Origin of the sequence: Sporosarcina sp. FSL K6-5500 (assembly GCF_038005665.1) — a bacterium.
Lineage (GTDB): Bacteria > Bacillota > Bacilli > Bacillales_A > Planococcaceae > Sporosarcina > Sporosarcina psychrophila.
The window spans coordinates 57672-115342 of record NZ_JBBOTP010000001.1 but is presented as its reverse complement, the minus strand read 5'-3'; the positions used below and the strand labels follow the sequence as shown (position 1 = coordinate 115342).

Below are 57671 nucleotides of genomic sequence, written 5' to 3'. Positions count from 1 at the left end.
CGTCTTTAATGCAGATGAGACGCTTAAGTCGATTGGAGGAGGGCCTCTTCAGGAGAGATTGAAAGTGGGACTTGAGTCGACGGGCTATAAATTGTCAGGGGTATTTTTTAAGAATTTTATCGAGGAAGAAAAAAACACGCAGAAACAGAAGAAAACAATGAAAATTGATGGGCAAGGAGTTGACTTCCGCATATGACAGAAGAACGTCATACTCGAAAAGAGGCGGTCGCCCTTTCGTATGAACCGTTTTCGGCAGGTGCTCCAAAAGTAGTCGCGAAAGGGAAAGGGAAAATCGCCGAAAATATATTGGAAAAAGCAAAGGCGAATAATATTCCCATTCAGGAAGATCCAAGCCTCGTTGAAATTTTAGGGCAACTAAACGTTAACGAATCAATTCCAGAAGAATTGTACAAAGCGGTATCCGAAGTATTTGCCTACATTTATCAGATTGACCGCGAACATGGAGCAAAACGAAAAATGAAAGTTTGAAATAGATTCGACAAATTTCTACATTTGGAATTCAATTGTGGACATTGTTTGACATGTTTACTACAATGGATAAGGCAGTAAATTAAATAGCTTAGAAGTACGAATGGAGGATGTAAGATGAATATCCATGAATATCAAGGCAAACAGCTACTAAGAGAATATGGTGTAGCAGTTTCTAACGGTCTTGTTGCTTTCTCTCCTGAGGAAGCAGTAAAAGCTGCAAAGGAACTAGGTACAGACATTATCGTAGTTAAAGCACAAATCCACGCGGGTGGACGTGGGAAAGCGGGCGGCGTTAAGATTGCGAAAAATCTTGATGAAGTTCGTGCTTATGCTAAAGAATTGATTGGTAAGACACTTGTGACTCACCAAACAGGCCCAGAAGGTAAAGAGATCAAACGTCTTCTTATCGAAGAAGGTTCTGATATCAAAAAAGAATACTATCTTGGACTTGTCCTTGACAGTGCAACAGACCGTGTAACACTTATGGGTTCTGAAGAAGGCGGAATGGACATCGAGGAAGTTGCGGAAGCAACACCTGAAAAGATTTTCAAAGAAGTCATCGACCCAGTTGTTGGTTTGACTGGATTCCAAGCACGCCGCATGGCATATAACATGAACATCCCTACGCACCTTGTAAACAAAGCAGCGAAATTCATGCTTGGACTTTACCAAGTGTTCGTAGAAAAAGACGCATCTATTGTTGAAATTAACCCACTAGTTGTAACAGCTGGTGACGATGTACTTGCTCTTGATGCGAAATTCAACTTTGACGACAGTGCACTATACCGTCATAAAGATATCCAAGCACTTCGCGACTATGATGAAGAAGATCCAAAAGAAATCGAAGCTTCAAAATTTGACCTAAGCTATATTTCTCTTGACGGAAACGTTGGTTGTATGGTTAACGGTGCAGGTCTTGCAATGGCTACAATGGATACGATTAACTACTTCGGTGGTTCACCTGCTAACTTCCTTGACGTTGGTGGTAGTGCAACGGCTGAAAAAGTTACAGAAGCGTTCAAAATCATCCTTTCTGACTCAAATGTCAAAGGGATTTTCGTCAACATTTTCGGTGGTATTATGAAGTGTGACGTTATTGCTGAAGGTGTTATTGCTGCATCTAAAGAAGTAGGTCTACAAGTACCACTTGTTGTTCGTTTGGAAGGTACAAACGTCGACTTAGGTAAAGCACTTTTGAATGAATCAGGTTTGAACATCATCGCTGCTGATACAATGGCAGACGGTGCTAAAAAGATTGTAGAACTAGTAGGTTAAGAAAGGCAGGGACAAACGATGAGTATTTTTATTAACAAAGATACAAAAGTTATCGTACAAGGAATAACGGGTGCTACAGCACTTTTCCATACAGAACAAATGCTAGAGTACGGAACGAAAATTGTTGGCGGAGTTACACCTGGTAAAGGTGGAACTGAAGCGGCGGGTGTTCCTGTTTTCAACACAGTTGAAGAAGCTGTAAAAGCAACAGGCGCAAACGTATCAGTTATTTATGTTCCAGCTCCATTTGCTGCAGATGCAATCCTTGAAGCAGTAGAAGCAGAACTTGACATGACAATCTGTATTACAGAACATATCCCAGTACTTGATATGGTCAAAGTTAAGCGTTACATGGAAGGCAAGAAAACACGTCTTGTCGGTCCAAACTGTCCGGGTGTTATCACGGCAGACGAATGTAAAATCGGCATCATGCCTGGCTACATTAATACAAAAGGCCATGTAGGCGTTGTTTCACGTTCAGGTACACTGACGTATGAAGCAGTTCTTCAATTGACGAACGCTGGAATCGGACAGTCAACTTCTGTTGGTATCGGCGGAGACCCAGTTAATGGAACAAACTTCATCGATGTACTAAAAGAATTCAACGAAGATCCTGAGACATATGCAGTAGTTATGATCGGTGAAATCGGTGGAACTGGTGAAGAAGAAGCAGCTGCGTGGATTCAAGCGAACATGACGAAACCTGTTGTTGGCTTTATCGGTGGTCAAACAGCTCCTGAAGGAAAACGTATGGGCCATGCTGGTGCCATCATTTCCGGCGGTAAAGGAACAGCTGCTGAGAAAATCAAAGCACTTAACGCTGCAGGCGTTGAAGTTGCGGACACGCCATCTGTTATCGGCGAAACATTAATTAAAGTAATTAAAGAAAAAGGTCTATACGAAAAGTGTAAAACACATTAATATGAAAGATGCAGCGTGCTAGTTTATGCGCTGCATCTTTTTTTTACTTTAAGAGGAGGGATTCGATGGTACTGACAGATGCCGAAAGGCGATTACTAGCGCTCCACTATGTATTTCCAGTGCCTTTGAACAGATTAAACAGACTTTACGAGATAGACCCCAATCTCGAAAAGTTATATGTTTACAAGGCGGTTGAACTTGCTCATATCCTAAACATCTCTGTGTCAAAAGCGAGTCAATTGAAAGACAGTCTAGACCGTAACGCAGACACCCCCTACGAAGCGTTATATGAGCGGAATGCAATCACCCCAATCCCGTTCACCAATCCCTTATATCCTGACCAGTTACACGTACTTATTGATCCTCCGGCAGTTCTCTATGCAAAAGGGGACCACACATTACTCGAGAAACAATTTAAAGTGGCTATTATTGGAGCCCGGAAAGCAACTGTTTATTCACAAGAAGTGATGTCGCTTATTGTACCTCCACTTGTAGAAAATGGAGCTATTATCGTATCGGGATTAGCAACGGGAGCCGACACGATGGCGCATATAGCGGCACTTAAATACGGTGGTAAAACAATTGCAGTACTTGGGCATGGATTTTTCCATCTTTACCCGAAAGAGAATCGTGCACTCGCCGAAAGAATAGCACTAAATCATCTTCTAATTACAGAATACCCACCATATGTAAACCCGGAACGTTGGACTTTTCCGATGCGCAATCGTATCATAAGCGGGTTGTCGGATGCGGTCGTTGTCACCGAATCGGCAGATAAAAGTGGAACGATGAGTACGGTCGAACATGCACTTGATCACGGGAAAGAAATCTATGCAGTTCCCGGGCCAGTCACATCATTGTTATCAGCTGGTCCAAATAGGTTGATAGATGAAGGTGCAAGACCGGTATGGAACGGGTTCCAAATCGTCGAATCACTCGTTTTCAATGGTTGAATAAAACTCTTTTTCATTGAAAAGGTTGCTTTAATCTTAAAACTGGTATACATTTTGCAACAGATATTCTTTTGGGTTAAAGTTCAAAAGGAAGGACAAAAAAAGCCGAGGAGTAATAAGAAGCGTAGCCTTCGAGCACCGCAGCGTATGTTGTTTATATGTGAGGAGCGGAAGAGCAAGCTGACAAGAACGCAGCCTAAGATCGCCACGTCCTGTGGCAACAGCCGCGTGACCCGCTTCGAGCGGCCCTTCGACAGCTATTAATGAACTTCTGTTAAAGACTCCGCGTCCTGCGGCAACACAGAAGTCAGCATGTCCTGTGCAAGTCCGGACTTTTTGAACTACCTCTTTTGATGAATAAATACAAAACCTCTTTAAGGAGGCATACACTTAATGGCAGACTACCTAGTAATTGTGGAATCGCCCGCAAAGGCAAAAACGATTGAACGCTATCTCGGAAAAAAATATAAAGTGCGTGCATCACTCGGGCATTTACGTGATCTTCCACGAAGTCAGATGGGCGTAGATACCGAAAATGATTTCGAACCGAAATACATTACGATTCGCGGCAAAGGCCCGATTCTTCAAGACTTGAAAAAAGAAGCTAAAAAAGCTAAAAAAATCTTTCTCGCAGCTGACCCCGACAGAGAAGGGGAAGCGATTGCATGGCATTTGGCAAACCAGCTTGGCGTAGATATCGAATCAGATTGTCGAGTTGTTTTCAATGAAATAACAAAAGAAGCAATTAAAGAATCATTTAAGAATCCACGTCCAATCGATATGGATCGTGTCGATGCTCAACAAGCTCGCCGCATTTTAGATCGACTTGTAGGCTACAACATCAGCCCTATACTTTGGAAAAAAGTGAAAAAAGGGTTATCCGCTGGCCGGGTTCAATCCGTCGCACTTCGCATGATTATCGACAGAGAAAATGAAATCAATGCATTCGTTCCTGAAGAATACTGGAGCATCTCTGGTCAATTCGAAAAAGACGATACAACATTCGAAGCGGATTTCTTCGGCGATTCGAAGAAAAAAGTAAAACTTACAGACAAACAACAGGTCGATGAAATCTTAAGCCGGTTAAGCGGAGATACATTCGATATTGCGAATGTGGTTAAAAAAGAGCGCAAACGAAATCCAGCATTGCCGTTCACGACTTCATCTTTGCAACAGGAAGCGGCACGAAAGCTAAACTTCCGAGCGAAAAAAACAATGATGCTTGCCCAACAGCTTTATGAAGGGATCAACCTTGGTAAAGAAGGTCAAGTTGGTCTAATTACGTACATGAGAACTGATTCGACTCGAATTGCCGATAGCGCAAAAGAGGAAGCAAGATCATTCATCGAAACAATGTATGGGCAAGAATTTGTAGCGACATCAAAGCCAGCAGCTAAAAGCAGTACCGCAAAAACGCAGGACGCACACGAGGCAGTACGCCCGACATCTGTTATGCGACCACCTGCAGCTATGAAAACAGTATTGTCACGGGATCAACTACGGCTTTATAAACTCATATGGGAACGACTCGTCGCCAGTCAAATGGCGCCAGCGGTACTCGATACGGTTGCGGTCGATCTTGTGAATGGTGATGTTCGCTTCAGGGCGAATGGTTCGCAAGTTAAATTCCAAGGGTTCATGAAAGTGTATGTTGAAGGTGATGATGATAAAGAAGAGGAGAAAGACCGTATCCTCCCGCCGCTTGAAGAAGGCGAACAAGTGAAGTTTAGTGAAATCGATCCCAAACAGCACTTTACCCAGCCACCACCGAGGTTTTCGGAAGCGAGATTGGTCAAGACGCTTGAGGAGCAGGGAATAGGTCGTCCATCAACATACGCACCGACGCTCGACACAATCCAAAAACGAGGCTATGTCGTCCTCGATGCGAAAAGATTCCTTCCGACAGAACTTGGCGGTATTGTTCACCAGGCCGTAGATCAATACTTCCCTAATATTATCGACCTTGAGTTTACAGCTCAAATGGAAAAAGAACTTGATAATGTGGAGCATGGTCTGATTAAATGGAAGAAGGTTATTGATAACTTCTATGGCGATTTTGAGAAGCATGTGCAAATCGCAGATGCAGAGATGGAAAAAATAGAAATCAAAGATGAACCAGCTGGCGAAGACTGTGAGAAATGCGGTTCTCCTATGGTCTATAAATTGGGTCGATACGGCAAGTTTATGGCTTGTTCCGATTTTCCGGATTGCCGCAATACGAAAGCTATTATCAAACCAATCGGTGTGACTTGTCCAACATGTAAAGAAGGACAAGTCGTCGAACGGAAAAGTAAGACAAAACGTATATTTTATGGCTGTGACAGATATCCGGAATGTGAATACGTTTCATGGGATAAGCCGATTACAAGACCATGTCCGAAATGCGAAAGCACGCTAGTTGAAAAGAAACTGAAAAAAGGTGTACAGATTCAATGTACAGAATGTGATTATAAAGAAGATACGCAGTAAAAAAGAAAAGCGGAGGGCGCCGCCTAGATGCGGCAGGCATAAGGCGGTTTGGCGAAGTGGCGTACTTTGCCGCGCAGCCGAAACGACTTATGACCCGAGCATCTGGCGCCCGGAGTCTGGACAACAGAGAAAAGCGGAAGCGCCTGGTCAGGGGCGACAGGCATAAGACGGACCGGCGACGCGGCGTACTTTGCCGCATAGCTGGGCTGGCTTATGACCCTAGCCCCTAGGCGCTGGAGTCTGGACAATGAGAAAAGCGGAAGCGCCTGTTTAGCCCCGAAAAGCGCTGGAAGGCTTGTGATAAAGGCGTACTTTGCCTTTATCAGCAAGACTGAAGCGACTCGAGGGGCTAGGCGCTGAAGCCTAGACAACAAGAACATTAGAGAGAAGGTGACGGGATGACACCCATCGTAAATGTGATAGGTGCAGGCCTCGCTGGGAGTGAGGCTGCATGGCAAATTGCTAGCCGTGGAGTGAACGTACGTTTATATGAAATGCGACCGGTAAAACAGACGCCTGCGCACCATACAGACAAATTTGCTGAGCTCGTGTGCAGTAACTCGTTGCGCGCGAACAATTTGACGAATGCAGTTGGAATTATCAAAGAAGAAATGAGGATGCTCGACTCTCTCATTATTCGAGCAGCTGACGCTTGTGCGGTTCCTGCTGGAGGGGCATTGGCAGTCGACCGCCACGAGTTCGCTGGCCATGTTACCGACACGATTCGAAACCATCCGCTTATCGAAATTATAAATGAAGAAGTGACGGAACTACCGGAAGGCATTACGATTATTGCGACGGGTCCGCTGACATCACCGGCACTTGCTGAACAAATTCGTAAACTGACAGGCGAGGAATATTTATATTTCTATGATGCTGCAGCACCAATTATAGAAAAAGACTCCATCGATATGGACAAAGTCTATTTAAAATCTCGTTATGATAAAGGCGAAGCAGCCTATTTAAACTGCCCAATGAATGAGGAAGAATTTGAACGATTCTATAATGCGCTTGTGGCGGCAGAAATTGTACCCCTTAAAGAGTTCGAAAAAGAAATCTACTTCGAAGGATGTATGCCGGTGGAAGTGGTTGCCCAGCGCGGAGCACAGACTTTGTTATTCGGCGCACTTAAACCAGTTGGACTCGAACATCCGGTAACAGGAAAACTTGCAAAAGCAGTCATTCAGCTTCGTCAAGATGATGCTGCTGGTACTCTATTCAACATCGTAGGGTTTCAAACGCATATGAAATGGGGCGCGCAAAAGGAAGTAATCAGGCTTATCCCGGGTCTTGAAAACGTTGAAATCGTCCGCTATGGTGTCATGCATCGTAACACATTTATTAACTCACCACGTGTGCTTGATGCGACTTATCAGTTAAAGGCAAACTCCAATGTATTTTTCGCAGGACAGATGACTGGTGTAGAAGGGTATGTTGAATCGGCAGGTTCGGGCTTAATAGCCGGCATTAACGCCGCCAATCTGGCACTTGGTAAAGAATTAATCCTTTTCCCGCACGAAACAGCACTCGGGAGCATGGCGCGATATGTCACTGAAGCCAATCCGCAGAACTTCCAGCCCATGAATATCAATTTTGGTCTTTTCCCGGAACTTGGTAAACGCGTTAGGACCAAATTGGAACGTGCTGAGAAGCATGCAGAACGTGCACTTAAAGCGATTAGTGAGTTTCAGTTAGTATCACTATCTTGAATAATTTGATATTAAAAGGAGAAGGCTAGGGATGTATTCCAAGCCTTCTCCTTTTAATTGTCTAAATTACGTTGGCCATGAATACCTATATAAACTAAGCGAAGGTGCCTTACAAGGAATTATTCATTTCAATTTATATTGGAAATTATAAAATCTAGTACGATGGATAAGTTGCGAATAAGAGAATTGACGTCTAGATTACAGTGCTTTTGCTCTGTATATGAACAAATTGTGTCAGGAACATGAACAAATTGAAAGAGGTCAGACTTCTTGGCTATTGATAGTTGCCGTAGGATCAACATGTATTGTATAGTGAATCGTGGATGACTTTTGAATTTCTGGATTAGTCGCTTTCTTTCGGCTATTAGTCAACTCGCTTTACTATGACGTTTCGTAAATAATGTGTTATTATTCAAATGACTCGAAATACTTTAATAACTTAAAGGCTTTTTATTCAGGGAGGATGAAGTGTATGACAGTACAACCTTCTATCATCCGTGATGAATACATTTCGTACGTACGCTTAGAAAAGAACTATTCATATCACACAGTATCAGAGTATGAAAAAGATGTTGATGCATTTCTGTCGTTCCTGGAAGTCGAAGGAATTACAGATTTGAACGATGTGACTTACCCTGAAGCAAGACTTTATGCTACTGAACTGTATGACTTGGGTTTATCGAGAGCATCGATTTCTAGAAAAATATCTTCTATCCGTTCCTTTTTTAAATTTTCAAATGACAGGTATGACATTAGTGATAGCGCATTTCGTTCTCTCCATCACCCGAAGAAGGAAGAAAGACTTCCGGCTTTTTTTTATGAAGAGGAAATGGAGTCCTTATTTTCATCCTGTAAGGGGGAAGATAGAAAGTCTTTGCGTGATTATGCACTCCTTGAATTACTCTACGCAACCGGCATGCGGGTCAGCGAGCTGACTGCTGTCAAAACGCATGATATCGATGATCACCTTGGCATTGTTTTGGTAATGGGAAAAGGACGTAAGGAACGATATGTACCATTCGGTAGTTTTGCGCAATCTGCACTGGATGCTTATCGTGAGAAAAGTAGACTGAATTTGATGAAACAGAAAGAGCACGACATGCTGTTCGTCAATTTGCGGGGAGACCCACTGACTGATCGAGGTGTGCGCCATATCTTAAGCATGATGATGGAACGCGCATCACTTCACTCTAAAATCTATCCACATATGATTCGCCACTCTTTTGCCACCCACCTTTTGGCGGGGGGCGCTGACATGAGAACCGTTCAGGAGCTACTTGGACACAGTCACTTATCTTCAACGCAAGTGTATACACATATAACAAAAGAGCATTTAAGGAAAACATATATGAATACGCATCCGCGAGCATAGGAGGATGATCTGATGGAATTCCATGCAACGACAATCTTTGCCATTCGCCATGAAGGGTCTTGTGCCATGTCAGGCGATGGGCAAGTGACGGTAGGAAATGCAGTCGTCATGAAACATACGGCAAAAAAAGTCCGCCGAATTTTTGGTGGTAAAGTACTGGCAGGTTTTGCGGGATCGGTAGCGGACGCTTTTACGCTATTCGAATTGTTCGAAGCCAAACTGACAGAGTACAATGGCAACCTTCAAAGGGCTTCTGTTGAACTTGCGAAAGAATGGCGTGGTGACCGGATTCTACGGAAACTTGAGGCGATGCTCCTTGTAATGGATAACGAGCGTTTGTTACTCGTGTCTGGAACAGGAGAAGTAATTGAACCGGATGATGGTGTTTTGGCAATCGGTTCAGGTGGCCATTACGCACTTGCGGCTGGCCGGGCTTTGAAAAAGTACAGTGGGCATTCGCTCACTGCAGCAGAAATTGCCCAAGCGGCACTAGAGACGGCTGCAGAAATATGCGTTTTCACAAATGATCATATTATTGTGGAGGTACTCGAATGATAAAGAGACAAGAGCTGACACCCAAGGAATTGACTGCACATCTCGATAGATATATTATCGGTCAAGACAAAGCCAAGCGTGCAGTGGCTGTAGCCATTCGTAACAGGTACAGAAGAAGTCTGCTTTCTGATGACGAGAAAAGTGAAATCATACCGAAAAACATACTTATGATTGGCCCGACAGGTGTCGGGAAAACTGAAATCGCGAGAAGAATCGCTAAGCTAGTAAATGCTCCATTCCTTAAAGTGGAAGCGACGAAGTTTACAGAAGTAGGTTATGTAGGCCGTGATGTCGAGTCGATGATAAGAGATTTAACAGAAGCGGGCGTTCGAATTGTTCGGGAAGAGCAGCGTGAAGCTGTGAAAGGGCATGCGGTTATTCTTGCAGAAGAACGACTAATCGAATTACTTGTTCCTGAAAAAAAGAAAATGGGCGGTATGCAAAACCCGTTTGAAATGTTGTTTGGCCAAAAAGCAGAGCAGGAAGAACCTGATTATGCAGAAGTAGCCGAAGTGAAGCGTAAACGCTCTGAGATTGCGACAAGCCTCAAAGCGGGGGAACTTGAAGAACAAATGGTCACTGTAGAAGTTACTGCACAGCAGCCATCTATGTTTGACGCTTTACAAGGGTCGGGTATGGAACAGATGGGTGCGAATATGCAAGACGCATTTTCTTCTCTTATGCCGAAAAAGACAGTCAAGCGCAAAATGAAAGTAAAGGATGCCCGCATCGCACTTGAAGCGGAAGAGGCTGACAAGCTGATTGATCATGATGAAATCTCAAGACGAGCAATCGAGCTTACAGAGCAGTCAGGTATCATCTTCATTGATGAAATGGACAAAATTGCTAGTCGGGGCGGAAGTGGTTCGTCAGCAGATGTATCACGGGAAGGCGTTCAGCGGGATATATTACCAATCGTTGAAGGCTCGACTGTTTCGACTAAGTACGGTACAGTAAAGACCGATTTCATTTTGTTTATTGCGGCAGGGGCGTTCCATATGTCAAAACCCTCCGATATTATTCCGGAACTGCAAGGACGCTTTCCAATTCGGGTCGAACTTGAAAAGCTGACGAAGAATGACTTTGAACGTATTTTAAAAGAGCCTGATTTTTCTCTTATCCGTCAATATGAAAAATTGCTCAATACGGAAAATGTTGTTTTGGATTTTACTGACGAAGCAATTAGCCGACTTGCTGAAATTGCATTTGAAGTGAATGATGATACGGAGAATATCGGTGCAAGGCGTCTACATACTATCTTGGAGAAATTACTCGAAGAACTATCGTATGAAGCGGCTGATATCGGACCGGCAACGATTAAAATAACACCCGCGTATGTCGATGAAAAGCTGAAAGATATCGCGAAAAATAAAGATTTATCACATTTTATACTTTAATTGAAACGTTTTAGTTTATTTAATGATTAAAAACCTTTAGAATATTCACTAAACGCCAAGCAACTATTATGAGGAGGAAAAAAACAAATGAATTTATTATCAAAAACACGTGAAATTAACGCAATGCTACAAGAATCGGCAGGAAAACCTGTAAACTTTAAGGAAATGGCTGAGAAGCTTAGTTCTGTTATCGACTGTAATGCATTTATCGTAAGCAGAAAAGGGAAATTACTTGGTTTAGAAATACACCACCAAATCGAAAACGAACGCATGAAGCAAATGTTCGTTGATCGTAAATTCCCTGAGGAATATACAAATCGTTTGTTTGAAGTAAGAGAAACATCTTCAAATTTGGATGTATACAGTTCACACACAGTCTTTCCAGTTGAAAATCGTGAACTCTTCAAAGACGGCTTAACAACAATTGTTCCAATCGTTGGTGGCGGTGAACGTCTTGGTACACTAATCTTGGCTAGACTTAAAGAAGATTTCCAGGATGATGATTTGATCCTTGCGGAATACGGTGCGACTGTTGTCGGGATGGAAATTTTACGTGAGAAATCAGAGAAAATTGAAATCGAAGCACGTAGTAAAGCAGTTGTTCAAATGGCTATCAATTCCCTTTCTTATAGTGAACACGAAGCGATTGAGCACATTTTCCATGAGCTTGATGGTAATGAAGGTCTACTAGTCGCATCTAAAATTGCAGACCGTGTAGGTATTACACGTTCTGTAATCGTAAATGCACTTCGTAAACTAGAAAGTGCTGGCGTTATCGAATCTCGTTCCCTAGGAATGAAAGGGACATATATCAAGGTCCTTAATAATAAATTCCTTGAAGAACTTGAAAAACAAAAATCATAAGTATGTATTAGGTATAAAGGCACTTCTTCCGAATTTGGGGAGAAGTGCTTTTTTTATTATATATTTAAACCGGAATAAAAGGAATGAAAGGAATTAACTGACAACAGGAGGGGATATATAGAAGTAATGGAAAAATGGTGACTTTGGAACTAAATATCTTAGTTATATAATTAAACTACTCGAAAAAAGGTTGTTTTGGACTAATAGATATTACTCTTCTAATATAGACAAGAATCAACAAAATCCGCTACAATAGAAGTATGTGATAAGAGTACTAGATTAGTAATGTAAAATGAATACTATTTTGATTCACCAATAGAGGGAACAAGAGGTGGAAACAATGAATTTGTTTGGATCGACGATAACACAATTGGAGCGCGGGTTAGATTATTCTGCAACAAAAGGGAAAACAATTTCACAGAATATAGCAAATATCGACACGCCAAATTATAAAGCGAAAAATGTCAGTTTTAAAGAAGTTTTTTCAGATGTGCAAGCGAATTCGTTAGAAGCTTATAAAACAGACCAGAGGCATATCAATTTTAAGTCTAGTACGACGCATCCCGGTGTTTTTAATTACTCGAACCTTCGTTATCGACAAGATGGAAATGGCGTGGATATGGATAAGGAACAGGCAGATCTTGCGGCCAATCAAATTTACTATAACGCAGTTGTCGATCGTATTAACGGAAAGTTCAATACGCTACAAAATGTTATTAAAGGAGGTCGCTGACATTGACGATATTCCATAGCTTGAATACATCCGCATCTGCATTGACTGCGCAACGTATGCGGATGGATGTTATTTCATCCAATATGGCTAACGTCGATACAACGCGCGGGAAGATGGTTGACGGTGAATGGCAACCCTATCGCCGTAAATCGGTTACATTCCAACCACGAGAAGGGCAATTTTCATCGATGTTAAATGCTTCGATGGGTAAACAAATAAAAGGTTCAGCAGGAAATGGCGTTACGGTTTCTAGGATTAAAGAAGATACCGAAACGCCATTTAAACTTGTCTTTGATCCTTCTCATCCAGATGCAAATGATGAAGGATATGTTTCAATGCCAAATGTTGATCCGTTGCGAGAAATGATCGACCTGATGTCCGCTACACGTTCTTACGAAGCAAATGTAACTGTGATTAATGCTAATAAATCAATGCTTATGAAAGCTCTTGAAATCGGCAAATAATGATACTGGAAGGATGTTACTTTAATGGCTATACAGTCTATTTTTAATCCTGTGCAATCAGCAGGTGTGCTTAATATGGAAAATCAAATGAAACCAACTCCAACACCATATGAAGCGCAACAAAGTTTCGGAACCTTTTTAAAAGATGCGATTCAAGAAGTTAATAATAAACAATCAGAATCAGATATGATGACGGAAAAATTAGTGCGTGGCGGAGATGTCGAACTTCATGATGTCATGATTACAGCACAAAAGGCGTCGATTGCGTTAAATGCAACGATGGAAGTTCGAAATAAAGTAATTGAAGCGTATCAAGAAATCATCCGGATGCCTGTTTGATTTTACGCGACATATAAGTTGTCCATTATTGAATTACGTAAGCTGACCGGGGGATTACAATGAATGAAAGAGTGACGAAAATCAGGGCGGATTTACAAACGTTTTGGTCGAGTCGTACAAAAAAACAAAAAGGTACTTATATTGGATCTACAATCGCCATTATTTTAGTCGCCGCTTTCTTAACATTCTTTCTATCTAGAACGGAATATGTGCCGCTCTATTCGGAGGTATCTCGCGCTGAAATCGGACGCATTAAAGAACAGCTTGATGCTCAAGGGGTTAAAAGCAAGGTTGCGCCAGGTGGCACATCGATCTTAGTGCCGAGGGACAGCGTAGACTCATTACTAGTGTCCCTTGCGGCAGAAGGTTTTCCGAATTCAGGGATGATTGATTACTCGTTCTTTGCAGAAAATGCAGGATTTGGAACGACTGACAATGAGTTCAATATGATTAAGCTTGCTTCTATGCAAACTGAACTTGCGAACCTGATTAAAGGAATCGAGGGCGTGAAAGATGCGAAAGTAATGGTCACATTGCCGACAGAGAGTGTTTTCTTGAATGAGAGTACGCAACAGGCAAGTGCGTCGATTATGTTGAAAACCGATGCAGGACACCAGTTCACTGAACCACAGATTACTGCACTTTATAATCTAATATCGAAAAGTATACCGAATCTGTCGACCGATGATATTGTCATCATGAACCAGTACTCCGAGTACTTTGACTTGAAGGCTACCGATAATGCATATGGACCTAGCATTACGGATCAAATGACCCTCAAAAAAACAATCGAACGTGATTTGCAACGCCAAGTACAGATGATGCTTGGAACAATGATGGGGCAAGATAAAATTGTTGTCTCAGTCACAACAGATATTGACTTCCAACTTGAAAACAGAGAAGAGAATCTTGTATTGCCTGTCGACGAAGAGAGTATGGAAGGAATTGCACTTAGCGTACAGCGTCTTACTGAATCGTTTACAGGAAATGGCCCAGTCGCGGGCGGGACTCCTGCAGGAGAGGACCCTACAGATAATGGGACTGGCTACGTGGAAGGGACATTTTCAAACGGTGATTATGAAAAAATCGAAGAAACGGTTAACAATGAAGTGAACCGTATTCGTAAAGAAATTGTTGAAAGCCCTTATAAGATTCGTGATATCGGAATCCAGGTAATGGTTGAACCACCAACTGCAGACGATCCAACATCAATGCCACCGGGAATGCAAGATGATGTCCAGCGCATACTTGAGACAATCATTCGTACATCTATTGACAAAGAGGCAGCTGGAGCGTTAACGGTGGCGGAACTGAATGACAAAATCGCCGTTTCTGTACAGCCTTTTAATGGTAAAGTGGATGACTTCTCTGCGCCGACGTCTACAATTCCGTGGTGGATTTACGTAATTGGTGGTGTACTTCTTCTTATTATCGGTATTCTTGTGTTTATGTTCATTAGGAATCGTCGAAAAGCGGAAGAGCTAGAAGAAGAACTGATTATGGAAGAACAACTTGCAACATTTGATGTAGATGATATTAATAATGAACTTGAAACAGAAGGAACTGTCCGGAGGAAACAACTCGAGAAGATGGCAAAAGACAAACCAGAAGAATTTGCCAAACTATTGCGTACATGGATAGCCGAGGAATGACGGAGGGATGAACTGTGGTTAAGAAAGAAAAAGGGATGACAGGAAAACAAAAAGCAGCACTTCTGCTCATTTCCCTCGGTCCGGAAGTATCAGCAGCAATTTATAAGCATTTGAATGAAGACGAAATTGAGCGCCTAACGCTTGAAATTTCAGGTGTCAAAAAAGTTGAGGCATCCGTGAAAGAAGAAATTATCGAAGAGTTTCATAACATTGCACTTGCTCAGGATTATATCTCGCAAGGCGGTATTGGTTACGCGAAAACGATACTTGAAAAAGCGCTTGGTAAAGATCATGCGCAAGCAATTATCAATCGCTTAACATCTTCCTTACAAGTGCGACCTTTCGATTTTGCAAGACGTGCAGATCCATCACAAATTCTGAATTTCATTCAAAACGAACATCCGCAAACAATTGCGCTTATCTTGTCTTACTTAGAGGCAGAACAGGCTGGACTGATTTTATCGGCATTGCCACAAGAGATGCAGGCAGATATCGCGAGAAGAATTGCGACGATGGACTCGACTTCACCAGAGGTCATCAGTGAAATCGAAGCGGTACTTGAGCGGAAACTATCTTCAACAGTAACGCAGGATCACACGGAAACGGGTGGAGTGGATGCAGTCGTCGAAGTGCTTAATGGAGTTGACAGAACAACAGAGAAAACGATTCTTGATGCACTTGAAATTCAAGATCCGGAACTCGCAGAAGAAATTCGGAAACGTATGTTTGTCTTCGAAGATATTGTTACATTGGACAACCGTTCAATTCAGCGTATTATTCGCGACTGTGAAAATGAAGATTTAATCCTTTCACTGAAAGTTTCTAGTGAAGAAGTGAAAGAAGTCTTGTTCAGGAATATGTCTCAGCGGATGGCGGAATCGTTCCAAGAAGAGATGGAAGTCATGGGACCTGTACGATTGAAAGATGTCGAAGAGGCCCAATCTCGTATTGTAAGCACGATTCGTAGATTGGAAGAATCGGGTGAAATCATAATCGCTCGTGGTGGAGGAGATGACATCATTGTCTAACGTATTTCGTTCATTCAATACAATATTGGAAGAAGGGGAAACGAAAGAAATCTCCATTCGAAGCCTTTATGTTTCGCAAGAAGTCGACGCGGAAGTGAGTTTGTCCTTAGATTCCATACTTATTGAACGGGACCGCATGTTGAAAGAGGCCAATACGATAAATGAGCAGGAAAAAGAGGCAATCGAACGACTGAGACAAACTGCCACTGAAGATATCTTATCGATGCAAGCAGCCTGGCAGAATGAAAAAACAGTACTTCAGCAACAGGCATATGATGAAGGGTTTCAAGTCGGCTACGAAGAGGGGCGTAATAAGTCATTATCGGATATGGCAGCTTCTATTAGTACTGCAAATGAAACGACGGAGTTATCCATTGAAAATGCGCGTCAATATCTTGTAAGCCAGGAGCGCATCATTCTCGATCTTTCAATGCTTTCTACAGAGCGGATTATTGGACAAGTACTTCAAGATGATAAGGAAGTTTATTTATCAGTTGTTAAAAGAGCCTTAAAAGAAACACGTGAAATGAAAGAGATTAAATTGTATGTTTCTCTCGATTATTTCGAACTTGTGTCCGATAATCGTTCTGAACTTGCATCGATTTTCCCGCCGAATGTGCCATTCCTTATTTTTGCAAATGATGATTTTGAATCAAACGAGTGCTATATCGAAACAAATCATGGGCGGATTGTTGTCAGCATTGACGAACAGTTGAATGAACTAAGGGAGAAACTCATCGGTATCATGGAAAGTGGTGATTGACGATGAAAAAAGCAGAGGACTTAATTGCGGTCATTCCAAAAGTAAAGACTTTTAAAAAGCTTGGACGTGTTGTCCGCGTTGTAGGTTTGATGATTGAGTCACAAGGACCTGAAAGTTCAATCGGTGATGTCTGCCATATCCATTTAAATAATACAGGCAAGGCCGACTCGATTATTAAAGCAGAAGTTGTAGGATTTAAGGAAGAAATCGTCATTCTGATGCCTTATACAAATATCCGTGATATATCTAGCGGGTGCCTTGTTGAAAGTTTGGGGAAACCGCTTGAAATCAAAGTAGGTATGAATTTAGTAGGAAAAGTGCTTGATTCGATGGGGAACCCAATCGATAACAGCATCCTTCCGAGAGGGTTGGCAACTGTTAGAACAGAACAAGACCCTCCTAATGCCCTTACCCGTCCACCGATCAGCGAAAAGCTTGCGGTGGGTGTCAAGGCGATTGATGGCATGTTGACAGTCGGAAAAGGTCAGCGAGTCGGAATTTTCGCAGGATCTGGTGTTGGAAAAAGTACTTTGCTCGGTATGATTGCTCGCAATACGACAGCCGATTTGAATGTCATAGCACTGATAGGTGAGCGTGGCCGTGAAGTCCGTGAATTCATCGAACGTGATCTTGGACCTGAAGGCATGAGCAGGTCGATTGTTGTTGCTACAACATCGGACCAACCTGCGCTTATGCGTATTAAAGGAGCGTTTACCGCAACAGCAATTGCTGAGTATTACAGAGATAAGGGCATGAACGTCATGCTTATGATGGACTCTGTCACACGGGTAGCGATGGCACAGCGGGAAATAGGACTGGCTGTCGGAGAACCACCTGCTACGCGCGGTTATACCCCTTCTGTCTTTGCTATCTTGCCAAAATTACTGGAACGTACGGGCACCAATGAGCATGGATCCATTACGGCATTTTATACAGTACTTGTAGATGGCGATGATATGAATGAGCCAATTGCTGATGCGGTTCGAGGAATCCTGGACGGTCACATTGTACTCGATCGGACACTTGCGAACAAAGGACAATATCCTGCAATCAACGTATTGAAAAGCGTTAGCCGGCTTATGAACCATATTGCGGATCCAGAACATGTCAAAGCAGCAGAAAGATTGCGCGAACTTTATTACACCTACAATAAATCCGAAGATCTGATTAATATCGGAGCCTATAAACGCGGGACATCTAAAGAAATTGATCAAGCAATTGAATTCGAACCACTTATTACAAACTTTTTAAAACAAGGTTTCAAAGATAATATTTCAATTGAGGACAGTATTGCTGAGCTCGTATCACTCGGTGCTGGAGGCGGGAACGTATGAAGCCTTATAATTATCGTTTTGAAAAGGTGCTGACTTTTCGTGAACAAGAAAAAACCGAAACTGAAGTGGAATTTAAAGGGTCAGTTGAGGCATTCGAAACAGTTGCAACTAAACTATACGATTTACTGAAAAAGAAAGAAGATACGCTTACCGAGCAGCAAGTCAAGATGGCGGTCGGTTTTTCGGTTAATGAAATTCATTATTATTCGCGTTTCATTGGTAGCTTAGAGAAAAGAATTGCAGAAGTGCAACAGCAAGTCATGCAAGCTCGCTCGAAAATGAATTGGTATGAGAATAAGCTGTTGGAGAAAACACTTGAAGTCCGAAAGTTTGAAAAGATGAAAGAAAAAGATCGTGAACATCATCGTGCTGAAATGGAACAGCTAGAAGCGATTCAGCTCGATGAATTGTCGACGCTGAAGTTCCGCAGAAGAGAAAATAGGTGATAATGTGGTGAAAAAGGCTAAACAAACAGAACAAATAACTAACGTAGAACAAGAGGGGAAAAGCGGTAGCTTCCAAAAACTTTTGCTTTGGGTACTTATTCCACTGTTATTCACAACAGCGCTTGTTCTAATCATTGCGAAATTTGCAGATGTCAATGTATTTGATAAGGCGAAAGAGTTGTCTGGGAACTTGCCGTTTATTACTGAAAAGAAGGTAGAAGACCCTGTTATGGGTGATCTAATCCTTGAAGAAAGAGTCGTGACGATGCAGGCAGAAATTCAAGAGAAAGAAGCCCAACTGTTCAAGGTTCAGCAAGATCTCGATAAGTCAGCTAATGAGAATGAAAAATTGCTGATTGAACAAGAGAAACTCCTTGATGAGATTGCTGTGTTGGTGCGCAATAAAGATGACTCCAAACGAGATTTTAATGAAATAGTAACAACGTTTGAGCAAATGTCTGCGAAATCATCGGCACCGGTCATTACTAAAATGAGTGACGCGGAGGCAATGCGCATCTTGACGAATTTGAAATCAGATACACTTGCTGCTATTTTTGAAAAGATGACACCTGAAGATGCAGCGAAATATACAACAATGATGACCAAGTAATTAGGACTTTTTATAGCTACTTTTGAAGGGAGGTGAATAAGTGAACATCGCATCATTACAAGGAATCGCTGGGGTGTATGTGCAAAATTCGTCGAATAAAGTGCAGTCAGGTCAGCCAGCAACAAATTCATTTGGATCAATTTTCAGCAGTATCGCTGGAAATGTCCCATTAGCTGTTGCCCCTGTACAGGAACTGACTATCGACGGGATAACCGATGAATCGATAATGGCAATTTTTAATGCAACTTCTATTGAAGAACTTGGGACTGCTATTGAAGCCCTAACAGATGGCGAAAGTAAACTAGATTCAATTTCCAATCTTGGTAATCTAGAAGAGCTTGCAAGTCTACTCAATCTTGAACCGAAACAGCTGAGTGATAGTTTGCTTCAACTATTAGAACAAGCAGGTCTTGACGAAGAGGAACTGTCAGCAGTAGCCAATACGAACGATTTTTGGACCGTATTGAACGCCATTGACAAAGTGGCCACACAGTTTTTTAAGCAATTAACGGATGCGCTTGAAGGAAAAGGCGATATACCGAAACAACAGGCAGTTGAATTGCTGGCGTTGCTTAAAACGGCAGAACTTACCGCACCGAAAATCGATTTGCTTATGAAACAAGAACAGCAAGTATTCTCGCTGCAAAGTTATCTAGCTACAGCGGGGGAACATTGCGAAAAAGTACTTAATTCTATCGGTTCTGCGAAGAATGTCATGGTACAATTGATGGAGTCGAAAAATAGCGTACGATTTGCCAGTCAAGCAGAAGCAGGGCGAACGATGACAGACGATGGAACAATGAAAAAAGATAACAAGGAAACACAGCAACAAGTTCTACCTACTGCAGTTACCAAAGATGAAGGTGCTACAAAGAATGGTCCTGAATCAACAGTTAGCGCATCAAATATCAAAGAAACCTCACAACAAGCCGTCAGTAGTGCTTTAGGTACTGTTGTAACTGCAAAAGGTGAACTTACGCTTACTGAAGTAGAAAATCGAACTAACGCACGAAATGAGGCATTGATCAAGGAAATGCAAACGATTTTCAAACGTTCGAATTTCGGTCAAACTAACGGGACGAACCGCTTGCTTATCAAACTGTATCCTGAACATCTTGGACAAGTACGAATTGAATTGCTTCAAGTCAATGGCATCATGACAGCAAGAATTCTTGCATCCACGGCACTCGGTAAAGAGATGCTAGACAGTCAATTGCACCAGCTTAGAAGCGCATTCCTTCAACAAAATCTGCAAGTAGAACGAATCGACGTTTCGCAAACATTGCAAGATACAGCGAAAAATGACCGTGACCAAGCCTTTAATCAGCACTTCAGAAAAGAAGGGCAAGAGACAGACCAGCAACAGGAACAAAATGATGAAGAAGAAATGACATTCCAAGAATACATGATTGATTTGGGGGTATAACGAATGACGATTGCAGGACAAAAACCGATTACAGGAACAGATTATTTAATTAATAAGCAGCGAGATGAGCGTAAAACTGGCGACGGAGTTATGGGGAAAGACGATTTCATGAAATTACTTATCACCCAATTGCAAAACCAAGACCCGACAAACCCGATGAAAGATAATGAATTTATTGCTCAAATGGCGCAGTTCTCTGCACTTGAACAGACTATGAACTTATCGAAGTCATTTGAAAAGTTCGCGGAAGCACAAGGTCAATCTCAACTTATTCAGTACAATAGTTTTGCTGGCAAAGAAGTCCGTTGGCATGAACTAAAACTTGATGATAAAGGTCAGTCGGTTATAGGTGAAGATGGCAAACCTATCATCACTGAAGGGGTCAATCGTATCGTGTCTGTGAAGTATGACAATGGTTCTGTGAAATTCATTTTGGACGATGGCAAAGAATTGACACCTGCTAATATTTCAGAAGTGATGTCTGGTTCGGGCGGAACGAATAGCCTTGTTGAAGCGAGCATGCTAATCGGCAAGAAAGTCGGCTATCTGGACGGTGAAGAAGAGAAGACAGGTACAGTCGCTTCGGTATCTAATAAAGATGGAAAACTACAATATATATTAGAAGACGGTACCCGCATTGACGGTAAAAACTTTACATCGATAAGCAAATAATAAAGAACGGAGCGAATGTATGGATAAACTAAAACTCCATCGTATTCCATTGCAGCCGCTTATTCATCAAGGACAGGCACTGCCATCAACACCAAGCCCAAAGCAATCGTTTCTCGAACATCTGAACAAAGCGGTTCAGCCTGCTGAACTTAAAATAAGCAAACACGCATCAGAGCGTTTGGTAGAACGAAACATCCAGATATCGGATGCTGAGTGGGCACATGTCACTGCGAAGGTGAACGAGGCAAAGTTAAAGGGAATCAAAGAATCGCTTGTTTTGATGGACCAAGCTGCACTCATCGTAAGTGCAAAAAACTCGACAGTCATTACAGCGATGGATCGCATGGAAGCGAAAGATCAATTATTCACGAACATCGACGGCACAATTGTGCTTAGTTAAAATTCGGCAGGACCTTTATGGATGCCAATAACCGTTGACTGATAGATGCGGTTACACTTTTTAAAATCGAAAGGGGAAAAATATAAATGTTACGTTCAATGTACTCAGGAATTTCAGGTCTACGAAACTTCCAAACAAAACTAGATGTAATTGGTAACAATATCGCAAACGTTAATACTTACGGGTTTAAAAAAGGCCGTACAATTTTTAAAGATTTGATTTCACAGACAGTTGCTGGAGCTTCAGCATCTGGAGATGTACGTGGTGGAGTTAACGCAAAACAGATTGGTCTTGGATCACAAATTGCGGCAATTGATACAATCCATACAGGTGGATCTACACAGTTTACGGGGAATACATTGGACCTTGCGATTGCAGGGGACGGGTTCTTTCAGGTTGGTCAAATGGGTGTAGACGCCGGGGGAGTACCTATTGAAACGATGAGCAACTTTCAATATACACGTGCTGGTAACTATTATATGGATAACGAAGGTTATCTTGTGAATGGTGAAGGGCAGTTTCTGGTAGGAATGGGTGCTCCGGAATTTGATCCGAAGACGCCTTATGATCCAGAAACTAATAATTTCCTGGCACCATCCGATCCTGCCATTGCAGCTTTATTGGAAATTGATCCCGAAGCCGATGTTGAAGTTACCCAAGACGGATTCCTTCGAATTGTTATACCTACTACAGCTCAAAGCATGAGCATTGGTCAAGATGGAACAGTCACATTTGTTGATAGTGCAGGAGTTCTTAAATACGCTGGGACACTTGTGATGGCCAAGTTCCCGAATCCAGGTGGACTCAATAAAATAGGCGGTAACAACTACAAAGATTCTCCTAACTCAGGAAATCCAGTCTATGGCGTCCCAACTGCACAAGGAATCGGCAAGGTAGAATCCGGCTTCCTAGAGATGTCCAACGTCGACCTTGCTGAAGAATTCACTGAAATGATTGTCGCACAACGTGGTTTCCAAGCAAACACGCGTATCATTACAACATCCGATGAAATTCTACAAGAACTCGTCAACTTGAAACGATAATTAATTGACAACACAATTAATCTAACATAGCTTTACTAGAAAAGGAGGGTCGGGCCGGCTCTGTGCCCGGCCCCTTACATATGATACGAGTTACGCGTCTTAACAAAACCGAGTTTACATTGAACGCATTGTACATTGAGAAAGTCGAGTCATTTCCTGACACGACGATTACCCTTACGACAGGAACGAAATATGTTGTCTTTGATACGGCTGACGAGGTAAACAGCCGTATCATCGAATTTTATAAGGCGGTCCAGTTATTATCCAATCCGCATATACGAGGTGAAGAAGATGAAGAATAAAGTACTGACGGTATCCCTTATTATACTAGTTTGCATCACGCTTATCGGCGTAGTTGGACTCATTCTTGTTATGCAATTGAACAAAGACGATGAAGCAAAAGAGCCAACAATTGATGAAATTGTTGAATCTTCCGTTGACATTGAAGAAATCACAACAAATCTTGGCAACCGACAATTTATCAAAATCACGTTAAAAATCCAGACAGATAATAAATTAGCAGGAGAAGAACTTGCTAAAAGGGATTTCCAAGTTAAAAATATTGTTATCCAGGAACTTTCCGAGATGACAGCGCAAGACCTTGAGGGGAAAGCCGGAAAACAGGCTTTCGAGGATGCCTTGATAGCACATCTTAACCCCCTTATGCAAAATGGGGAAATCCAAAAGATCTACATCGTTTCGTATATTATTCAATAACTAGTTAAGTTGAACAAATGAACACCTATTTAAACCCAGCAAATTCAATGGGACACTGTATTTTAACCAATATAGGTAATTAGTTTCACTAGAGTCAGATACCGGGAGGTGACCATATGGCCGGGGATATATTATCCCAAAGTGAAATCGACGCATTATTGTCTGCGATTTCAACAGGGGAAATGTCTGCAGAAGACATGAAAAAAGAAGATGAGACCAGGAAAGTAAAAGTGTATGATTTTAAACGTGCCCTTCGATTTTCCAAAGATCAGATACGCAGTTTGACTAGGATCCACGAGAACTTTGCCAGACTATTAACGACATATTTTTCAGCACAGCTAAGAACGTATGTCCAAATCAATGTAGCTTCGGTAGATCAGATTCCTTTTGAGGAATTTATACGTTCTATTCCGAATATGACCTTGATCAATATATTTGAAGTTCCACCGCTAGATGGCAATATCCTAATGGAAGTAAACCCGAACATTGCTTATACGATGCTCGATCGCATGATGGGTGGAGTCGGAGAGAGTCCAGGTAAAGTTGATAATTTGACTGAAATTGAATTAAAAATCATGACAAGTTTATTTGAACGTTCCTTTGACAATTTACGCGAAGCATGGTCAGGGATCATTGATATCGATCCATTTTTGACGGAGATAGAAGTTAATCCGCAGTTCCTTCAAATGATATCGCCGAATGAAACGGTCGTTGTTATCTCGTTCAATATTATCATTGGAGAATCTAGTGGAATGATTAATATCTGTATTCCACACGTCGTTCTTGAACCAATTGTACCAAACTTATCGGTGCGCTATTGGATGCAGACCAACAAAAAAGAACCGACAGTAGAGCAAACTGTGGTTCTTGAAAAACGATTGAAACAAGCTCCTTTGTCTGTTATCGCCGAACTAGGTAATGCAGAAATGACGATTGAGGATTTCCTCTACCTACAAGTGGGGGATGTCGTAAAGCTAAATCGTAAAATTGATGATCCACTTGTCATAAAAATCGGAGATATACCGAAATTCACAGCACAGCCGGGCCATTTGAAAAACCAGATGGCTGTTCAGATAATTGATACAAAGATTGGAGGGGATGAAGATGATGAGTGATAATATCCTTTCGCAGGAAGAAATTGAAGCACTATTACGTGGGGAACCTTTGTCAAGCGATGAGCCCGGGGATTCTAGCCCAAAAGAAATAGTAACGGCAGATTATTTAGATGATATGGAAAGAGATGCGCTTGGTGAAATTGGGAATATCTCTTTCGGCAGTTCAGCAACAGCATTATCTGCATTGCTCGGACAAAAAGTAGATATAACGACACCTACTATTTCGGTTGTCGATAAGGAAGCTTTGGAAGAAGAATTCATCCATCCATACGTTGCTATTAAGGTCGACTATACAGTAGGACTTAGCGGTATGAACTTACTCGTTATTAAACAAAGTGATGCGGCAATCATTGCGGATCTTATGTTGGGCGGAGATGGTTTAAATCCGAATATGGACCTTGGTGAAATTCATTTAAGCGCTGTCCAAGAAGCAATGAATCAAATGATGGGTTCTGCGGCAACTTCGATGTCAACTTTATTCAATAAGAAAGTCGACATTTCACCGCCAACAATCGATTTGATGGATGTCCTTGAAGACAAAGGGCGGGATCTTATTCCCGAAGATGATTTAATGATAAAGGTATCGTTTGAGCTTAAAGTAGGCGATCTGATCGATTCAAACATTATGCAATTAGTTCCACTTGGATTTGGGAAGAAATTAGTTGCTTCTCTCATGGGCGGTGATGCAGAAGAGGAAACTGCGGCAGTTGCCGAGATGACTCGACCAACAGAACAGCAACCTTCTCCAGTACACCAACAGCCAACACAGCCAACACAGCAACAACAAGTGCAACAGCAGTCGTACGAACAAAATGGATATGGACAAGGGATGCAGCAACCGGCTTATGACGCACAATACGGACAGCCAGCACCACAACAGCAGATGCAAATGCGTCCGCAACAACCGCAGGTACAAGTTCAGCAGGCACAGTTTGCCAACTTTGAAAGTCCGTCATTAAACAAGTCAGAGTCCAACAACTTGAATATGCTCCTTGATATTCCTTTACAAGTAACGGTCGAACTTGGTAGAACAAAGCGTTCCGTGAAGGAAATTTTGGAAATGTCAAGCGGTTCCATTATTGAACTGGACAAATTGGCGGGAGAACCGGTTGATATTTTAGTAAACAATCGCCATATCGCAAAAGGAGAAGTTGTCGTTATCGACGAAAACTTCGGAGTACGAATCACAGATATTTTAAGTCAAGTAGAACGTTTAAACAATTTAAGATAATTTAACGGGGGTAATGACAATGAGTAGACGTATATTAATAGTAGACGATGCAGCTTTCATGCGAATGATGATAAAAGATATTTTGACAAAGAACAATTTTGAAGTAGTTGGCGAAGCAGCAGATGGTGTACAAGCTATTGAAAAATATTTCGATTTAAAACCTGATCTTGTCACGATGGATATTACAATGCCTGAAATGGATGGCATCGCAGCTTTAAAAGCGATTAAAGAAAAAGACCCTGCGGCGAAGATCATCATGTGTTCAGCAATGGGGCAGCAGGCAATGGTAATCGATGCGATTCAAGCTGGTGCAAAAGACTTTATTGTCAAACCATTCCAGGCAGATCGTGTTGTTGAAGCAATCGAAAAAGCATTAGGATAATCGGGGGATGAAATCAACGAATGTACAAAAGTACTTGTCAGCTTTCATACTGATTATCTTTCTAGTAACCCAATTGCCGTACGCATCCGTTCATGCAGACACCGACGCTGATCCGAACAAACCGGTGTCAGATTTGTTTACCAAAGACCCGGAAAAGGATACCGATACTGATGAGGACACATTAACACCGCCCGCTGATGATCTTACTACGGACAAGGCGGACGTAGGTTCCTCCGCGGGGGACTACATAAAAACGTTATTCGCTTTAGTGTTCGTCCTTGGATTATTATTTGGTCTATTGAAGTTCGTTAATCGGAAAAATAAGCTCTACGATAAAAATCGACTTATGAAAAACATGGGTGGTATTTCGCTCGGACAGCATAAATCGATTCAACTGGTCGTCATAGGAGAATCCTATTACCTTATTGGGGTTGGAGACGATATCCGATTGTTAAAAGAAATTACGGATCTTGATGAAATTGACAAACTAGTAGAATTCTACGCGAGTGATAATAGTACGGAGATAGTATCCGGGATGCTCAATCGGATTCTTGCTAAGGTAACGGGTAAATCGAAAAGTGACTCGAATGTGAAAACGGAAGAGTCATCCGATTTCAGTACTGTTTTTCAAACAAGGCTTGAGGAGATGAAAGAAGAGAGAAAACGGCATATCAGCCGGTTGACAGAAAAGGAGCGCAACCGCGATGAATGATATTGCTCAGTTTTTTTCAGACAGTGATCCGTCAAATGTATCGACATCTATCAAAATGATGTTACTTCTGACTGTCTTGTCCTTAGCGCCAGCTATTCTAATTTTAATGACTTCTTTTGCAAGGATTGTCATCGTTCTGTCATTCGTTAGAACCGCACTTGCAACGCAACAAATGCCTCCAAACCAGGTAATTGTTGGACTAGCACTGTTTCTGACGTTTTTCATCATGGCTCCAACGTTTCAGCAAGTGAATGATCAGGCTCTTACTCCGCTATTTGCGGACGAGATTTCGCTTGAAGAAGCCTATGAAAAGGGAAGTATCCCACTCAAAGAATTTATGAGTAAGCATACTCGACAGAAGGATTTGGAGTTATTCCTTCGCTACAATAAAGCGGATCGACCTGAATCACTAGAAGACATCTCACTGACGATGTTAGTTCCCGCATTTGCTTTGAGTGAAATTAAAACCGCCTTCCAAATGGGTTTTATGATCTTCATACCATTTTTAGTTATCGATATGATTGTAGCGAGTATTCTTATGTCGATGGGGATGATGATGTTACCGCCAGTCATGATCTCGTTACCGTTTAAAATATTACTGTTCGTCCTTGTTGATGGATGGTATCTCATTATCAAATCATTGTTGCAAAGTTTTTAGGAGGGGTTTTGAATGACACAGGAATTAGTCATAGAGATAGCAGAGCGTGCAATCTGGGTCATTCTTTTGACTTCGGGCCCACTCCTTATCCTTGCACTTGTGACAGGGCTTTCCGTGAGTATTTTCCAGGCAACCACGCAGATTCAGGAACAGACACTAGCATTCGTGCCTAAAATTGTTTCTGTGTTAGTTGGGATTGTCATTTTCGGTCCATGGATGCTAGCAAGGGTTACAACGTTTGCAGCAGATATCTTTGAGAATCTTGGACGGTATATCGGGTGATTAAATGGAAGAACTAGTCCCTTCATTAGCTGCATACTTACTTATCTTGACTCGTGTCACTGCTTTTTTTGTTACATTACCACTATTTTCTTATCGTGCAATACCGACTACTCAGCGCATCATTTTTGGTGCCTTGCTTGCTTGGTCGATGGTCTATGCGGTCGACATGCCTGTGCTGGAGATTAATGGGGCGTATCTTTTATTAGTCGTGAAAGAGGCAATGACAGGATTATTCATTGGAATCATCGCGTTCATCGTCATGTCTGCCATTCAAATTGCTGGAGGTTTTATCGATTTTCAAATGGGGTTTGCGATTGCGAACGTTATTGATCCGCAAACTGGAGCGCAATCTCCGCTTCTTGGTCAATTTTTCAACTCGTTGGCCATCCTCTTATTACTGGCGTTAAACGGCCATCATATGCTCTTGGATGGAATTTATTATAGCTACCAATTCATACCAGCAGACCAACTATGGCCGGCTTTTGGTCAAGAGGGACTAGCCGATTTTGTCATTCGGACTTTTGCAACCTCGTTTGCAATCGCCTTCCAAATGTCAATTCCAATCGTTGCGACATTATTCCTCGTCGATTTAGCACTTGGGATCACTGCAAGAGCAGTGCCACAATTAAATATTTTCGTTGTAGGGTTCCCAATCAAGATTGGGGTTAGTTTTATCGTTCTGTTTATTATGATGGGTGTTATGGTCCAAATGATGAAGAAATTATTTGAAGTGATGATCATTAGCATGAGGGACTTGATGTTAATTCTTGGAGGTGGTTAGTATGATGTTGCGGCTTGATCTGCAATTCTTCGCAGGGGAAAAGACCGAAAAAGCCACTCCGAAAAAACGTCAAGATTCTCGAAAAAAAGGTCAGGTTTTAAAAAGTCAGGACGTTACAAGTGCAATCCTGCTACTTTCCGTGTTCCTATTCCTGTTTTTTGCTGCAGGATTTATGAGGGATCGCTTTTTCGTGTTTTTCCATCAAGCATTCACTGAATATATACCTATATCCAATCTAGATGAGGACCAGGCAATGCTCATTTATGGAGATGTCTTAATTCAAATGGCATTTCTTCTATTGCCTGTCATGCTTGTAGCGGTTGTTGCAGGAGTGGCTGGGAATCTATTTCAATTCGGTTTGCTTCTTACTGCTGAACCATTGAAAATGGATTTGAAGAAAATAGATCCAATCAAAGGGCTTAAGCGGATTTTTTCCATCCGTGCCATTGTAGAATTAATGAAGTCTGTACTGAAAATTTCATTTATCGGAACAACTACAACACTTATCCTCATGTCGAATATTGATAAAGTACTAGGACTGGCATTTAAAAGCCCCTGGGATATATTAACGACGGTCGGGCAACTTGCCGCATTGATGGGAATAACGGCAGCATTTGTATTGTTATTCATTTCAATTCTAGACTTTATGTATCAAAAATATGACTATGAAAAAAATCTTCGGATGTCCAAACAGGATATTAAGGATGAATATAAAAACTCCGAAGGGGATCCGCTTATAAAATCCAAAATTAAGCAGCGCCAACGTGAAATGGCTATGCGACGCATGATGCAGGAAGTGCCCAATGCAGATGTCGTGATCACGAACCCGACCCACTATGCGATTGCACTGAAGTATAAGGACGGGGATATGGATGCGCCCATCGTTGTCGCAAAAGGTGTCGATTTTGTTGCTCAAAAGATTAAATTGATTGCCGCTGAAAACAACATTGTCATGGTAGAAAACCGGCCACTCGCCAGAGCACTCTATGACGATGTTGAAATTGGAGGAAGGATTCCTGAAGAGTTCTTCAAAGCAATAGCTGAAATACTTGCGTATGTATACAGAATTCAACGTAAAATTTGATTAAATATAAGAGAGTAGGGATGACATGCAATTCAGAGATATAGGAGTACTCGCGGCGGTAATCATGATCGTTGCGATGCTTGTCATCCCGCTTCCACCATGGCTTTTAAGTTTCTTGATAATTATAAATATTACACTTGGACTTTTAGTTCTTTTAACAGCCATGAACATGCAGGAAGCGTTACAGTTTTCAATTTTTCCTACCTTATTACTTTTGCTTACACTTTTCCGTTTGGGTCTTAACGTTTCAACGACTCGGGCAATCTTGTCAAACGGAGATGCGGGTGGAGTTGTTGAAACGTTCGGTACTTTTGTTACGGGAGGAAATATCGTCGTAGGTCTCGTTATCTTCGTCATCCTTGTCATTATTCAGTTTATCGTCATTACAAAAGGTGCGGAAAGGGTTTCTGAAGTAGCTGCCCGATTTACGCTCGATGCAATGCCAGGGAAACAGATGAGTATCGATGCTGACTTGAACGCCGGTATGATTTCTGAAACAGAAGCACGAACGAGACGTGAAAAAGTAAGTAATGAAGCCGACTTTTATGGAGCAATGGATGGGGCAACAAAGTTCGTTAAAGGAGATGCAATTGCCGGTATTATTATCGTTATTATCAACTTGCTTGTTGGTATGATAATTGGGGTAGCTCAAATGGGTCTGCCATTCGCAGAAGCTGCTATTCTCTTCTCACAATTGACGGTCGGTGATGGTATCGTTTCGCAAATACCAGCCCTTCTTATCTCAACTGCAACAGGTATAGTTGTTACTCGTGCCGCGTCTAAAGGGAATCTTGGTTCTGATATAACAAACCAGCTTCTTGGACAACCTAAACTTCTTTACGTCGCAGCTGTATCAGTGCTATTACTAGGTCTTGCTACACCAATTAATGACATATTTACACTTCCAATCGCGATTACACTTGCAGTAGCCGCCTATATAATGTCTAACAAGGTCGAAGAAGATCCTAAGGAATTATTGGAGATGGAAGAAGATCTTGAAACGGAAGGTCTAAAAAGTCCAGAAAATATTGTCAATCTGTTAAATGTAGATCCAATCGAATTCGAGTTTGGCTATGGGCTTATTCCGCTCGTTGACGCGACGCAGGGGGGAGATTTACTCGATCGTGTTGTTATGATTCGTAGACAGTTGGCAATTGAGCTGGGTCTCGTTATTCCGGTTGTTCGTATTAGGGATAACATCCAGTTACAACCAAATGAGTATAGAATTAAGATTAAGGGAAGTGAATTAGCAAGAGGGGAATTACTTCTTGATCATTACCTAGCAATGAGTCCGGGCGGGGACGATTCGATTGAAGGGATTGATACAATCGAGCCATCATTCGGTCTTCCAGCTAAATGGATAACGGAAGACGTCAAAGAAGATGCAGAGATTCTCGGATATACGGTTGTTGACCCGCCGAGTGTTGTTTCGACGCATCTGACAGAAGTGATTCGTGCGAATGCTGCAGATTTGATTGGCCGTCAAGAAACAAAACAACTGGTCGATCATGTGCGTGAAACATTCCCGATTCTTGTCGACGAGCTCACGCCTACACCGTTATCGATTGGTGAAATTCAAAAAGTACTTGCGAAGTTGCTGAACGAGCATGTTTCGGTACGGAACTTGCCAATCATCTTTGAAACACTTGCGGATTATTCGAAATATACATCAGATGTCGACGTTTTAACAGAGTATGCTAGACAGGCCCTTGCAAGGCAAATTACAAATCAGTATGCATCTGCTGGTCAATCGCTTAAAGTGTTAACCGTCTCTGGCAAAGTTGAGAAAATGATTGCGGATAGTATCCAACAAACGGAACAAGGCAATTATTTATCCCTTGACCCGCAACATTCCCAGGAAATTCTCGAGTCGATTGCAGGGGAAGTAGAACGTGTCGCATTGATGGACCAATCACCGGTTGTCCTATGTACGCCTGCAATCCGTATGTATTTGAGACAAATAACGGAACGATACTTCCCTCAAATTCCAGTATTATCTTACAATGAACTTGAGGCTTCAATTGAAGTCCAAAGTGTTGGGGTGGTGGATATCTGATGAAAATGAAAAAATATACAGCGGAAACAATGGTAGAAGCCATGAAAAAAGTTCGTATGGACTTTGGTGATGATGCGCTCATCCTTAGTTCAACTGTTGTTAAATCAAAAGGGTTCCTAGGTTTATATAAAAAGAAATCTGTAGAAGTTGTTGCGGGTTTTGATGAGCCGGTTTCGAAAATAGAAGAAATAGCTTCTTCAATTATTTCTTCACGCCCGGTACAAGAAGACGATACATCTATAGAACTAAAAAAAGAAATGAACGAAATGAAAAAAATGTTGAAAGATATGCAACAAGCAGCTACTCATTCTCGTTTCCCTGATGACGTGAAACCGCTACTTGCCCATCTTGAAAAACAGGGTCTGTCCGTAAATTTCATCACTGAGTTAGGGGAGAATCTTTACGACAGGATGAAAGCGGAGAAAAAAGATTTCACAAACGAAGAGCAACTTCTTATTGTGAAACAATTTCTTGAACGAGAAATCGGAGATTTGCCGTTTGGGGGCATTTCTTTCAATAAAAAATTCATAAATGTTCTTGGACCAACAGGAGTTGGAAAGACCACAACTATTGCCAAAATTGCTGCACGGGCGCTTCTTGAAAAAAAGAAGAAAATCGGTTTTATCACAACTGATACGTATCGAATAGCAGCTATTGAACAACTTCGTACATATGCGAACTTGTTGCAAGCTCCTGTGGAAATTGCATATAACAGCAAGGATTTCGAACAAGCAATCGAGAGACTGGCTGACCGTGATTTGATATTTATTGATACGGCAGGTCGAAATTATAAAGAAGCTAAGTTTGTAGAAGATTTGACGCTTCTAATCGATTTTTCACTAGATATGGAATCATATCTAGTTCTCTCAATGACGTCTAAAGAAGAAGACATGCGGGTAATCATTGAACAGTTCAAATCATTTTCAGTTGAAAAGTTCATATTCACAAAAATGGATGAGACCGGATCAATTGGTCCAATGTTTAATCTGATGAAGGACTATGGTATCGGAACTGCGTATTACACGGATGGTCAGGAAGTCCCGGAAGATATTACTGAGGCAGATAGCATGAAACTGATTTCCTTGTTAGTAAAGGGTGCTTATGATGCGTGATCAGGCGGAAACACTTAGGCTCAAGATGCTGAAGTCCCAAGGTAAACTGTCAAAATCAATTGCCATTGTCAGTGGTAAAGGCGGTGTTGGGAAATCGAATTTCTCAACAAATTTCGCCCACGCCCTATTAGCTAAAGGTAAGAAAGTAATTATCATTGATATGGACATTGGAATGGGCAACATCCACATTCTTCTTGGTATGGCCCCGCGGAATAGTTTGACAGACTATTTACTTAATAAAAAAGAAATTGATGAAGTGGTAAATGAAGCACCTGGAGGTTTGTCGTTCATTTCTGGGGGTTCTGGGCTGGATATGGTGATAGAATGGTCGGCAGCTATGTTCGATAGGCTAATCCAAGCGTTCGAATATTTACAACAAGGATATGATTTCATCTTGTTTGATATGGGAGCGGGGGCAACGCAACGTTCAATCGAATTGATTGTTGCTGTCGATGAAATTATTGTCATTTCGACAACTGAACCAACATCCATCACTGACGCCTACTCCATGATGAAATTCATTTGCCTGCAAGACCCGGAAAAGGTATTCAGTATTGTCAGTAACCGTGTTTCAAAGGGTGATGATGGCAATGATGCTGTAACGAGACTTCAATATGCTATGCGTAAGTTCCTAGGGAAAGAGACTAAGATTCTTGGCTTCCTGCCTGAAGATTCAGTAGTTCACAAGGCAGTGCTTGCACAGGAGCCATTTATACTACTATATCCAAAGGCACCTATATCCAAAAGAATGATGGCAATTGCAGAGACGTTTGTCAGTCCAAGTTCTGAAGAAGAGTTCAATCAAGGAGAAGGATTCCTAAGCAAGATGAGGAGTATATTCGCGAAAGGGCGTGGATGATTTGAATACAGGCAATCGCAAGAAAGCGCTTGTTGTGGATGATTCGGCATTTATGCGTAAGCTCATATCCGATTTCCTATCGGGCCATCCCGAAATTGAAGTAGTTGGTACTGCACGTAATGGTAAAGAGGCTGTCGAAAAGGTGAAAAGTTTGAAACCAGACGTTGTGACCTTGGATGTAGAAATGCCAATTATGGATGGTCTCGAAGCGTTAAAAGAAATTATGTCGAGCCATCCAGTGCCGATTGTCATGTTGTCAAGCACAACGAAAACTGGAGCAGAAAATACGATGCTCGCTATGGAATATGGTGCAGTTGACTTCGTCGCGAAGCCGGGTGGGGCAATATCCTTGAATCTCCACGAGGTAAAGGAGGAGATTCTAGGGAAAGTTATTGCCGCTTCAGGGGTACAGCTGTCTACGTTGACAAGAAAGATTACGGGCCGACGTTTTACGCAGCCAATTATTTCAAAATCAACCACTAAATCGGTTGATAAAGCCGTTGAAATACCTACCTTTATTCCTAATCGGAGTCAGTTAACGAATGTGTCTCAAAATAAGATTCCCAAAACAGGTAAAACATTTGTTATAATAGGCACATCGACAGGGGGACCTAGGGCACTGCAGGAAGTGCTGACGGGTATACCCGCATTAATCGGTGTTCCAATTCTGGTTGTTCAACATATGCCTCCAGGTTTTACAAAATCCCTTGCAGATAGACTGGACGGTCTTTGTGATATTCATGTAAAAGAAGCAGAAGATGGCGAGTTGCTTGAAAATGGTACTGCCTATATTGCACCGGGCGGCAAACATCTTAAAATGATGAAAAAGGGCATGTACTACTATGTCCGTCTAGACGCTGTGGATCCCCCACGTGCGGGACATCGCCCATCCGTTGATGTTCTGCTGGAGTCAGCTGCCGAGAATACGGAGTTGAACTTTTTGACTGTTATCATGACAGGCATGGGGTATGACGGGAAAAATGGTATGGAAGTGCTACGGAAAAATGGTAAAACAATTACTATTGCAGAATCGGCAAAGACATCAGTCGTATATGGCATGCCAAAAGCAATAAAAGAAGCTGGTTTTGCCGATGAGATCGTTGACTTACACGATATTTCAGAATCGATTATTGGCATTATAAAGTCTTGAAGGAGGCGTCACGATGGATACAAATCAATACTTGGAAATGTTTATAGATGAGAGCAAGGAGCATCTACAAGCGTGCAACGAACATCTGTTGGAACTCGAGAAAAACCCGCTAGATCTTGCCATTGTAAATGAAGTATTCCGGTCCGCTCATACGTTGAAAGGGATGTCGGCAACAATGGGGTATGAAGACATCGCCGATCTTACACATATGATGGAAAATGTATTGGATGCAATCCGTAATTCGAAAATTCGTGTTACAGCTGAAATTTTGGATGTCGTTTTTCAAGCTGTCGATTACCTTGAAGAGATGGTGATGGATATCGCCTCAGGTGGAACAGGTAAAAAAGATGTAACCAAACTTGTAGAGTCATTGAACAGGATTGAAGTTGGTGGGGCGGTGGTAGCTGAAACTGCAGCAGCTGTTGTACTAGAAGATAAAGTAAGCCATGAAGATTCACTTCGTTATGATGGGTACGAAATGACTGTCCTTAGTCAATCATTTGAGCAAGGCTTTAGCGCATTTGAAATTAATGTGAAACTACGAGACGATTGTTTATTGAAAGCAGCAAGGGTGTATATGGTATTTGAAATACTGGAAAAATCCGGCGAAATCATTAAAACTGAGCCGAAAGTAGAACGGCTTGAAAATGAAGACTTTAACGAAACGTTTACAGTGGCGCTTATTACAAAAGAAGATGCGGATGTCTTGAAAGCCAAAGTATTGAAAGTGTCCGAAATTGAAAGCGTGTCTGTCATACCTGTTACAACTGATTACTTGAAACGTGATAACGATGACGCGTCTGCTAAAGAGACAGAATCGATTACGCCTACTATTATCGATGCAGATGCTAAAAACGGTTCAACTGAGCAAAAAGGAAAACGGAACTCAGGTGTACAATCCGGTAATAAAACAATTCGTGTGAATATTGATAGACTTGATGTTCTCATGAATCTGTTTGAAGAGCTGATTATTGATCGGGGGAGACTTCAATCAATCGCAAGTGAAATCCATAACCCAGAATTGAATGAAACGGTCGAGCGGATTACGCGTGTATCTGGTGATTTGCAAAGCATCATCTTGAACATGCGCATGATACCAGTTGAAACAGTATTCAATCGTTTCCCTAAAATGGTTAGGCAGTTGGCACGTGATCTTAACAAGAAAGTTGAACTCGAAATCATTGGAGCTGAAACTGAACTTGATCGAACAGTTATTGACGAAATCGGGGATCCTCTTGTTCACTTGATTCGTAATGCACTGGATCACGGTATCGAAAGTCCAGCTGAGCGTGTTGCCAAAGGGAAGCCAGAAGAAGGTACTGTAACTTTACGTGCCTATCATTCGGGTAATCATGTATTTATAGAGCTTGAAGACGATGGAGCCGGTGTTAATCGTGAACGTGTCCTTGCAAAAGCAATTAAAAGTGGCATTGTTACAAAAGAAACAGCTGCAACACTGACGGACCGTCAAGTAGCTGAACTCATTCTGGCATCTGGCTTCTCGACAGCTGAAAAAATTTCGGATGTATCTGGGCGTGGCGTAGGGTTAGATGTCGTGAAAAATACCATCGAATCACTCGGCGGGTTTATGTCAATCGAATCAAAAGAAGGACAAGGTTCCTTATTCCAAGTCCAACTTCCATTAACTCTATCGATCATTTCTGTTATGCTAGTAGAATTGAAAAAAGAAGTGTTTGCGATACCGTTGTCATCAATCATTGAGACGGCTATCATTCAGACTTCTGAAATTATGAATGCACATAACCAACAAGTTATCGATTTCCGTGGCAATATCATACCACTATTAAATTTGACGGAAATTTTCGAAATACCAGAACAAAATAGTGAATCGGATGGCTATCAGTCTGTAGTCATTGTCCGTAAAGGCGAAAGATTAGCGGGACTGGTTGTCGATTCATTCATCGGGCAACAGGAAATTGTGTTGAAGTCGCTTGGTAATTATTTGCAAAGTGTATTCGCGATATCCGGTGCAACGATTCTTGGAAATGGACAAGTTGCACTCATTGTCGATTGCAACGCATTGATTAAATAAGCGGGGGTGAAAAATATGACTGACAAACTCAATCAAAAAGAAATGAAAGTAATTGTTTTTCAATTGTTGGATATGGAATATGCCATCGGTGTTGATATCGTTCAGTCAATCGAAAAAGTGCTTTCGATTACTCGGGTTCCCAAAACGCCAGCCTATGTTAAGGGAGTTATTAACCTTAGAGGGATCGTTACTCCAATTGTCGACTTGCGTGAGCGGTTTGGCCTCACTTCAAAAGAGATGGATGACAGTACAAGAATAATTATTGTCACACTAGACGAATATGATGTAGGGCTGATTGTAGATGCTGCGAATGATGTACTCGACATTCCAGTAAATGCAATCGAGCCACAACCGGAAGTCGTCGGTTCCATCGAATCAGACTTCATCTCTGGTGTCGCTAAAGTGGATAAACATCTTCTTGTTATGCTAAATCTAGATAAAGTTCTCGAGCCCGTGAAGCGGGTGATATCAGATGAACTCTGACAACGCGATTACGGACATGCATCTTGATGTATTAAAAGAAGTGGGGAATATTGGAGCTGCGCATGCGGCGACTTCATTGTCACAACTGCTTAATCGTAAAATCGATATGCATGTTCCAAGTGTCAAACTAGTATCATTCGATGAGATGTTTGACCTTGCTGGTGGTGCCGAAAAAATAGTTGCTGGAATCTTCCTTCGCATTGAGGGGGATTTGTCCGGCAGTATGTTTTTCGTTCTTCCTGTGGAATCAGCAAATCACTTCATTAGAAGATTGATTGGGGACGAGACATTCGATTTTTCCTCTCCTAATCTACCTGAAATAGGAGTATCTGCGATGCAGGAACTAGGCAATATTCTTTCGGGTTCTTACTTGTCCGCTCTGTCCGATTTTACAGGCTTGAAAATTTATCCTACAGTACCTTCGTTAAGTGTCGACATGGTTGGTGCAATCGTCAGTTTCGGACTGATTGAAGTATCTCATTATAGCGATGAAGTCATCGTTATTGACACGCAGATTCGTGAGGAAAGTGAGGAAGGAATTTCAAGTGTAGACGGTCACTTTTTCCTGCTTCCGGACCCTTCATCCTACGTTACAATTTTCCGTTCACTAGGTGTAATGTGAGATGGTGATTTTGAGTGAGGTAATTCGGGTAGGAATTGCGGATATGAATATCGTCAAAGAGCCGATGACAATTAGAACTTCAGGTCTGGGTTCATGTGTCGGAATTGTGCTCTACGATGAGCGTAAAAAGATTGCGGGAATGGTACATATCATGCTTCCGGATTCCAGTCTTGGTAAATCGGATCGCATTAATGTCGCTAAGTTTGCGGATACCGGTATTTACGCGTTGATGGAATTGCTCAAGGCGGAAGGTGTCAGACCGATGGCTTTGAAGGCGAAAATTGCGGGTGGTTCACAAATGTTTCAATTCGGTTCAAGCGACACGATTCGCATTGGTCCGCGAAATGTTGAAGCCGTTAAACAAGAATTGAAACGATTGTCTATCCCAATTATTGCTGAAGACACAGGTGGCTCGAGCGGCCGTACAATTGAATTTAATCCTACAGAATCTATACTGAACATCCGTACAGTAAACTTAGGGACAAAAGAAATCTGAAAAAAGAGCGGATGAATTCGTTCACTGGACAATTAAGTACGGCGGCTGGTCAGTTCAGTCGCCTTTTTTCGTGTTTCTTTGCTATAATATTAGTAACTATGACGGAATCACCATTGAAAGTGAGGGATTCGATGTCGAAACAGGATTTGATGGAGGAAGCCGTATGTTGGGACCTGTGGATTCGTAATCGTGATCCCGAAGCAGGAGACATACTTGTCCGTAAGTACACGCCGCTTGTCAGCTATCATGTGCAACGAATTAGCTCTGGACTGCCACGTAACGTTTCGCGTGATGACATAATGAGTCTAGGACTTCACGGTCTATTTGACGCCTTAACGAAATTCGATCCAAGTAGGGATTTGAAATTTGATACGTATGCATCTTTTCGTATCCGTGGAACCATTATCGATGGCTTGCGGAAAGAAGATTGGTTACCGCGTTCTTCTAGGGAGAAATCCAAAAAACAAGAAGAAGAAATTATGAAGCTTGAGCAGAAGTTGCAACGTCATGCTGCACCAGAAGAAATTGCTGAGCACATGGGAATAAGTGTAGATCAGGTATATCAGACTGTCCATGAACATTATTTTTCAAACGTCCTTTCTATTGATGAGAAAGTCAATGACGATGACGATGAAGGACAAAAGTCGTTTATCATAAAGGATGAAGGTACAAAGACTCCTGAGCAGAAGACTATGATGACTGAATTGATTGGTGACTTGATTACTAAAATCAATGAACTAAATAAAAATGAACAGCTTGTATTGAGCTTTTTTTATACAGAAGAAATGACTCTTACAGAAATCGGTGAGATTTTAGGTTTATCTACGTCGCGGATTTCTCAAATTCACTCGAAAGCGCTATTCAAACTTCGCAAACTATTAGCAACTGAAATTGTTGATGGAGGGATCTTATGAGTTTGAAGGGGATTGAACTGCAAATTGCGATACCCAAGACCTTCGATGCGGGAAAAATCGCAGAACAAAAGCACCAACAAACCCAATTAAACTTAGATCATGCCAATTCACTTATGGAACGGCAAGCGTTAAAAGGTAAAGAAACTGTCTTGGAATCGGAAGAGGCAGCGAAGGCGGCGGCAGACGGACATCGACAGGAACATGATCAAGGAGAGTTACAAAACGGAGACCACCAACAAAATGAAGAGGAAAAGAAGACGATACACCCCTATAAAGGTGCGTTTGTTGACTTTACAGGCTAATGACGATGATAACGATTTTTTTAGTGTTTCTATTCATCATACAAATAATAAGTTTTTACTTCCTAGCTTTGCTTTACACTAAAGTTACGAAGTTTGATGATCTCGAAAAAAAACAGCGCAAGCTTATGACTGAAATGGATAATTCGATTGTCGCATACTTGTCGGAGTTGAAAGACGAGAATGAGCGCTTAATTGAACAGCTTACAGTCCATGCTCAACAACCTGATTTCAAAAAAACAACTGTAAGTGCTTCACAAGAACCTGCGGCTTCTGAAGAAGTTCGGCCCGTAATACGTGCCAGCATACCTAAAATGCCAGTTAATCTTGCTCTCAAGTCTTATAAGGCAGCAGGACAGGCCACTGAGGAGTCTAAGGCGCCAGTTGAAGCCGTGGATGCAAGAACACAGGTAATTAGACTGTACGACGCGGGGCAGTCCATAGAAGAAATTGCTAAGCAACTAGGCAAAGGGCGTACAGAGATAGAGTTAATCTTGAAATTCAGATGAAGTATATATGTTAAACAAATGAATACCTATATAAACTAAACGAAGGTGCCTTACAAGGGCAGTCGACGTGAATTTAATAGGATTCTTCAATATAAACTATGAAGGTTGCAATAAAGATAATCATATGGTATATTATCGAATGGTAATACTACACACGTGGACGGACGTCAGGAATGGTGCCGAGAGGTCGTTTTGGCGGATGAGGTGCACGGAGGGAATTAAACCAAAACAGGAGGAATACAAAATGTCAGTTATCTCAATGAAACAACTGCTTGAAGCCGGAGTACACTTCGGTCACCAAACACGCCGCTGGAACCCGAAAATGAAGAAATTCATCTTCGTGGAACGTAACGGAATCTACATCATCGATCTACAAAAAACGGTGAAAAAACTTGAAGAAGCTTACGCATTCATGCGTCAAGTTGGTGCTGATGGCGGTAAAGTTCTATTCGTCGGTACTAAAAAACAAGCACAAGATGCAATTAAAGAAGAAGCTGAACGCGCTGGAATGTATTATATTAACCAACGCTGGCTTGGTGGAACACTTACAAACTTTGGCACAATCCAAAAACGTGTTGCACGTATGAAACAAATCGAGAAAATGGAAGAAGACGGTACATTTGACGTACTTCCTAAAAAAGAAGTTGGACAACTTAAGAAACAACACGAACGTCTTGTGAAATTCCTTGGCGGAATCCGTGATATGAAAGCAATTCCGGATGTTATGTTCGTTGTTGACCCACGCAAAGAACGCATCGCGGTTGCTGAAGCAATCAAATTGAACATTCCACTAGTTGGAATCGTTGACACGAACTGTGATCCAGACGAAATTGACTACATCATTCCTGCGAATGATGATGCAATTCGCGCAGTACGTCTATTGACTAGCAAAATGGCTGATGCTTTGCTTGAATCAAGACAAGGCGAAGACGAAGAAGCGACTCAAGAAGAAACTGTAGCTGCAGAGTAAATCCAGTAAATGAAAAGACGATAAGCGGCTTATACCCTTATCGTCTTTTTTCGGAATTGATGGCATAAATAGGAGGAATGGAAAAAATGAAAATTACAGCGCAAATGGTTAAGGAATTACGGGAAAAAACAGGTACAGGTATGATGGACTGTAAAAAAGCGTTAACAGAAACAAACGGTGACATGGAAGCGGCAATTGATTTCCTACGTGAAAAAGGTCTTTCTAGTTCTGCTAAGAAAGCGGATCGTATTGCTGCAGACGGTACAACGTATATTCATGTTGACGGTAACGAAGCAATTATTCTTGAAGTGAACGCAGAAACTGATTTCGTAGCTAAAAATGAAGGTTTCCAAACACTTGTAAACGATCTTGCTGTACACCTTCTTGCTACAAAGCCTGCTACAGTCGAAGAGGCAGTTGCATCTACATTGCCAAACGGATTGTCAGTAGCGGATCATATTTCAAACACTGTTGCTAAAATTGGTGAGAAAATTACACTTCGTCGTTATGAAATTCGTACGAAAACAGATAACGATGCTTTCGGACCGTATTTGCACATGGGTGGACGAATCAGTGTTCTTACTATTGTTGAAGGTTCAACAGATTCAGATGCAGCAAAAGACGTTGCAATGCACATTGCAGCATTGAATCCGAAATACGTTTCACGTGACCAAGTTTCTGCTGAAGAAGTTGAGCACGAACGTAAAATCCTTACAGAACAAGCGCTTAACGAAGGTAAACCAGAAAACATCGTTGCGAAAATGGTTGAAGGCCGTATCGGTAAATACTTCGAAGATATTTGTGTACTTGATCAGGCATTTGTTAAAAATTCCGATCAAAAAGTTGGCGATTTCGTGAAATCAACTGGCGGTACATTGAAAGAATTTATCCGTTATGCAGTTGGTGAAGGTATTGAAAAACCTGAAGATAACTTCGCAGATGAAGTTATGAGCCAAGTTAAAGGTAACTGAGCCGTTATAGACTAACAAATGGGGAACACATGCGTGTGTTCCCCATTTTTCAAGAGCTAAGAAAGTATAAGTTTTTCAACATGGAACAGTGTCTAGCTCCAGGCGCCTAGGAGATTGGGGCATAAGCCAGTCCGGCTATGTGTGCAAAGAACGCCACTTCACCGGCCCATCTTATGCATGTCGTGGGCCTCTACAGGCTGCGTTCATTTATAATAGGCGCTTGTGCTTTTCTTAAGAAAAAAGAATAGATGGAGGATACAAATGAGCAATCCAAAATATAAACGTATCGTCTTGAAATTAAGCGGAGAAGCACTTGCTGGTGATCAAGGTTTCGGTCTATCGCCAGAAGTTATTAAAAACGTTGCAATACAAGTGAAAGAAGTTGTTGACCTAGATGTCGAAGTTGCCGTTGTTGTCGGAGGCGGAAATATTTGGCGCGGTAAAGTTGGCAGTGAAATGGGAATGGATCGTGCGACAGCAGATTACATGGGCATGCTCGCTACGGTTATGAATTCCCTTGCTCTACAAGATTCCCTTGAGAAAATTGGCGTTGAAACTCGTGTCTCTTCATCAATTGAAATGAGACAAGTTGCGGAACCATACATACGCCGCAAAGCAATCCGTCATCTTGAAAAGAAACGTGTCGTCATTTTTGCAGCAGGTACGGGGAATCCGTATTTCTCAACTGATACGACAGCAGCGCTCCGCGCAGCTGAAATTGAAGCGGACGTCATTCTTATGGCGAAAAACAATGTGGACGGCGTTTATTCAGCTGACCCGGCTAAAGATAAGAATGCAGTTAAATACTTAGAACTATCGTTTTTGGATGTCATTAACCAAGGGCTTGAAGTAATGGATTCAACGGCTTCGACTCTATGTATGGACAACGATATCCCACTCGTAGTATTCTCTATTATGGAAAATGGAAATATTAAGAGAGCCGTCCTAGGTGAATCGATCGGGACGGTCGTCAGGAGGAATTTATAATGGCTAACGAAGTAATGGATCAAGCGAAAGATCGTATGGAAAAAGCAATTGGTGGATATACGAGAGAACTAGCTTCTATTCGTGCAGGACGTGCAAGTGCTGCAATGCTGGACAGATTAACTGTTGAGTATTACGGTGCTCCTACTCCAATATCACAGATGGCTGGTATTTCAGTACCTGAGGCACGTCTGCTTGTCATTCAACCCTATGACAAGACAATACTTGCTGATATTGAAAAGGCAATCATGAAATCGGATATCGGAATTACACCTTCTAATGATGGTAGCGTTATCCGCCTTGCTGTTCCAGCATTGACAGAAGATCGCCGAAAAGAACTTGTGAAATCTGTGAAAAAAGAAGCAGAGGAAGCAAAAATAGCGATACGTAATGTTCGTCGTGATGCGAATGAAGATTTCAAGAAACTTGAAAAAAGTAGTTCAATTACTGAGGATGAACTACACCGTTATGGTGAAGAAATCCAAAAGTTGACGGATTCACAAATCGTGAGAATCGATGAAATTGCAAAAGATAAAGAAAACGAAATCATGGAAATCTGATAGAAGAACTTTCTATATTCCGAGACGTCCTAATTTCAGGACGTCTTTTTCTTTGCTTAGGAAATTATAAAGCTCTTGGCCTGTGGATAACCTATGAAAGGTCCTACCCCGCGTCGAGACTCCAACGCCCTTGAACAGGCGTTTCCGTATTTGTTCTTTATGAACAGCAATAAAAAATGAAATTAACCGTCTAATTTGTTACGATAGAGTATGTACTTGCTCTGATAGTAGCTGAGTGGAGGAAACGATATGCTGGAAAAAATATTTGGGAAAAAAACTGTGGTGGCAGCTAGTTCAATTTCGGACCGAATGACAACTGTTAAAAGCAAGCATATCCCTGCCCACGTGGCGATTATTATGGATGGCAACGGCAGATGGGCGAAACGGCGTAATTTACCGAGGATTGCAGGTCATCATGAAGGGATGAAAAAGGTTCGTGTAATAACACGCATCGCAAATGACCTTGGTGTAAAAGTGCTTACACTTTATGCCTTTTCTACGGAAAATTGGAAACGACCGAAACTAGAAATAGATTTCTTGATGAAACTTCCAGGGGAGTTTCTTAGCACTCACCTCCCAGAATTAATCGAGCAAAACGTGAAGGTAGAAATGATTGGAAACTTTGATATGTTGCCAGATCATACGAAAAAAGCGATTAGTAAGGCAATGGAAGAAACAAAGCACAATGACGGTTTAACATTGAACTTTGCCATGAATTACGGCAGCAGGCTAGAACTTGTCGAATCTGTCAAAGAAATTGTGGCACTGGTAGCGGATGGTTCAATTAATCCAGAAGATATTGATGAGTCACTCATTGGATCCCATTTAATGACCGCTCATTTACCGGAACCGGATTTACTAATTCGCACAAGCGGCGAAGTCAGGTTGTCCAATTTCATGCTTTGGCAGCTCGCATATGCCGAGCTTTCTTTCACAGACGTGTTGTGGCCAGATTTTGATGAAATATGCATGCTGAATGCGATTGAAGAATTCCAATTGCGAAATAGACGTTTTGGTAGTGTAGAAGGGAATGGAGACGTTTGAAACAGAGGATACTAACGGCAATCGTTGCGCTTATCTTTTTCGTTCCACTAGTTGTAATAGGTGGGTTGCCCTTCACGATTGCAGTTTATGCAATTGCAACAATTGGGTTATATGAACTTTTACGGATGAGGGACATTCAATTAATTTCAATTGAAGGTATTTTGACATGGGTTGCGCTTGCAATATTACTTATGCCTGCCAATTGGAGCGGCACCGTCTTCGAAATGGTTGGTTATACAAAAATCGAAATGACATTTGCTATTGTCCTTATGCTATTGATTTATACAGTTGTTGTTAAAAATCGATTTACGTTCGATCATGCAGCTTTTTCTGTTTTAGGTGTGTTGTATGTCGGAATTGGGTTTTATTATTTGATTGAAACGAGATTATTCGGAATCGAATATGTCGTATATGCTTTGATGGTAATTTGGGTTACGGATTCCGGTGCCTATTTCACAGGTAGAAAAATAGGTAAGCGTAAATTGTGGCCGGAGATCTCCCCGAACAAGACAGTGGAAGGTTTTGTAGGCGGTGTATTGTCAGCTGTTGTTTTTGCTTGCATCTTCCAAATCTACTTCCCTATTGCTTCTACATATATCATACTTATTGTTGTGACGATTATTGCATCGATTGTCGGGCAATTGGGCGACCTTGTCGAATCGGCACTAAAAAGGCATTATGAAGTGAAGGATTCAGGAAAGCTCCTGCCAGGTCATGGTGGGATTCTAGACAGGTTCGATAGTCTCCTTTTTGTACTGCCATTACTTCATTTTCTACACTTTGTAGGATAAGGGAAAGGGTGTCTACATGACAAAGAAAATAAGTCTACTAGGGGCTACAGGCTCCATCGGTATACAGACACTGGATATCATTGGTTCCAACCCCGATAAATTTAAGCTCGTATCTTTTTCAGCTGGTTTGAATATCGATAGTGTAAGGGAAATTGCTTCAGCGTATCATCCACAAATGATATCTGTAATAAGATGTGAAGATGCCGAAATGCTGAAAACGGAATTTCCCGCTATCGAATTTGTTTACGGAGATGATGGCCTTGTTGAAGTTGCGGCACGTACGGGTTCTGATATATTGCTTAATGCCGTCATCGGCAGTGTTGGGCTTAAACCAACACTTGAAGCAATCCGCGCTGGGATAACTATCGCTATTGCCAATAAGGAAACACTTGTCGCAGCAGGAGAAATCGTTATGAGCGAAGCCCGTAAATACGGTGTACCGATTTTACCTGTGGATAGTGAACATTCAGCACTTTTCCAAGCGTTGAACGGTGAAGATCCGAAACGTATTTCTAGGCTTATTTTGACGGCTTCAGGCGGAAGTTTCAGGGATCTTACCCGGGCAGAACTTGCAAACGTGACGCTTGAACAGGCTCTTGCGCATCCTAATTGGTCAATGGGCAATAAATTAACAATCGACTCGGCGACCATGTTGAACAAGGGGCTTGAAGTGATTGAGGCACATCATCTTTTTGCAATGCCTTATGAAAAAATTGATTGTTTGCTTCATAAGGAAAGTATCATCCATTCGATGATCGAGTTCGAAGACACAAGTGTCATGGCACAACTTGGTTCACCAGATATGCGCGTACCTATCCAATATGCTTTGACCTATCCAGATCGGATTCCGATGCAAAACGCGAAACCGCTTCGTCTCGAAGAAATTGGAATGTTGCATTTCGAGAAAATGGATCTAGTTCGTTTTAAGGCGTTGGGACTTGCATATGCTGCTGGTAAAGAAGGTGGTACAATGCCAGCTGCCATGAATGCTGCAAATGAAGTGGCTGTAGCGTTGTTTATGAATGGTCGTATTCCATTTGTGCAAATTGAAGACATCATTGAACGGGTAATGGAGGCGCATCGAACAATTCTAACTCCGAGTCTTGAAGCAATTTTGGAAACAGATTCGCTTACTCGAAAAATGGTGTATGCTATGGTAGAATGAGTTTTTTAGAAACGGCCAAAGAGGTCAGTGAAGGTGGTTTTTCATGGAAACCGTTATTTCGTTTATAATCGTATTCGGTACTTTGGTCTTTTTTCATGAACTAGGACATTTCTTGTTTGCGAAAAAGGCTGGAATCATGGTGCGTGAATTCGCAATAGGATTCGGCCCTAAAATTATTGGTATTCAAAAAGGTGAAACGTTATATACAGTTAGACTTCTGCCGCTTGGTGGTTATGTCCGGATGGCAGGGGAAGACTTTGATACGGTTGCATTACAGGCTGGTTATCGTGTAGGTCTATTAATTAATGCTGCGAATGAAGTTGAAAAGATTTACTTGAACCGCAATGTTGCGAATCCTGACGTTCTATTCCTTGAAACCGAGTCATCTGATTTGGAAAAGGAACTATTCATCGAAGGCTATGATGAAGAAGGGCAGCTTGTCCGTTACAATGTATCTAGAAAAGCGGTTATCTATGAGAAGGGGCAGAAAACACTTATTGCCCCGTATGATCGCCAATTCGAATCGAAGTCTCTCGGCGGCCGAGCAATGACTATCTTTGCAGGTCCATTGTTTAACTTTATTCTGGCGTTTTTCATATTCCTTACGATCGGACTGTTACAAGGTGTACCGACATATGAACCCGTTATTACAAACGTGGTTAGCGGTGATCCTGCACAGGTTGCTGGTATGAAAGATGGAGACTTCGTTAAAGTGGTCGATGGCAAACCCATCGAAACATGGCAGGAGTTTGCTGAAATCATTCAAAATAGTCCCGGTATACTGCTCCAGCTTGAAGTGGATCGTAACGGTGATTCGGTGATGATGGATGTTGTACCAAAGACACTTGAAGAAAAAGGTAAAGAATACGGCCAGATTGGCGTGAAGTATACAAGCCCAGTAGAGAAAGGTGCATTAAAAGCAGTTCAACATGGGGCGGAAGAAACAATTGTATGGTTTAAAAGAATAGCCGATTTACTCGGGCAGCTTGTAACAGGTCAATTGTCATTCGACGCCTTATCAGGACCTGTAGGTATTTACCAAGCTACTGGGGAAGTAGCGCAGCACGGTATATATAGTCTTATGAACTGGGCGGCAATTTTAAGCATTAACCTGGGGATTATGAACTTGTTGCCATTACCAGCACTTGACGGCGGAAGGCTATTGTTCTTCCTGTTTGAGGCAATTCGTGGTAAGCCAATCGCCAAACAAAAAGAAGGAATGGTCCATTTCGTAGGGATTGTTCTGCTGATGTTACTTATGCTTATAGTAACCTGGAATGATATACAGCGCTTTTTCTTTTAAAGAAAAGCGCAAGGCGCCGTTTAGCCTCGACAAGCGCTGTAGTGCCTGTTGGGAAAGGCGTACTTTGCCTTTATCGACAGGCTCGAAGCGACTCGAGGGGGTGGCGCCTGAAGTCTAGACAAGAAAAGCGCAAGGCGCCGTTTAGCCCCGACAAGCGCTGTAGGGCCAGTCGGAAAAGGTGTACTTTGCCTTTATCGACAGGATCGAAGCGACTTGGCTTAGGTCGGCACGTATCTCTGAGCGCCGTAGCGAATTAAATGGGATTCTTTATATTGACCTATATACCAAGGAATTCCAAAAACAATACTTAAGGTGGGAACATAGATGAAACAATCGCGAACATTCATACCTACGATGCGTGAAGTACCTTCTGATGCCGATGTAAAATCACATCAATTACTTTTACGCGCAGGTTTTATCCGACAAAATACAAGTGGAATTTATTCATTCCTACCTTTGGGAAAGAAAGTACTTCAAAAAGTCGAGACAATTATCCGTGAAGAGATGGAAGCAATCGAAGCTGTAGAAGTATTTATGCCTGCTATGCAACAAGCGGAACTGTGGCAGGAAACTGGCAGATGGTACTCATATGGTCCTGAGCTATTCAGAATGACTGATCGGCATAAAAGGGAATTCGCCCTCGGTGCGACTCATGAAGAAGTAATTACTTCACTTGTTCGCGATGAAGTGAAATCTTATAAGAAGCTACCACTGACAATGTTCCAAATACAGACGAAGTTCAGGGATGAACAGCGTCCACGTTTCGGACTTCTGCGAGGACGCGAATTCATCATGAAAGATGCGTATTCCTTCCATGCGACGGAAGAAAGTCTTGATGAGAAATACCAGGAAATGATGCAAGCCTATACGAATATCTTTACAAGGCTTGGGCTTGATTTCCGTGCAGTTATGGCAGACGGTGGATCAATCGGTGGTACAGATACGCATGAATTCATGGCGCTGTCTGACATTGGTGAAGATACAATTGCATATAGTGATTCTTCCTCATATGCAGCTAACATTGAAATGGCTGAAGTGAATGTCAACTATGAAAAACTGGATGAAGCATTGCGGGAAGTAGAAAAAGTCGCAACGCCTGATCAAAAAACAATCAGCGAAGTTGCTTCATACCTGAATGTCGATGCAACTCGTCTTATTAAGACACTTATCTTCAAAGCAGATGATGAGCTAATCGCAGTCCTTTGTCGTGGAGATCATGAAATCAATGATATTAAGTTGAAAAATGTACTTGGGGCCTCAGAAGTTGAGTTCGCAGCTGAAGGTGATGTTACTGAGCTTCTTTCTTGTGGGGTTGGTTCAATCGGGCCAGTTAAACTTCCTCTTGATCTTAAAGTGATTGCAGATCACTCAGTCGCATCAATCGTCAACGGTGTATGCGGAGCAAACGAAGACGGTTTCCATTTGACAAATGTCAATCCAGAACGTGATTTTGCTGTGGATCGCTATGAAGATCTTCGTTTCATCCTCGAAGGAGACGCGTCTCCGGATGGCAAGGGTACCATTAAGTTTGCCAAAGGAATTGAACTTGGACATATATTCAAATTAGGTACGACATATAGTGAACCGATGGGCGGAACATTCCTTGATGAAAACGGCAGATCGAAACCGTACATCATGGGCTGTTATGGCATTGGCGTATCACGTATACTTGCAGCTGTCGCGGAACAGTTCAATGATGAGTACGGATTGAAATGGCCGAAGAAGATTGCGCCATTTGATGTCCATCTAATTGCCGTAAATCTTAAAGATGAAAGTCAGAAAGAATTGGCTGACGAATTATATAGTGTTCTAAAATCTTACAGATATGATGTCCTGTATGATGATCGTCCTGAACGTGCAGGCGTTAAATTCGCAGATTCAGATTTAATTGGTCTACCGATTCGCATTACAATCGGGAAAAGAGCTTCAGAAGGAATTGTCGAAATCAAATTCAGACAAACCGGGGAAACTGCTGAATGGCAAAAAGAAGAACTAACTGAAAAGTTACAAGCATTTTTCACAGCTGAATAACTATTGAGAAGGGAAGGCCGCATGTCGGTACTTCCCTTCTTTTTCGAAAGATTAAGAAAGAATGTGTTTTTTGACCTAGAACAGTGTCTAGCTCCAGGCGCCAGCCGCTCGGTCATAAGCAATCCAGCTATGTGGCAAAGAGCGCCACGTCCCTGGATCGACTTATGCCTGTCGCGTCCAGACGGCGCCTTGCGCTTTTCTTACTGATGAAGGATTGGAGAGGCTTATGGACGCTATAAATAAACTATATATCTTGCTGCAACAAATCGAGATGACAGATGATCAATATGTCATTCACTTTGAACATGCGGAACTTAACCGTGTGAACATTCACCGAAAATCAAGAGTGTGGCAATTTAATTTAACGCTCGACAAGCCATTACCAGTAGATGTCTATACAGTGTTTTCGCAACGTATCAATAAAACATTTGCGGCAATTGCGAGGGTTAAGCTTCATATTACATCCAGAAACCAGGAAGTAGATGGGCAATTACTAACGGATTATTGGCCATTTATCATCGAAGAGTTGAGTGATATGTCTCCGCCAATCAGAGAACTTCTTATTGGACAAAAGCCGGTCATGACGGGTGGTAAAATGACGCTTTCTTGTACGAATGATTTGGAACTACAAATGATGAAAGGCAAATATGCTGGACTCATCACGGATGTGTATACATCATTCGGATTTCCGCGGCCTGTCGTCGATTTCAAATTGACAGATGAAGATAGCGGAGCGGAAGCTGCCCGTGAAGCATTTATGGCGCAACGGCTAGCGGAAGAGGAAGCGTATGGTAAAAAAGCGCTTGAAGATTTAAAACTAAGGGAAACATCCCAGAAAGAAAGTGGCACTGTATCTGGACCATTCCGTCTCGGAACGCCAATTAAACCAGATGAGCCTATGCTCGAAATTCAGCAAATTCAGGACGAAGAACGTCGCGTGACAATAGAAGGCTATGTGTTTGATACGGATGTTCGTGAACTGCGGAGTGGACGCTCACTGTTGACGATTAAAGTAACAGATTACACGGATTCAATTCTTGTTAAAATGTTCTCGCGTGATAACGAAGATGCGGAAATGATGAAGGCGCTGAAAAAAGGGACATGGATTCGAGCCCGCGGCGGTATCCAAAACGATACGTTCGTACGGGATCTTATTATGATGGCTCAAGACGTTATGGAAGTGTCTCCTATTATCAGACAAGACAAGGCGCCGAAGGACCGAAAACGGATTGAACTGCATGCACACACGACGATGAGTCAGATGGATGCCGTTGTATCTGCATCTGCACTTGTTGAACAAGCGGCGAAATGGGGACACCCCGCAATCGCAATTACAGATCACGCGAACGTTCAATCATTTCCAGAGGCGTATAACGCTGGGAAAAAACATGGTGTGAAAGTCATTTTCGGACTAGAAGCAAATCTAGTTGATGACGGAGTGCCTATCGTATTTGATGAACAGCATAGAAAGCTTGAAGATGATTCATTTGTTGTATTTGACGTTGAGACGACAGGGCTTTCAGCAGTGTATGACAGAATCATCGAGCTGGCTGCAGTCAGAGTGAAAAATGGTGAGATTATTGAGACGTTCGAAAGATTCTCAAATCCGCATCATCCGCTATCATCGACAACGACCAGATTGACGGGAATTACCGACGAAATGGTAAAAAATGCACCGGAAATTGAGGATGTCACGAAAGATTTCGTCGAATTTATTGGCGATTCGATTCTTGTTGCTCATAATGCGAAATTCGATATGGGCTTCTTTTATCAAGCATGTAAAAAGGCGGACTTGGAAGCCGCGGCCTATCCGGTTATCGATACGCTCGAACTGGCCCGCTTCTTGTACCCAGAAATGGGTAATCACAGGCTTGGTACGTTAGCGAAAAAGTTCGGAATCGAACTGACTCAGGCTCACCGAGCAATCTATGATACCGAAGCGACTGCACATCTGTTCCTTCGTTTGTTAAAAGATGCGGAAAGCAAAGGCATCGAATACTTGGATGACTTTAACCGCCATATTGGTGAAGGTGACGTCTACAAACGGTCCCGTCCATCGCATTGTACACTTTTAGCGGTGGATGATGAAGGATTGAAAAACCTGTTCAAACTTGTTTCGTACTCACATATGGATTATTTCTACCGTATTCCGCGTATTCCGCGTTCATTGCTAGTTAAATACCGTAAAGGGCTGCTTGTTGGCTCTGGTTGTGATAAAGGTGAAGTGTTCGAGGGGCTTATGCAGAAACCGATGGAAGAAGTAGAGGAAATTGCGAAGTTTTATGATTACCTTGAAGTCCATCCCAAACCAGTTTATTCGCATTTGCTTGAACTTGAATTGATTCGCGATGAGTGGAATATGGAAGACATAATGCGGAAACTAATCAAGCTTGGAAAAAAGGTTGGTTTACCCGTTTGTGCAACTGGAAATGTCCATTACATTGATGAAACGGATGCAACATTCCGCCAAGTACTTGTCAGATCACAAGGTGGAGCCAATCCGATGAACAGGCATTCGCTACCGGCGGTCCAATTCCGGACGACGGATGAGATGCTGGAAGAGTTTGCGTTTCTAGGTCAAGAAGTCGCGGAAGAAATAGTCATCGACAACCCGCATGCAATTTTAGAAAGAATCGGTAACGTAAAGCCAATCAAAGATGATCTTTATACCCCTACAATCGAAGGTGCGGATGAAGAAGTACGTGAACTGACGTATTCAATGGCGCACGGAATCTATGGTGAGCAATTGCCGGAAATCATCGAAGCACGTATTGAAAAAGAACTAAAATCGATTATTGGTCACGGCTTTGCGGTTATCTACCTTATTTCGCATAAACTCGTGAAGAAATCGCTAGATGAAGGGTATCTGGTTGGGTCTCGGGGGTCTGTCGGTTCGTCGCTTGTTGCTACGATGATGGAAATCACCGAAGTAAATCCAATGCCGCCACATTATATTTGTCCGACCTGTAAGGTAGCCGAGTTTTTCGATGATGGATCTGTCAGTTCTGGCTACGATCTTCCAGACAAAATGTGCCCAACATGCGAAACGCCATTCAAAAAAGATGGTCAGGATATCCCGTTTGAAACTTTCCTTGGATTTAATGGGGATAAAGTTCCCGATATTGACCTCAACTTCAGTGGTGATTATCAAGCACATGCTCATAATTATACGAAGGAACTGTTCGGTGAAGATTTTGTTTATCGTGCAGGGACGATTGGAACAGTCGCTGAGAAGACCGCCTATGGCTATGTACGCGGCTATATGAATGATAATAATTTGAACTTCCGTGGCGCTGAAATTGATCGACTGGTACAAGGTTGTTCAGGCGTTAAAAGGAATACGGGGCAGCATCCCGGTGGAATTATCGTTGTTCCGGATGATATGGATATATTCGATTTTACACCCATTCAGTTTCCGGCGAATGATTTGAATTCGAGTTGGAAGACGACTCATTTTGACTTCCATTCCATTGACAATAACTTGTTGAAACTCGATATTCTTGGTCATGATGATCCGACAATGATTAAAATGTTGCAGGATTTATCCGGCATTGATCCACTTACGATTCCACCGGATGATAAAGGCGTCATGGAATTATTCAGCGGTACAACTTCGCTTGGCGTCACTCCGGAGCAAATCGGTTGTAAGACGGGTACGCTTGGTGTGCCTGAGTTTGGGACAAGATTCGTACGGCAGATGCTTGAAGAAACGAAGCCATCGACGTTTTCGGAACTGATTCAAATTTCCGGATTGTCTCATGGTACGGACGTTTGGCTCGGCAACGCCCAGGAATTGATTCAGAACAAAACTTGCGAATTGAAAGACGTTATTGGTTGTCGTGATGATATTATGGTGTACCTGATCTATCAAGGGCTAGATCCGTCGATGGCCTTTCAGATTATGGAATTTGTCCGTAAAGGCCGCGGGTTGACACCGGAGTTTGAAGCGGAAATGAAAGCTCAAAGCGTACCTAACTGGTACATTGAATCTTGTAAAAAGATTAAATACATGTTCCCGAAAGCACACGCAGCTGCCTATGTATTGATGGCGCTACGCATCGCATACTTCAAAGTGCATCATCCAATTCTGTACTATGCAACATACTTCACAATACGGGCAACGGACTTCGATCTACTGACGATGACGAAGGGGTCTGCGTCGGTTAGAGCGCAAGTTAAAGAGATTAATGCAAAAGGGCTTGATGCAACGCCGAAAGAAAAGAGCTTGCTCACGGTACTTGAAATTGCGCTGGAAATGTGGGAGCGCGGTATTTCATTGGCAAGACCAGATTTGTATAAATCCGACGCAACAACATTCCTTATTGAAGGCGATACACTGATTCCGCCATTTAATTCAGTTCCTTCTCTTGGAACGAACGTTGCGAATTCAATTGTTGAAGCAAGGAAAGACGGAGAATTTCTTTCGAAAGAAGATTTCCAACAGCGCGGCCGTGTTTCGAAGACAATTGTCGAGTATATGGACGCATTAGGTTGTTTGGAAGGTATGCCTGATGCGAATCAGCTGTCCCTCTTCTAGGATTTTTGCTTTGTTTTTCGAAATACAATATGTAGCGTTGTTTAACATCTATTGTATAATCCCCGCAAAGGAAGCTGGAATTATGCAAACAAACCGAACTCTTCTTGTTCGGTTTGTTTGCACCAGCAAATATCGTATGGTATGATGGGAACAACTTTTGTAATAGTCTTGCGCAAAAAGAGTGGGATTTCCCGCTCTTTTCTGTTGTTCTGTACTGTTTTTTAATTTTATTTGGTAGAAGTTCAGGCTTTCATCAAATAAAGTTAGAGCCTCCGGCGGATGCCACAGATTTTGTAGTGAATTAAATCTACCTAATCTTGGCGCAAATACGCCGAGGCGTATTTGATTAATATTTCGGGAGGGCTAAGATGAGTAATATTACGGAAGAAGTCGCAAAAATCGCCGGTCCAATTATAGAGGAACTAGAATTGGAACTTGTCGATGTAGAGTTCGTTAAAGAAGGAAGAGACTGGTTTTTACGGGTCTATATTGATACACCTAACGGAAGCATCGATATTGATCAGTGCTCTCAAGTTAGTGAAAAGTTGAGTGAAGAGCTTGACCGTACTGATCCAATTCCGCAAAACTACTTTCTTGAAGTGTCTTCACCAGGCGCAGAGCGTCCGTTGAAGAAGGAAGAAGATTTTCAAAAAGCGATTGGACAGTTCGTATTCATTAAAACGTACGAAGCCATTAAAGATATGAAAGAGTTCGAAGGTTATTTATTGGCATATGGTCCTGAAGGCGCTGAAGTTGAAATGCGCATTAAGACTAGAAAAATAAAAGTTGTAATCGAACTGGATAAAATCGCACTTGCCCGTTTGGCAATCGACTTTTCCGCATAATTGAATAGTAGGAGTGATTAACATGAGTAGTGATCTACTCGATGCATTGACAGCCTTAGAAAAGCAAAAAGGTATTTCTAGGGACGTATTAGTGGAAGCAATCGAAGCGGCACTTGTAACCGCATATAAACGCAATTTTAATCAGGCACAAAATGTGCGCGTTGACTTGAACCTTGATAAAGGAACAATGAAAGTTTATTCAAGAAAAGACGTTGTCGAAGAAGTCGAAGATGAGCGTCTACAAATCAGTCTTGAAGATGCACATAAAATCAACCCATCTTATGAACTTGAAGATGTTGTTGAAGAAGAAGTGACGCCACGCGACTTTGGTCGTGTTGCAGCACAAACTGCGAAGCAAGTTGTTACGCAGCGTGTGAGGGAAGCGGAACGTGGCATCATCTATGAAGAGTACGTCGATAGGGAAGATGATATCGTCAACGGTATTGTTGAACGCCTTGACGCACGAAATTTGTATGTTGGTCTTGGGAAAGTCGAAGCTGTTTTACCAGTAGGGGAACAGATCCCGACAGAAAAGTATCAACCACATGATCGTATCAAAGTCTATATTACAAAAGTTGAACGTACATCACGTGGTCCGCAAGTGTTCGTATCAAGAACACATCCAGGACTTCTTCGCAGACTGTTTGAAGTTGAGGTTCCTGAAATCTTTGAAGGTATCGTTGAAATCAAATCGATTGCACGAGAAGCGGGAGATCGTTCTAAAATTTCAGTTCATACGAATAATGATGCAGTAGATCCGGTTGGTTCATGTGTAGGCGCAAGAGGTGCACGGGTTCAATCGATTTCAAATGAACTAAATGGCGAGAAAATCGATATCGTCGAATGGTCAGAGGATCCAGCTATATTCGTAGCAAATGCACTGAGTCCTTCAAAAGTAATTGACGTTCAGGTAAATGAAGAAGATCGATCGACAACGGTTGTTGTACCTGACTATCAATTGTCACTTGCTATCGGGAAACGTGGTCAAAACGCTAGACTTGCTGCCAAGATGACTGGTTGGAAAATCGACATTAAGAGCGAAACGGATGCACGCGAACTTGGGATTTATCCGTCAGCCACTAGTGCGTTAATCATAGAACAAGTCCAGTTGGATGGGGACGCGAACGAAAGCGACCCGTACTTCGTTGAAGATGAAGTAACAGAAGACGTTGGAACTGAAACAATCGATCTGTATACGGATACGGAAAACGAAGACTGAGAGGAAAGGTTGAGCACACATGACAAACATGAAAAAAATTCCTTTGCGTAAATGTGCGGCGACAGGCAATATGTTTCCCAAAAAGGAAATGATTCGCATCGTCCGCCCGAAAGAAGGGGAAGTTTCAGTCGATCTCACTGGCAAGAAATCAGGCCGCGGGACATATGTGTCAAAATCCGAAGAAGCAGTTGAATCCGCGCGCCGTAACAGATCGATTGAAAGTCAACTTGGAACGGCCGTACCTGAACAGGTATTTGAGGATCTTCTCCACGCGATCCGCCGGGAGGCATTAAAATGACAGATCCGAAAAAGATTTATCAAATGCTTGGCATGGCGGCGCGGGCAAGAATGCTTATAATGGGTGAAGATTTGGTTGTTCGGGAAATTCGTGCCGGCAAAGCGCGTCTTGTAATTATTTCAGAAGACGCATCTAAAAATACATTGAAGAAATTAACTGATAAAAGTGCATTTTACAACGTTGAGAAGCATGTTTTCGGGACTCGAGAAGAGCTTGGACATGCAGTTGGAAAAGAGTCGCGAGTGGTGCTTGCGCTAACGGACAGCGGTTTTGCTAAAAAGGTGTCCGGGCTACTCAACGAATATAACCGGGGGTGGACTAATGACGAAAATACGAGTACACGAATACGCGAAACAAGTGAATCGGACGAGTAAAGAAGTTATTGATGAGCTTGGAAAGATAAATGTAAGTGTTACAAATCATATGTCGACATTAGATAATGATTCGATTACAAAGCTGAATAGTAAATTCAGTGGCAATGTCACTAAACCAAGTGCGCCAAAAGTAGAAACGAAGGGTGC

General features: G+C 42.1%; 60 protein-coding genes (2 of these 60 cut by a window edge). All 60 read left to right on the top strand.

The genetic code is table 11. The features are described 5' to 3' along the window. Nucleotides 1–196: the 3' end of a hypothetical protein gene (locus MKX62_RS00555; protein ID WP_340740416.1), read on the top strand. 1805 nt of this gene lie to the left of the window's left edge; 196 of the gene's 2001 nt are visible here — the last part of the coding sequence; the start codon falls outside the window, past its left edge; the stop codon is at nt 194–196. Continuing rightward, nucleotides 193–489 carry an EscU/YscU/HrcU family type III secretion system export apparatus switch protein gene (locus MKX62_RS00550; RefSeq protein ID WP_067211281.1) on the top strand — a complete coding sequence of 99 codons (297 nt, stop codon included), beginning with the start codon at nt 193–195 and terminating at the stop codon, nt 487–489. The genes MKX62_RS00555 and MKX62_RS00550 overlap by 4 nt, the downstream gene beginning before the upstream one ends. 117 nt (nt 490–606) lie before the next feature. Further along, nucleotides 607–1767, top strand: coding sequence for an ADP-forming succinate--CoA ligase subunit beta (gene sucC / locus MKX62_RS00545; protein ID WP_187045414.1), 1161 nt, complete (start codon nt 607–609; stop codon nt 1765–1767). Nucleotides 1768–1785: 18 nt separating this feature from the next. Further along, nucleotides 1786–2688: a succinate--CoA ligase subunit alpha gene (sucD, locus tag MKX62_RS00540; protein WP_067211276.1), complete on the top strand. Its 903-nt coding sequence runs from the start codon at nt 1786–1788 to the stop codon at nt 2686–2688. Nucleotides 2689–2753: 65 nt separating this feature from the next. Then, nucleotides 2754–3641 (top strand): DNA-processing protein DprA, encoded by an 888-nt coding sequence (gene dprA / locus MKX62_RS00535; RefSeq protein WP_340740415.1) that lies wholly within the window; start codon nt 2754–2756, stop codon nt 3639–3641. 393 nt (nt 3642–4034) lie between these two features. Then, nucleotides 4035–6110: a type I DNA topoisomerase gene (topA, locus tag MKX62_RS00530; protein WP_067211271.1), complete on the top strand. Its 2076-nt coding sequence runs from the start codon at nt 4035–4037 to the stop codon at nt 6108–6110. Between the two features lie 398 nt (nt 6111–6508). Beyond that, on the top strand, nt 6509–7819 hold the full coding sequence (trmFO, locus tag MKX62_RS00525) for an FADH(2)-oxidizing methylenetetrahydrofolate--tRNA-(uracil(54)-C(5))-methyltransferase TrmFO (RefSeq protein ID WP_067211268.1): 1311 nt from the start codon (nt 6509–6511) through the stop codon (nt 7817–7819). Nucleotides 7820–8291: 472 nt separating this feature from the next. Then, the gene (gene xerC / locus MKX62_RS00520; protein ID WP_187045411.1) at nt 8292–9191 is read left to right on the top strand and encodes a tyrosine recombinase XerC; all 900 of its coding nucleotides are present in this window, start codon (nt 8292–8294) and stop codon (nt 9189–9191) included. Between the two features lie 9 nt (nt 9192–9200). Beyond that, nucleotides 9201–9746 carry an ATP-dependent protease subunit HslV gene (gene hslV, locus MKX62_RS00515; protein ID WP_156476072.1) on the top strand — a complete coding sequence of 182 codons (546 nt, stop codon included), beginning with the start codon at nt 9201–9203 and terminating at the stop codon, nt 9744–9746. Continuing rightward, the gene (gene hslU / locus MKX62_RS00510; protein WP_231885845.1) at nt 9746–11143 is read left to right on the top strand and encodes an ATP-dependent protease ATPase subunit HslU; all 1398 of its coding nucleotides are present in this window, start codon (nt 9746–9748) and stop codon (nt 11141–11143) included. The genes hslV and hslU overlap by 1 nt, the downstream gene beginning before the upstream one ends. Nucleotides 11144–11230: 87 nt before the next feature. Continuing rightward, entirely contained in the window at nt 11231–12007 is a 777-nt protein-coding gene (codY, locus tag MKX62_RS00505) for a GTP-sensing pleiotropic transcriptional regulator CodY (RefSeq protein WP_067211258.1), read from the top strand. 340 nt (nt 12008–12347) lie between these two features. After that, nucleotides 12348–12740 carry a flagellar basal body rod protein FlgB gene (flgB, locus tag MKX62_RS00500; protein WP_340740414.1) on the top strand — a complete coding sequence of 131 codons (393 nt, stop codon included), beginning with the start codon at nt 12348–12350 and terminating at the stop codon, nt 12738–12740. A gap of 2 nt (nt 12741–12742) precedes the next feature. Further along, complete coding sequence (gene flgC / locus MKX62_RS00495; protein ID WP_187045408.1) at nt 12743–13204, top strand: flagellar basal body rod protein FlgC; 462 nt, start codon at nt 12743–12745, stop codon at nt 13202–13204. Nucleotides 13205–13228: 24 nt separating this feature from the next. Beyond that, nucleotides 13229–13543 (top strand): flagellar hook-basal body complex protein FliE, encoded by a 315-nt coding sequence (fliE, locus tag MKX62_RS00490; RefSeq protein ID WP_187045407.1) that lies wholly within the window; start codon nt 13229–13231, stop codon nt 13541–13543. Between the two features lie 59 nt (nt 13544–13602). Further along, the gene (fliF, locus tag MKX62_RS00485) at nt 13603–15195 is read left to right on the top strand and encodes a flagellar basal-body MS-ring/collar protein FliF (RefSeq protein WP_340740413.1); all 1593 of its coding nucleotides are present in this window, start codon (nt 13603–13605) and stop codon (nt 15193–15195) included. 14 nt (nt 15196–15209) lie between these two features. Then, nucleotides 15210–16223 carry a flagellar motor switch protein FliG gene (gene fliG, locus MKX62_RS00480; protein ID WP_340740412.1) on the top strand — a complete coding sequence of 338 codons (1014 nt, stop codon included), beginning with the start codon at nt 15210–15212 and terminating at the stop codon, nt 16221–16223. Next, nucleotides 16216–16986: a flagellar assembly protein FliH gene (gene fliH, locus MKX62_RS00475; protein ID WP_340740411.1), complete on the top strand. Its 771-nt coding sequence runs from the start codon at nt 16216–16218 to the stop codon at nt 16984–16986. The genes fliG and fliH overlap by 8 nt, the downstream gene beginning before the upstream one ends. Before the next feature lie 2 nt (nt 16987–16988). Then, nucleotides 16989–18320, top strand: coding sequence for a flagellar protein export ATPase FliI (gene fliI, locus MKX62_RS00470; protein ID WP_340740410.1), 1332 nt, complete (start codon nt 16989–16991; stop codon nt 18318–18320). Next, nucleotides 18317–18766 (top strand): flagellar export protein FliJ, encoded by a 450-nt coding sequence (gene fliJ, locus MKX62_RS00465; protein ID WP_340740409.1) that lies wholly within the window; start codon nt 18317–18319, stop codon nt 18764–18766. Before fliI ends, fliJ begins: the two co-directional genes overlap by 4 nt. A 7-nt stretch (nt 18767–18773) precedes the next feature. Further along, nucleotides 18774–19376, top strand: a complete 603-nt coding sequence (locus MKX62_RS00460; protein ID WP_340740408.1) for a MotE family protein — start codon at nt 18774–18776, stop codon at nt 19374–19376. A gap of 40 nt (nt 19377–19416) precedes the next feature. Further along, entirely contained in the window at nt 19417–20802 is a 1386-nt protein-coding gene (locus MKX62_RS00455; RefSeq protein ID WP_340740407.1) for a flagellar hook-length control protein FliK, read from the top strand. Nucleotides 20803–20805: 3 nt separating this feature from the next. Then, entirely contained in the window at nt 20806–21474 is a 669-nt protein-coding gene (gene flgD / locus MKX62_RS00450) for a flagellar hook assembly protein FlgD (RefSeq protein ID WP_340740406.1), read from the top strand. Nucleotides 21475–21493: 19 nt separating this feature from the next. Continuing rightward, a complete protein-coding gene (locus tag MKX62_RS00445) occupies nt 21494–21874 on the top strand; it encodes a TIGR02530 family flagellar biosynthesis protein (protein ID WP_340740405.1) in 381 nt (126 codons plus the stop codon). An 86-nt stretch (nt 21875–21960) separates the two neighbouring features. Further along, nucleotides 21961–22917, top strand: a complete 957-nt coding sequence (gene flgG, locus MKX62_RS00440) for a flagellar basal body rod protein FlgG (RefSeq protein WP_340740404.1) — start codon at nt 21961–21963, stop codon at nt 22915–22917. Between the two features lie 80 nt (nt 22918–22997). After that, complete coding sequence (locus tag MKX62_RS00435) at nt 22998–23219, top strand: flagellar FlbD family protein (RefSeq protein ID WP_187045396.1); 222 nt, start codon at nt 22998–23000, stop codon at nt 23217–23219. Further along, nucleotides 23209–23634, top strand: a complete 426-nt coding sequence (fliL, locus tag MKX62_RS00430; protein ID WP_187045395.1) for a flagellar basal body-associated protein FliL — start codon at nt 23209–23211, stop codon at nt 23632–23634. Before MKX62_RS00435 ends, fliL begins: the two co-directional genes overlap by 11 nt. Before the next feature lie 116 nt (nt 23635–23750). After that, complete coding sequence (fliM, locus tag MKX62_RS00425) at nt 23751–24749, top strand: flagellar motor switch protein FliM (protein WP_340740403.1); 999 nt, start codon at nt 23751–23753, stop codon at nt 24747–24749. Beyond that, nucleotides 24742–25980: a flagellar motor switch phosphatase FliY gene (gene fliY / locus MKX62_RS00420; protein WP_340742522.1), complete on the top strand. Its 1239-nt coding sequence runs from the start codon at nt 24742–24744 to the stop codon at nt 25978–25980. The genes fliM and fliY overlap by 8 nt, the downstream gene beginning before the upstream one ends. A gap of 19 nt (nt 25981–25999) precedes the next feature. Next, nucleotides 26000–26362, top strand: a complete 363-nt coding sequence (locus tag MKX62_RS00415; RefSeq protein WP_067211221.1) for a response regulator — start codon at nt 26000–26002, stop codon at nt 26360–26362. Between the two features lie 7 nt (nt 26363–26369). Beyond that, entirely contained in the window at nt 26370–27074 is a 705-nt protein-coding gene (locus tag MKX62_RS00410; RefSeq protein WP_340740402.1) for a flagellar biosynthetic protein FliO, read from the top strand. Continuing rightward, the gene (gene fliP, locus MKX62_RS00405) at nt 27067–27732 is read left to right on the top strand and encodes a flagellar type III secretion system pore protein FliP (protein WP_067211217.1); all 666 of its coding nucleotides are present in this window, start codon (nt 27067–27069) and stop codon (nt 27730–27732) included. Before MKX62_RS00410 ends, fliP begins: the two co-directional genes overlap by 8 nt. A gap of 12 nt (nt 27733–27744) precedes the next feature. After that, nucleotides 27745–28014 (top strand): flagellar biosynthesis protein FliQ, encoded by a 270-nt coding sequence (gene fliQ, locus MKX62_RS00400; protein WP_187045392.1) that lies wholly within the window; start codon nt 27745–27747, stop codon nt 28012–28014. A gap of 4 nt (nt 28015–28018) precedes the next feature. Next, entirely contained in the window at nt 28019–28795 is a 777-nt protein-coding gene (fliR, locus tag MKX62_RS00395) for a flagellar biosynthetic protein FliR (protein ID WP_340740401.1), read from the top strand. A 1-nt stretch (nt 28796) separates the two neighbouring features. Continuing rightward, entirely contained in the window at nt 28797–29879 is a 1083-nt protein-coding gene (flhB, locus tag MKX62_RS00390) for a flagellar biosynthesis protein FlhB (protein ID WP_445683514.1), read from the top strand. 25 nt (nt 29880–29904) lie between these two features. Further along, nucleotides 29905–31935, top strand: coding sequence for a flagellar biosynthesis protein FlhA (gene flhA, locus MKX62_RS00385; protein ID WP_340740399.1), 2031 nt, complete (start codon nt 29905–29907; stop codon nt 31933–31935). Continuing rightward, a complete protein-coding gene (gene flhF / locus MKX62_RS00380; RefSeq protein ID WP_340740398.1) occupies nt 31935–33047 on the top strand; it encodes a flagellar biosynthesis protein FlhF in 1113 nt (370 codons plus the stop codon). The genes flhA and flhF overlap by 1 nt, the downstream gene beginning before the upstream one ends. After that, complete coding sequence (locus tag MKX62_RS00375; RefSeq protein WP_340740397.1) at nt 33040–33906, top strand: MinD/ParA family protein; 867 nt, start codon at nt 33040–33042, stop codon at nt 33904–33906. The genes flhF and MKX62_RS00375 overlap by 8 nt, the downstream gene beginning before the upstream one ends. A 1-nt stretch (nt 33907) precedes the next feature. Continuing rightward, nucleotides 33908–35056, top strand: a complete 1149-nt coding sequence (locus tag MKX62_RS00370) for a protein-glutamate methylesterase/protein-glutamine glutaminase (protein ID WP_340740396.1) — start codon at nt 33908–33910, stop codon at nt 35054–35056. Between the two features lie 13 nt (nt 35057–35069). After that, complete coding sequence (locus MKX62_RS00365) at nt 35070–37109, top strand: chemotaxis protein CheA (RefSeq protein ID WP_187045386.1); 2040 nt, start codon at nt 35070–35072, stop codon at nt 37107–37109. A gap of 15 nt (nt 37110–37124) precedes the next feature. Then, nucleotides 37125–37592, top strand: a complete 468-nt coding sequence (locus tag MKX62_RS00360; protein WP_187045385.1) for a chemotaxis protein CheW — start codon at nt 37125–37127, stop codon at nt 37590–37592. Next, a complete protein-coding gene (locus tag MKX62_RS00355) occupies nt 37582–38214 on the top strand; it encodes a chemotaxis protein CheC (RefSeq protein ID WP_340740395.1) in 633 nt (210 codons plus the stop codon). Before MKX62_RS00360 ends, MKX62_RS00355 begins: the two co-directional genes overlap by 11 nt. Before the next feature lies 1 nt (nt 38215). Further along, a complete protein-coding gene (locus MKX62_RS00350; RefSeq protein ID WP_187045383.1) occupies nt 38216–38710 on the top strand; it encodes a chemotaxis protein CheD in 495 nt (164 codons plus the stop codon). 131 nt (nt 38711–38841) lie between these two features. Next, on the top strand, nt 38842–39624 hold the full coding sequence (locus MKX62_RS00345; RefSeq protein WP_340740394.1) for a FliA/WhiG family RNA polymerase sigma factor: 783 nt from the start codon (nt 38842–38844) through the stop codon (nt 39622–39624). Next, entirely contained in the window at nt 39621–39926 is a 306-nt protein-coding gene (locus tag MKX62_RS00340; RefSeq protein WP_067211189.1) for a hypothetical protein, read from the top strand. The genes MKX62_RS00345 and MKX62_RS00340 overlap by 4 nt, the downstream gene beginning before the upstream one ends. Nucleotides 39927–39931: 5 nt before the next feature. Further along, complete coding sequence (locus MKX62_RS00335; RefSeq protein WP_340740393.1) at nt 39932–40432, top strand: DUF6115 domain-containing protein; 501 nt, start codon at nt 39932–39934, stop codon at nt 40430–40432. Nucleotides 40433–40676: 244 nt separating this feature from the next. Next, nucleotides 40677–41402, top strand: a complete 726-nt coding sequence (rpsB, locus tag MKX62_RS00330) for a 30S ribosomal protein S2 (protein ID WP_067211184.1) — start codon at nt 40677–40679, stop codon at nt 41400–41402. Nucleotides 41403–41488: 86 nt separating this feature from the next. After that, complete coding sequence (tsf, locus tag MKX62_RS00325) at nt 41489–42373, top strand: translation elongation factor Ts (RefSeq protein ID WP_067211181.1); 885 nt, start codon at nt 41489–41491, stop codon at nt 42371–42373. A 261-nt stretch (nt 42374–42634) separates the two neighbouring features. Next, nucleotides 42635–43360, top strand: coding sequence for a UMP kinase (gene pyrH / locus MKX62_RS00320; protein WP_067211178.1), 726 nt, complete (start codon nt 42635–42637; stop codon nt 43358–43360). Continuing rightward, nucleotides 43360–43917, top strand: coding sequence for a ribosome recycling factor (frr, locus tag MKX62_RS00315; protein WP_067211177.1), 558 nt, complete (start codon nt 43360–43362; stop codon nt 43915–43917). The genes pyrH and frr overlap by 1 nt, the downstream gene beginning before the upstream one ends. 249 nt (nt 43918–44166) lie before the next feature. Beyond that, nucleotides 44167–44961, top strand: coding sequence for an isoprenyl transferase (locus MKX62_RS00310; protein WP_340740392.1), 795 nt, complete (start codon nt 44167–44169; stop codon nt 44959–44961). Then, nucleotides 44958–45752: a phosphatidate cytidylyltransferase gene (locus MKX62_RS00305; protein ID WP_187045378.1), complete on the top strand. Its 795-nt coding sequence runs from the start codon at nt 44958–44960 to the stop codon at nt 45750–45752. Before MKX62_RS00310 ends, MKX62_RS00305 begins: the two co-directional genes overlap by 4 nt. 16 nt (nt 45753–45768) lie before the next feature. Next, on the top strand, nt 45769–46917 hold the full coding sequence (locus MKX62_RS00300; protein WP_340740391.1) for a 1-deoxy-D-xylulose-5-phosphate reductoisomerase: 1149 nt from the start codon (nt 45769–45771) through the stop codon (nt 46915–46917). Between the two features lie 43 nt (nt 46918–46960). Then, on the top strand, nt 46961–48220 hold the full coding sequence (gene rseP / locus MKX62_RS00295) for an RIP metalloprotease RseP (protein WP_338655896.1): 1260 nt from the start codon (nt 46961–46963) through the stop codon (nt 48218–48220). Between the two features lie 324 nt (nt 48221–48544). After that, nucleotides 48545–50251 (top strand): proline--tRNA ligase, encoded by a 1707-nt coding sequence (locus MKX62_RS00290; RefSeq protein WP_067211165.1) that lies wholly within the window; start codon nt 48545–48547, stop codon nt 50249–50251. Nucleotides 50252–50465: 214 nt separating this feature from the next. After that, on the top strand, nt 50466–54788 hold the full coding sequence (locus tag MKX62_RS00285; protein ID WP_370569894.1) for a PolC-type DNA polymerase III: 4323 nt from the start codon (nt 50466–50468) through the stop codon (nt 54786–54788). 368 nt (nt 54789–55156) lie between these two features. Then, complete coding sequence (gene rimP, locus MKX62_RS00280) at nt 55157–55633, top strand: ribosome maturation factor RimP (RefSeq protein ID WP_340740390.1); 477 nt, start codon at nt 55157–55159, stop codon at nt 55631–55633. Between the two features lie 22 nt (nt 55634–55655). Then, entirely contained in the window at nt 55656–56852 is a 1197-nt protein-coding gene (nusA, locus tag MKX62_RS00275) for a transcription termination factor NusA (protein ID WP_187045374.1), read from the top strand. Nucleotides 56853–56871: 19 nt separating this feature from the next. After that, nucleotides 56872–57150 (top strand): RNase P modulator RnpM, encoded by a 279-nt coding sequence (gene rnpM / locus MKX62_RS00270; protein ID WP_067211155.1) that lies wholly within the window; start codon nt 56872–56874, stop codon nt 57148–57150. Beyond that, nucleotides 57147–57524, top strand: coding sequence for a YlxQ family RNA-binding protein (locus MKX62_RS00265; RefSeq protein WP_067211153.1), 378 nt, complete (start codon nt 57147–57149; stop codon nt 57522–57524). Before rnpM ends, MKX62_RS00265 begins: the two co-directional genes overlap by 4 nt. Continuing rightward, nucleotides 57472–57671, top strand: the 5' portion of a protein-coding gene (gene infB / locus MKX62_RS00260; protein WP_340740389.1) for a translation initiation factor IF-2. Its footprint extends 2422 nt past the window's final position; the window shows 200 of its 2622 coding nt (coding positions 1–200); the start codon lies at nt 57472–57474; the stop codon falls past the right edge of the window. Before MKX62_RS00265 ends, infB begins: the two co-directional genes overlap by 53 nt.

Bases quoted from the DNA above. Each gene is read 5' to 3' on its own strand.
- MKX62_RS00550 (WP_067211281.1), top strand. From the start codon at position 193: ATGACAGAAGAACGTCATACTCGAAAAGAGGCGGTCGCCCTTTCGTAT.
- sucC (WP_187045414.1), top strand. From the start codon at position 607: ATGAATATCCATGAATATCAAGGCAAACAGCTACTAAGAGAATATGGT.
- sucD (WP_067211276.1), top strand. From the start codon at position 1,786: ATGAGTATTTTTATTAACAAAGATACAAAAGTTATCGTACAAGGAATA.
- dprA (WP_340740415.1), top strand. From the start codon at position 2,754: ATGGTACTGACAGATGCCGAAAGGCGATTACTAGCGCTCCACTATGTA.
- topA (WP_067211271.1), top strand. From the start codon at position 4,035: ATGGCAGACTACCTAGTAATTGTGGAATCGCCCGCAAAGGCAAAAACG.
- trmFO (WP_067211268.1), top strand. From the start codon at position 6,509: ATGACACCCATCGTAAATGTGATAGGTGCAGGCCTCGCTGGGAGTGAG.
- xerC (WP_187045411.1), top strand. From the start codon at position 8,292: ATGACAGTACAACCTTCTATCATCCGTGATGAATACATTTCGTACGTA.
- codY (WP_067211258.1), top strand. From the start codon at position 11,231: ATGAATTTATTATCAAAAACACGTGAAATTAACGCAATGCTACAAGAA.
- flgB (WP_340740414.1), top strand. From the start codon at position 12,348: ATGAATTTGTTTGGATCGACGATAACACAATTGGAGCGCGGGTTAGAT.
- fliE (WP_187045407.1), top strand. From the start codon at position 13,229: ATGGCTATACAGTCTATTTTTAATCCTGTGCAATCAGCAGGTGTGCTT.
- fliF (WP_340740413.1), top strand. From the start codon at position 13,603: ATGAATGAAAGAGTGACGAAAATCAGGGCGGATTTACAAACGTTTTGG.
- fliI (WP_340740410.1), top strand. From the start codon at position 16,989: ATGAAAAAAGCAGAGGACTTAATTGCGGTCATTCCAAAAGTAAAGACT.
- fliJ (WP_340740409.1), top strand. From the start codon at position 18,317: ATGAAGCCTTATAATTATCGTTTTGAAAAGGTGCTGACTTTTCGTGAA.
- flgD (WP_340740406.1), top strand. From the start codon at position 20,806: ATGACGATTGCAGGACAAAAACCGATTACAGGAACAGATTATTTAATT.
- MKX62_RS00445 (WP_340740405.1), top strand. From the start codon at position 21,494: ATGGATAAACTAAAACTCCATCGTATTCCATTGCAGCCGCTTATTCAT.
- flgG (WP_340740404.1), top strand. From the start codon at position 21,961: ATGTTACGTTCAATGTACTCAGGAATTTCAGGTCTACGAAACTTCCAA.
- MKX62_RS00435 (WP_187045396.1), top strand. From the start codon at position 22,998: ATGATACGAGTTACGCGTCTTAACAAAACCGAGTTTACATTGAACGCA.
- fliL (WP_187045395.1), top strand. From the start codon at position 23,209: ATGAAGAATAAAGTACTGACGGTATCCCTTATTATACTAGTTTGCATC.
- fliM (WP_340740403.1), top strand. From the start codon at position 23,751: ATGGCCGGGGATATATTATCCCAAAGTGAAATCGACGCATTATTGTCT.
- fliY (WP_340742522.1), top strand. From the start codon at position 24,742: ATGAGTGATAATATCCTTTCGCAGGAAGAAATTGAAGCACTATTACGT.
- MKX62_RS00415 (WP_067211221.1), top strand. From the start codon at position 26,000: ATGAGTAGACGTATATTAATAGTAGACGATGCAGCTTTCATGCGAATG.
- MKX62_RS00410 (WP_340740402.1), top strand. From the start codon at position 26,370: ATGAAATCAACGAATGTACAAAAGTACTTGTCAGCTTTCATACTGATT.
- fliP (WP_067211217.1), top strand. From the start codon at position 27,067: ATGAATGATATTGCTCAGTTTTTTTCAGACAGTGATCCGTCAAATGTA.
- fliQ (WP_187045392.1), top strand. From the start codon at position 27,745: ATGACACAGGAATTAGTCATAGAGATAGCAGAGCGTGCAATCTGGGTC.
- fliR (WP_340740401.1), top strand. From the start codon at position 28,019: ATGGAAGAACTAGTCCCTTCATTAGCTGCATACTTACTTATCTTGACT.
- flhB (WP_445683514.1), top strand. From the start codon at position 28,797: ATGATGTTGCGGCTTGATCTGCAATTCTTCGCAGGGGAAAAGACCGAA.
- flhA (WP_340740399.1), top strand. From the start codon at position 29,905: ATGCAATTCAGAGATATAGGAGTACTCGCGGCGGTAATCATGATCGTT.
- flhF (WP_340740398.1), top strand. From the start codon at position 31,935: ATGAAAATGAAAAAATATACAGCGGAAACAATGGTAGAAGCCATGAAA.
- MKX62_RS00375 (WP_340740397.1), top strand. From the start codon at position 33,040: ATGCGTGATCAGGCGGAAACACTTAGGCTCAAGATGCTGAAGTCCCAA.
- MKX62_RS00365 (WP_187045386.1), top strand. From the start codon at position 35,070: ATGGATACAAATCAATACTTGGAAATGTTTATAGATGAGAGCAAGGAG.
- MKX62_RS00360 (WP_187045385.1), top strand. From the start codon at position 37,125: ATGACTGACAAACTCAATCAAAAAGAAATGAAAGTAATTGTTTTTCAA.
- MKX62_RS00355 (WP_340740395.1), top strand. From the start codon at position 37,582: ATGAACTCTGACAACGCGATTACGGACATGCATCTTGATGTATTAAAA.
- MKX62_RS00350 (WP_187045383.1), top strand. From the start codon at position 38,216: ATGGTGATTTTGAGTGAGGTAATTCGGGTAGGAATTGCGGATATGAAT.
- MKX62_RS00345 (WP_340740394.1), top strand. From the start codon at position 38,842: ATGTCGAAACAGGATTTGATGGAGGAAGCCGTATGTTGGGACCTGTGG.
- MKX62_RS00340 (WP_067211189.1), top strand. From the start codon at position 39,621: ATGAGTTTGAAGGGGATTGAACTGCAAATTGCGATACCCAAGACCTTC.
- MKX62_RS00335 (WP_340740393.1), top strand. From the start codon at position 39,932: ATGATAACGATTTTTTTAGTGTTTCTATTCATCATACAAATAATAAGT.
- rpsB (WP_067211184.1), top strand. From the start codon at position 40,677: ATGTCAGTTATCTCAATGAAACAACTGCTTGAAGCCGGAGTACACTTC.
- tsf (WP_067211181.1), top strand. From the start codon at position 41,489: ATGAAAATTACAGCGCAAATGGTTAAGGAATTACGGGAAAAAACAGGT.
- pyrH (WP_067211178.1), top strand. From the start codon at position 42,635: ATGAGCAATCCAAAATATAAACGTATCGTCTTGAAATTAAGCGGAGAA.
- frr (WP_067211177.1), top strand. From the start codon at position 43,360: ATGGCTAACGAAGTAATGGATCAAGCGAAAGATCGTATGGAAAAAGCA.
- MKX62_RS00310 (WP_340740392.1), top strand. From the start codon at position 44,167: ATGCTGGAAAAAATATTTGGGAAAAAAACTGTGGTGGCAGCTAGTTCA.
- MKX62_RS00300 (WP_340740391.1), top strand. From the start codon at position 45,769: ATGACAAAGAAAATAAGTCTACTAGGGGCTACAGGCTCCATCGGTATA.
- rseP (WP_338655896.1), top strand. From the start codon at position 46,961: ATGGAAACCGTTATTTCGTTTATAATCGTATTCGGTACTTTGGTCTTT.
- MKX62_RS00290 (WP_067211165.1), top strand. From the start codon at position 48,545: ATGAAACAATCGCGAACATTCATACCTACGATGCGTGAAGTACCTTCT.
- rimP (WP_340740390.1), top strand. From the start codon at position 55,157: ATGAGTAATATTACGGAAGAAGTCGCAAAAATCGCCGGTCCAATTATA.
- nusA (WP_187045374.1), top strand. From the start codon at position 55,656: ATGAGTAGTGATCTACTCGATGCATTGACAGCCTTAGAAAAGCAAAAA.
- rnpM (WP_067211155.1), top strand. From the start codon at position 56,872: ATGACAAACATGAAAAAAATTCCTTTGCGTAAATGTGCGGCGACAGGC.
- MKX62_RS00265 (WP_067211153.1), top strand. From the start codon at position 57,147: ATGACAGATCCGAAAAAGATTTATCAAATGCTTGGCATGGCGGCGCGG.